Annotated in this window: 56 protein-coding genes and 1 tRNA gene (2 of these 57 only partly in view); 18 read left to right on the forward strand and 39 right to left on the reverse strand. The window is 55.8% G+C overall.

Features of this window, described 5'->3' with window-relative positions; all coding sequences use genetic code 11:
* From AC1RSM_RS07415 to AC1RSM_RS07505, 19 genes are all read right to left on the reverse strand, one after another.
* Nucleotides 1–131, reverse strand: the 5' end (the start) of a protein-coding gene (locus tag AC1RSM_RS07415; protein ID WP_492930952.1) for a hypothetical protein. It extends 1,465 nt beyond the left edge of the window; the window shows 131 of its 1,596 coding nt (coding positions 1–131); it begins with the start codon at nucleotides 129–131; the stop codon falls past the left edge of the window.
* Between the two features lie 73 nt (nucleotides 132–204).
* On the reverse strand, nucleotides 205–861 hold the full coding sequence (locus AC1RSM_RS07420) for a baseplate wedge 1 family protein (protein ID WP_492930954.1): 657 nt from the start codon (nucleotides 859–861) through the stop codon (nucleotides 205–207).
* A complete protein-coding gene (locus tag AC1RSM_RS07425; protein ID WP_492930956.1) occupies nucleotides 861–2,312 on the reverse strand; it encodes a hypothetical protein in 1,452 nt (483 codons plus the stop codon). The genes AC1RSM_RS07420 and AC1RSM_RS07425 overlap by 1 nt, the downstream gene beginning before the upstream one ends.
* Nucleotides 2,313–2,323: 11 nt before the next feature.
* Nucleotides 2,324–2,686, reverse strand: a complete 363-nt coding sequence (locus AC1RSM_RS07430) for a contractile injection system sheath initiator (protein WP_492930958.1) — start codon at nucleotides 2,684–2,686, stop codon at nucleotides 2,324–2,326.
* Nucleotides 2,686–3,357 (reverse strand): Gp138 family membrane-puncturing spike protein, encoded by a 672-nt coding sequence (locus tag AC1RSM_RS07435; protein WP_492930960.1) that lies wholly within the window; start codon nucleotides 3,355–3,357, stop codon nucleotides 2,686–2,688. Before AC1RSM_RS07435 ends, AC1RSM_RS07430 begins: the two co-directional genes overlap by 1 nt.
* On the reverse strand, nucleotides 3,354–4,265 hold the full coding sequence (locus AC1RSM_RS07440; protein WP_492930962.1) for a phage protein: 912 nt from the start codon (nucleotides 4,263–4,265) through the stop codon (nucleotides 3,354–3,356). Before AC1RSM_RS07440 ends, AC1RSM_RS07435 begins: the two co-directional genes overlap by 4 nt.
* Nucleotides 4,249–4,578 (reverse strand): phage baseplate plug family protein, encoded by a 330-nt coding sequence (locus AC1RSM_RS07445; RefSeq protein WP_492930964.1) that lies wholly within the window; start codon nucleotides 4,576–4,578, stop codon nucleotides 4,249–4,251. The genes AC1RSM_RS07440 and AC1RSM_RS07445 overlap by 17 nt, the downstream gene beginning before the upstream one ends.
* The gene (locus AC1RSM_RS07450; protein ID WP_492930966.1) at nucleotides 4,575–5,141 is read right to left on the reverse strand and encodes a phage baseplate protein; all 567 of its coding nucleotides are present in this window, start codon (nucleotides 5,139–5,141) and stop codon (nucleotides 4,575–4,577) included. Before AC1RSM_RS07450 ends, AC1RSM_RS07445 begins: the two co-directional genes overlap by 4 nt.
* Nucleotides 5,142–5,214: 73 nt before the next feature.
* Nucleotides 5,215–7,122: a tape measure protein gene (locus AC1RSM_RS07455; RefSeq protein ID WP_492930968.1), complete on the reverse strand. Its 1,908-nt coding sequence runs from the start codon at nucleotides 7,120–7,122 to the stop codon at nucleotides 5,215–5,217.
* Nucleotides 7,123–7,264: 142 nt separating this feature from the next.
* On the reverse strand, nucleotides 7,265–7,744 hold the full coding sequence (locus tag AC1RSM_RS07460; RefSeq protein WP_492930970.1) for a phage tail assembly chaperone: 480 nt from the start codon (nucleotides 7,742–7,744) through the stop codon (nucleotides 7,265–7,267).
* A complete protein-coding gene (locus AC1RSM_RS07465; protein WP_492930972.1) occupies nucleotides 7,744–8,172 on the reverse strand; it encodes a phage structural protein in 429 nt (142 codons plus the stop codon). The genes AC1RSM_RS07460 and AC1RSM_RS07465 overlap by 1 nt, the downstream gene beginning before the upstream one ends.
* Before the next feature lie 78 nt (nucleotides 8,173–8,250).
* Nucleotides 8,251–9,609 carry a DUF3383 family protein gene (locus AC1RSM_RS07470; protein ID WP_492930974.1) on the reverse strand — a complete coding sequence of 453 codons (1,359 nt, stop codon included), beginning with the start codon at nucleotides 9,607–9,609 and terminating at the stop codon, nucleotides 8,251–8,253.
* Nucleotides 9,610–9,707: 98 nt separating this feature from the next.
* Complete coding sequence (locus AC1RSM_RS07475) at nucleotides 9,708–10,181, reverse strand: phage neck terminator protein (RefSeq protein ID WP_492930976.1); 474 nt, start codon at nucleotides 10,179–10,181, stop codon at nucleotides 9,708–9,710.
* 180 nt (nucleotides 10,182–10,361) lie between these two features.
* Complete coding sequence (locus AC1RSM_RS07480; RefSeq protein WP_009459904.1) at nucleotides 10,362–10,610, reverse strand: hypothetical protein; 249 nt, start codon at nucleotides 10,608–10,610, stop codon at nucleotides 10,362–10,364.
* The gene (locus tag AC1RSM_RS07485) at nucleotides 10,607–10,987 is read right to left on the reverse strand and encodes a hypothetical protein (RefSeq protein ID WP_492930979.1); all 381 of its coding nucleotides are present in this window, start codon (nucleotides 10,985–10,987) and stop codon (nucleotides 10,607–10,609) included. The genes AC1RSM_RS07480 and AC1RSM_RS07485 overlap by 4 nt, the downstream gene beginning before the upstream one ends.
* Nucleotides 10,988–11,000: 13 nt before the next feature.
* Nucleotides 11,001–11,324 (reverse strand): hypothetical protein, encoded by a 324-nt coding sequence (locus tag AC1RSM_RS07490; RefSeq protein WP_492930981.1) that lies wholly within the window; start codon nucleotides 11,322–11,324, stop codon nucleotides 11,001–11,003.
* Nucleotides 11,325–11,331: 7 nt separating this feature from the next.
* On the reverse strand, nucleotides 11,332–12,039 hold the full coding sequence (locus AC1RSM_RS07495; RefSeq protein ID WP_492930983.1) for a replication protein P: 708 nt from the start codon (nucleotides 12,037–12,039) through the stop codon (nucleotides 11,332–11,334).
* Nucleotides 12,023–12,820, reverse strand: a complete 798-nt coding sequence (locus tag AC1RSM_RS07500; RefSeq protein ID WP_492930985.1) for a phage replication initiator YdaU family protein — start codon at nucleotides 12,818–12,820, stop codon at nucleotides 12,023–12,025. The genes AC1RSM_RS07495 and AC1RSM_RS07500 overlap by 17 nt, the downstream gene beginning before the upstream one ends.
* A 259-nt stretch (nucleotides 12,821–13,079) precedes the next feature.
* Nucleotides 13,080–13,271, reverse strand: coding sequence for a helix-turn-helix domain-containing protein (locus tag AC1RSM_RS07505; protein ID WP_492930987.1), 192 nt, complete (start codon nucleotides 13,269–13,271; stop codon nucleotides 13,080–13,082).
* 81 nt (nucleotides 13,272–13,352) lie between these two features.
* Between AC1RSM_RS07505 and AC1RSM_RS07510 the strand changes: the two genes are divergently transcribed.
* Complete coding sequence (locus AC1RSM_RS07510; protein WP_492930989.1) at nucleotides 13,353–14,042, forward strand: LexA family protein; 690 nt, start codon at nucleotides 13,353–13,355, stop codon at nucleotides 14,040–14,042.
* 94 nt (nucleotides 14,043–14,136) lie between these two features.
* On the opposite strand, the gene AC1RSM_RS07515 is transcribed toward AC1RSM_RS07510, so the two are convergent.
* Nucleotides 14,137–14,403, reverse strand: a complete 267-nt coding sequence (locus tag AC1RSM_RS07515; RefSeq protein WP_492930991.1) for a hypothetical protein — start codon at nucleotides 14,401–14,403, stop codon at nucleotides 14,137–14,139.
* Nucleotides 14,404–14,524: 121 nt separating this feature from the next.
* On the opposite strand from AC1RSM_RS07515, the gene AC1RSM_RS07520 reads away from it, so the two are divergent.
* The 3 genes from AC1RSM_RS07520 to AC1RSM_RS07530 all read left to right on the forward strand — a co-directional run bounded on the left by AC1RSM_RS07520 (nucleotide 14,525) and on the right by AC1RSM_RS07530 (nucleotide 16,500).
* Nucleotides 14,525–14,845 carry a YdcA family protein gene (locus AC1RSM_RS07520; RefSeq protein ID WP_492930993.1) on the forward strand — a complete coding sequence of 107 codons (321 nt, stop codon included), beginning with the start codon at nucleotides 14,525–14,527 and terminating at the stop codon, nucleotides 14,843–14,845.
* 334 nt (nucleotides 14,846–15,179) lie between these two features.
* Nucleotides 15,180–15,258: transfer RNA gene (locus tag AC1RSM_RS07525), tRNA-Ile, on the forward strand.
* Nucleotides 15,259–16,155: 897 nt separating this feature from the next.
* On the forward strand, nucleotides 16,156–16,500 hold the full coding sequence (locus AC1RSM_RS07530) for a hypothetical protein (RefSeq protein ID WP_492930995.1): 345 nt from the start codon (nucleotides 16,156–16,158) through the stop codon (nucleotides 16,498–16,500).
* A gap of 167 nt (nucleotides 16,501–16,667) precedes the next feature.
* Here AC1RSM_RS07530 and AC1RSM_RS07535 read toward each other — a convergent pair whose 3' ends face one another.
* On the reverse strand, nucleotides 16,668–16,841 hold the full coding sequence (locus AC1RSM_RS07535) for a hypothetical protein (RefSeq protein ID WP_492930997.1): 174 nt from the start codon (nucleotides 16,839–16,841) through the stop codon (nucleotides 16,668–16,670).
* Nucleotides 16,842–17,622: 781 nt separating this feature from the next.
* Between AC1RSM_RS07535 and loiP the strand changes: the two genes are divergently transcribed.
* From loiP to nhaA, 7 genes are all read left to right on the forward strand, one after another.
* Nucleotides 17,623–18,381 carry a metalloprotease LoiP gene (gene loiP / locus AC1RSM_RS07540; RefSeq protein WP_492930999.1) on the forward strand — a complete coding sequence of 253 codons (759 nt, stop codon included), beginning with the start codon at nucleotides 17,623–17,625 and terminating at the stop codon, nucleotides 18,379–18,381.
* 861 nt (nucleotides 18,382–19,242) lie between these two features.
* The gene (locus tag AC1RSM_RS07545) at nucleotides 19,243–19,644 is read left to right on the forward strand and encodes a YchJ family protein (protein ID WP_492931001.1); all 402 of its coding nucleotides are present in this window, start codon (nucleotides 19,243–19,245) and stop codon (nucleotides 19,642–19,644) included.
* Nucleotides 19,641–20,111 carry a GNAT family N-acetyltransferase gene (locus AC1RSM_RS07550; protein WP_492931003.1) on the forward strand — a complete coding sequence of 157 codons (471 nt, stop codon included), beginning with the start codon at nucleotides 19,641–19,643 and terminating at the stop codon, nucleotides 20,109–20,111. Before AC1RSM_RS07545 ends, AC1RSM_RS07550 begins: the two co-directional genes overlap by 4 nt.
* Nucleotides 20,112–20,147: 36 nt before the next feature.
* Complete coding sequence (locus tag AC1RSM_RS07555) at nucleotides 20,148–20,666, forward strand: DedA family protein (protein ID WP_492931005.1); 519 nt, start codon at nucleotides 20,148–20,150, stop codon at nucleotides 20,664–20,666.
* 6 nt (nucleotides 20,667–20,672) lie between these two features.
* Nucleotides 20,673–21,017: a DMT family transporter gene (locus tag AC1RSM_RS07560; protein ID WP_492931007.1), complete on the forward strand. Its 345-nt coding sequence runs from the start codon at nucleotides 20,673–20,675 to the stop codon at nucleotides 21,015–21,017.
* A 149-nt stretch (nucleotides 21,018–21,166) separates the two neighbouring features.
* Nucleotides 21,167–21,625 (forward strand): D-aminoacyl-tRNA deacylase, encoded by a 459-nt coding sequence (gene dtd, locus AC1RSM_RS07565; protein WP_492931009.1) that lies wholly within the window; start codon nucleotides 21,167–21,169, stop codon nucleotides 21,623–21,625.
* A 119-nt stretch (nucleotides 21,626–21,744) separates the two neighbouring features.
* On the forward strand, nucleotides 21,745–23,088 hold the full coding sequence (gene nhaA / locus AC1RSM_RS07570) for a Na+/H+ antiporter NhaA (protein WP_492931011.1): 1,344 nt from the start codon (nucleotides 21,745–21,747) through the stop codon (nucleotides 23,086–23,088).
* A gap of 71 nt (nucleotides 23,089–23,159) precedes the next feature.
* Here the strand turns inward: nhaA and cnbZ are convergent, their stop codons facing one another.
* Together cnbZ and AC1RSM_RS07580 are read right to left on the reverse strand one after the other, a co-directional pair.
* Entirely contained in the window at nucleotides 23,160–23,921 is a 762-nt protein-coding gene (cnbZ, locus tag AC1RSM_RS07575) for a 2-amino-5-chloromuconate deaminase CnbZ (protein WP_492931013.1), read from the reverse strand.
* A gap of 152 nt (nucleotides 23,922–24,073) precedes the next feature.
* Nucleotides 24,074–24,442 carry a NirD/YgiW/YdeI family stress tolerance protein gene (locus AC1RSM_RS07580; protein ID WP_492931015.1) on the reverse strand — a complete coding sequence of 123 codons (369 nt, stop codon included), beginning with the start codon at nucleotides 24,440–24,442 and terminating at the stop codon, nucleotides 24,074–24,076.
* Between the two features lie 154 nt (nucleotides 24,443–24,596).
* Here AC1RSM_RS07580 and mgtE point away from each other — a divergent pair, with 154 nt between their 5' ends.
* The 4 genes from mgtE (at nucleotide 24,597) to AC1RSM_RS07600 (ending at nucleotide 30,779) form a co-directional block, all read left to right on the forward strand.
* Nucleotides 24,597–25,937, forward strand: coding sequence for a magnesium transporter (gene mgtE / locus AC1RSM_RS07585; protein ID WP_492931017.1), 1,341 nt, complete (start codon nucleotides 24,597–24,599; stop codon nucleotides 25,935–25,937).
* A gap of 161 nt (nucleotides 25,938–26,098) precedes the next feature.
* Nucleotides 26,099–29,059 (forward strand): MHYT domain-containing protein, encoded by a 2,961-nt coding sequence (locus tag AC1RSM_RS07590; protein ID WP_492931019.1) that lies wholly within the window; start codon nucleotides 26,099–26,101, stop codon nucleotides 29,057–29,059.
* Nucleotides 29,052–30,065 (forward strand): response regulator, encoded by a 1,014-nt coding sequence (locus AC1RSM_RS07595; protein WP_492931021.1) that lies wholly within the window; start codon nucleotides 29,052–29,054, stop codon nucleotides 30,063–30,065. The genes AC1RSM_RS07590 and AC1RSM_RS07595 overlap by 8 nt, the downstream gene beginning before the upstream one ends.
* A 141-nt stretch (nucleotides 30,066–30,206) precedes the next feature.
* Nucleotides 30,207–30,779 carry a helix-turn-helix domain-containing protein gene (locus AC1RSM_RS07600; RefSeq protein WP_492931023.1) on the forward strand — a complete coding sequence of 191 codons (573 nt, stop codon included), beginning with the start codon at nucleotides 30,207–30,209 and terminating at the stop codon, nucleotides 30,777–30,779.
* Nucleotides 30,780–30,788: 9 nt separating this feature from the next.
* On the opposite strand, the gene AC1RSM_RS07605 is transcribed toward AC1RSM_RS07600, so the two are convergent.
* The 11 genes from AC1RSM_RS07605 to AC1RSM_RS07655 all read right to left on the reverse strand — a co-directional run bounded on the left by AC1RSM_RS07605 (nucleotide 30,789) and on the right by AC1RSM_RS07655 (nucleotide 45,263).
* A complete protein-coding gene (locus AC1RSM_RS07605; RefSeq protein ID WP_492931025.1) occupies nucleotides 30,789–31,205 on the reverse strand; it encodes an SRPBCC family protein in 417 nt (138 codons plus the stop codon).
* Between the two features lie 12 nt (nucleotides 31,206–31,217).
* Entirely contained in the window at nucleotides 31,218–32,333 is a 1,116-nt protein-coding gene (locus AC1RSM_RS07610) for an aminotransferase class V-fold PLP-dependent enzyme (RefSeq protein ID WP_492931027.1), read from the reverse strand.
* Nucleotides 32,334–32,348: 15 nt separating this feature from the next.
* Nucleotides 32,349–33,647, reverse strand: a complete 1,299-nt coding sequence (locus AC1RSM_RS07615; RefSeq protein WP_492931029.1) for an MFS transporter — start codon at nucleotides 33,645–33,647, stop codon at nucleotides 32,349–32,351.
* Between the two features lie 152 nt (nucleotides 33,648–33,799).
* A complete protein-coding gene (locus AC1RSM_RS07620) occupies nucleotides 33,800–36,199 on the reverse strand; it encodes a mechanosensitive ion channel family protein (RefSeq protein ID WP_492931031.1) in 2,400 nt (799 codons plus the stop codon).
* Between the two features lie 43 nt (nucleotides 36,200–36,242).
* Nucleotides 36,243–38,690: a DUF3772 domain-containing protein gene (locus AC1RSM_RS07625; RefSeq protein ID WP_492931033.1), complete on the reverse strand. Its 2,448-nt coding sequence runs from the start codon at nucleotides 38,688–38,690 to the stop codon at nucleotides 36,243–36,245.
* 273 nt (nucleotides 38,691–38,963) lie between these two features.
* Nucleotides 38,964–40,556, reverse strand: coding sequence for a phytoene desaturase family protein (locus AC1RSM_RS07630; RefSeq protein WP_492931035.1), 1,593 nt, complete (start codon nucleotides 40,554–40,556; stop codon nucleotides 38,964–38,966).
* Between the two features lie 88 nt (nucleotides 40,557–40,644).
* Nucleotides 40,645–41,472 carry an SDR family oxidoreductase gene (locus AC1RSM_RS07635; protein WP_492931037.1) on the reverse strand — a complete coding sequence of 276 codons (828 nt, stop codon included), beginning with the start codon at nucleotides 41,470–41,472 and terminating at the stop codon, nucleotides 40,645–40,647.
* A gap of 8 nt (nucleotides 41,473–41,480) precedes the next feature.
* Entirely contained in the window at nucleotides 41,481–42,089 is a 609-nt protein-coding gene (locus tag AC1RSM_RS07640; protein ID WP_492931038.1) for a cysteine hydrolase family protein, read from the reverse strand.
* Entirely contained in the window at nucleotides 42,089–42,625 is a 537-nt protein-coding gene (locus tag AC1RSM_RS07645) for an aromatic-ring-hydroxylating dioxygenase subunit beta (protein ID WP_492931040.1), read from the reverse strand. The genes AC1RSM_RS07640 and AC1RSM_RS07645 overlap by 1 nt, the downstream gene beginning before the upstream one ends.
* Before the next feature lie 26 nt (nucleotides 42,626–42,651).
* Nucleotides 42,652–44,043 carry an aromatic ring-hydroxylating dioxygenase subunit alpha gene (locus AC1RSM_RS07650; RefSeq protein ID WP_492931042.1) on the reverse strand — a complete coding sequence of 464 codons (1,392 nt, stop codon included), beginning with the start codon at nucleotides 44,041–44,043 and terminating at the stop codon, nucleotides 42,652–42,654.
* Nucleotides 44,044–44,081: 38 nt separating this feature from the next.
* Nucleotides 44,082–45,263, reverse strand: a complete 1,182-nt coding sequence (locus AC1RSM_RS07655) for an ABC transporter substrate-binding protein (protein WP_492931044.1) — start codon at nucleotides 45,261–45,263, stop codon at nucleotides 44,082–44,084.
* A 301-nt stretch (nucleotides 45,264–45,564) separates the two neighbouring features.
* On the opposite strand from AC1RSM_RS07655, the gene AC1RSM_RS07660 reads away from it, so the two are divergent.
* Nucleotides 45,565–46,551 (forward strand): AraC family transcriptional regulator, encoded by a 987-nt coding sequence (locus AC1RSM_RS07660; RefSeq protein WP_492931046.1) that lies wholly within the window; start codon nucleotides 45,565–45,567, stop codon nucleotides 46,549–46,551.
* Here AC1RSM_RS07660 and AC1RSM_RS07665 read toward each other — a convergent pair.
* Both AC1RSM_RS07665 and AC1RSM_RS07670 read right to left on the reverse strand, forming a co-directional pair.
* Nucleotides 46,548–47,708, reverse strand: coding sequence for a 2-methylaconitate cis-trans isomerase PrpF family protein (locus AC1RSM_RS07665; protein ID WP_492931048.1), 1,161 nt, complete (start codon nucleotides 47,706–47,708; stop codon nucleotides 46,548–46,550). The genes AC1RSM_RS07660 and AC1RSM_RS07665 overlap by 4 nt on opposite strands.
* A 4-nt stretch (nucleotides 47,709–47,712) precedes the next feature.
* Complete coding sequence (locus AC1RSM_RS07670; RefSeq protein ID WP_492931050.1) at nucleotides 47,713–48,711, reverse strand: GntR family transcriptional regulator; 999 nt, start codon at nucleotides 48,709–48,711, stop codon at nucleotides 47,713–47,715.
* Between the two features lie 219 nt (nucleotides 48,712–48,930).
* On the opposite strand from AC1RSM_RS07670, the gene acnA reads away from it, so the two are divergent.
* A complete protein-coding gene (acnA, locus tag AC1RSM_RS07675) occupies nucleotides 48,931–51,585 on the forward strand; it encodes an aconitate hydratase AcnA (RefSeq protein WP_492931052.1) in 2,655 nt (884 codons plus the stop codon).
* Between the two features lie 40 nt (nucleotides 51,586–51,625).
* Here acnA and AC1RSM_RS07680 read toward each other — a convergent pair whose 3' ends face one another.
* From AC1RSM_RS07680 to AC1RSM_RS07690, 3 genes are all read right to left on the reverse strand, one after another.
* Nucleotides 51,626–52,156 carry a CinA family protein gene (locus AC1RSM_RS07680; protein WP_492931054.1) on the reverse strand — a complete coding sequence of 177 codons (531 nt, stop codon included), beginning with the start codon at nucleotides 52,154–52,156 and terminating at the stop codon, nucleotides 51,626–51,628.
* A 127-nt stretch (nucleotides 52,157–52,283) separates the two neighbouring features.
* The gene (locus AC1RSM_RS07685) at nucleotides 52,284–52,748 is read right to left on the reverse strand and encodes a MarR family winged helix-turn-helix transcriptional regulator (RefSeq protein WP_492931056.1); all 465 of its coding nucleotides are present in this window, start codon (nucleotides 52,746–52,748) and stop codon (nucleotides 52,284–52,286) included.
* Nucleotides 52,748–54,667, reverse strand: coding sequence for an FUSC family protein (locus AC1RSM_RS07690; RefSeq protein ID WP_492931058.1), 1,920 nt, complete (start codon nucleotides 54,665–54,667; stop codon nucleotides 52,748–52,750). Before AC1RSM_RS07690 ends, AC1RSM_RS07685 begins: the two co-directional genes overlap by 1 nt.
* Nucleotides 54,668–55,031: 364 nt before the next feature.
* On the opposite strand from AC1RSM_RS07690, the gene AC1RSM_RS07695 reads away from it, so the two are divergent.
* Nucleotides 55,032–56,224: the 5' portion of an FMN-binding glutamate synthase family protein gene (locus AC1RSM_RS07695; RefSeq protein ID WP_492931060.1), read on the forward strand. The gene runs 514 nt beyond the window's last position; only the first 1,193 of its 1,707 coding nucleotides appear in the window; the start codon lies at nucleotides 55,032–55,034; its stop codon lies beyond the right edge, outside the window.

Genomic DNA, 56,224 nt, shown 5'->3' on the forward strand with positions numbered 1-56,224 from the left:
TGCTCCACAGAGGGTGGAGTCGAGCCAATGAAGGCCCAGCCCAACTTGTATTGATCGTCCTGGAGATCAATGATGCCGCCAGTCTGGCCCCACTTGTATTCAAAGCCGGAATAGAAATTTACTACTGCCATTTTCACACCTCATAAAAAGACCGTCCGAAGGCGGTGGCTACCAACACGCGTGCGTTGTTGGCCGTATTGATTGTCAAATCACCCGTGACAGCATCCCGACACCAAAGCCATAAAAGCCTTGACTGGAAAAGCCAAACGGTTTGTCGTTGGAACCCGTGATTATTTGGACACCCACCCCAGCCGCGGCCGGTACCCATTGATAGGGGTCTGCCATTAACGGGTTATCAGGACCGGGCAAGGCGCTGATCCAGATGTGGAGCTTGGCATTGCCCACATCCTTAATGCGAACCTGAGAAACCTCAAAAATGGTCTTTAATGCAGCGGCTATCTCGGGGGTCGTGCCGTGCCCATTGTTGACAGCAATCTTCCAATACAAAATTCGCCGATACTCGGCATCGAGCAGTTGGGTCGCCCCCGATGTCTGGCTTTCGTGCTCACGTCGGAAGCGGGCAATGCCAAACCCCAGTGTGGCTGGCTGCCCCTTGAATCCAAAAAACTGAACATAGACAGAGTTTTCGATTTCGCGAGACTGCCCAACAATCTCCCCGACTCCATCCAACTGGCGGCCGACTGCGATATCCAGCCAGCGCTCATCATGCAAGGCCTTGAGCTGATGGTGCTGGAGTGGTGCATACAGGGCACGTACCAAAGACTCCAGGCGAGCAGACCCACCGTATTGGTCCAGAAAGTGCCCCCAGGCAACATCAGCATGATTTTGTTCAAGGTTCATTACTTCACCTCAATACGGCTGGCATCAAAGACCGCTTTTTGCGCATCACCAATTTCGATGTTCGCGGCTTTGTAGTCACTGACACGCGGAACAAACTTGGGATCTGTGGAGTGGGCCAGTTGCAGGTCCACCTCGGCAATGCCTTTAGTGCCGTAAATCAGGCAAAAGAACCGTTGATGACGCACGTCCTGCCCGATGGTGTGATCGGCACCCGTAGCAAGAATGGCTCTTTCAATCTGCCCAAACCCATCAGGCGGAAACGCCTGCTCATCAACAGGTAACAGCGTGACTAGTGCGCGCACCCAGACATACACAGCCTGTGGCCGGTCAAACTGGATAATCTGTTGCCCCTCGGCGGTATCGAGCACTTTGGTGATAGCCCCATTGGTATCAATGCCCCCGCTCTTGTAGCGGTAGATAGCTTGGGCGATATCCTCATCAATCCCCCCGTCCACCACCACATGTACGCTATGTGGCTTGCGGCCAGCTGCGTCGATCACATCGCCGGTGTTATCAAACACCCGAATGTCCACAATGCCAGCAACCTCGTTCAGCACGTTTGGACCAATGCTGGGCAAGGTGCCAGCACCGAATCGAAAAACCCCCAAACGATAGCGAGCACGCAATTGCGCATCCGTTTCGCGTTGATGTCCCACTGCGCCCTGGTGCAAGTTAGAGACCCGCTCCCAACCAGGCACCAAGGTCACGATGGAGTCCAGATCCCCGGGCTCGGTGACTTCACCAATAGCGTCGACTGTCTCGGCCAGAACCGGTGAACCCACCTCGCCCAAAGACAGATTGCTACTTAACTGAATGCTGACAGCTGCCGTAGCCACAGACACAAGACGAATTGCCGCGCCATCACTGGAGACCTGCAGGCCGCTTGGAGACAACGCTGCCACTAAACCGGCCAACACGGTGCTAATCGTGGCACCCGCTGCACTGAGATAGGTATAGGGCTCCCCATCTATCGTCACCGTATAAGTAGCAGAGGATTGAACTGCAGGCACAATGCGCACATCGGCGGCAGCAGCTGCAGCGATTGTTATCTCTTGCATCGTCTGCCAGATAGTTTGTGTGCTGCGGTGGCGAATCTGGGCACCTTGAGCAATCAGCGTTCCTTGCCGCCCATAGGCGACCACGTAGACCCGGCTGCGCTCCGCCTTCAAACGTTTCACCCCCGAAAACGACACAGCACGATCCAGCGAGGCGCCACTGGCCGAGCCGGGATACATGGCGTAGTACACCCCCTCGCCCATCTCCCACAACGCAGCCTCGCGCTCGGCAAAGGTATCAATCAGCACCCCCGTCACCGAGTCGGGGCGGGTTTCAATATCGTCGGGCAGACCTCGCGTACGCAGGTTGCGGCGCAAGTCCTCTATGATTTCCATCCGGATTTCAGGCAGGCGCGGGCGCACGAATCCCTCCGGAGTTACACCGTAATCAGCCATGTTTTTAGATCCTATTGGGTGACGGCGACCGTAAGCAGGCCCGCGTCTGTTTGAATATCAGGCAAGGTAATCCGGGCACGACGGGCGACTGCATTCAGCTCGATCTGAACCATGGGTACGACCGTCACGCCAGGTATGGCACGCACTTTGGCGCGCACAATGTTTTCGATCTCAGCCCGGTTAGGCGTCTTGACCATAATTTTTTCCAAATATGGAACGCCCCAGGTCTGGTCCAGGAACCACTCACCCAGAAACGTCAGCAAAGTCACCGTAATCTGCTGTCGAATACGGTCGGCACCGCCAATCAGCACCAAGTCCTGTTTGGATGACAAGGCTAGATCATGTCGACCATTAAGTTGTAGATCCCAGCTCATTACACCGGCCCTCCTGTATTGCCACCACCAGCTTGAACTCCGCCATGACGGTGGTCCGAACCAATATTCTTTCCGTTATGCGTAAGCTTGCCGCCATCAAAGCTGGCACCACCGCTAACACTGATTGAATTGCCAGAACCTCCCGAACCAGCCATACCGGCGGTATAGGTTAGCAAGCCATTAATGGTGACTGGACTGTCAAAGATAGTTTCCTCAGCAATCACATGCTGGCGAGGCACGCGTACCGTCAAACTGCCATCTGGCGCCAGTTTCATTGATCCCGGACCATACTGAATTGTCAAATTCTCAGTATCAGCAATCGGGCCGGGCCGCATGACCGGCGTTGCGAAAGCATCACTCAAATCGAATTGCCGTGGGTCGTCAGGAGCTTGATCCGAACCCGACAACCAGTTTTCCAGGCTACGTTGAGAAAAGTGCAGAACAACTGGGTCACCTGGCTTTAAGGGCACCGTGATCATCGCTTGGCCGCCATCGGCAATCGGCCAGCAAACGGGTACCGCTATGATCAAGGGTGGAGCTAAAGCCTGTCCGTTTGCCAACTGCTTAGGCAGAGCCGGTCGGGCTGTTACTGTTTTGCCGTCATAGGCTTGAACAATGCCTGGCAGACATACATTGATGTCTGACAAGACCGTGTTGATGAACTGGTTCATGATTGATCCTTGTCGTTGGGTGCTACCTGACGATCAACCAGCTCGATCGCAGTCTGCCAGTGCCCGGACCCAGCCCAGTCACCCGTGTGCCTCAGGCTCTCCACCCGAAACCAATCAACCACCAGGCGGCTTTCCAACTTAAGCAGATCACCTGGGTTCAAACTGGGCAATAGCAAAGAAGTCACTCGCCAACCATCTGCTTGCTGACGCTCTGAACCCACCGGCTTGACGGTGCCATCTTTACTGGCCGACTTCTCCCGAGCACTTTGACGCACCCGTTCAGGGATGCCCACCAGACCGCTATCGGCAGCTAATACCACCCCTTTTCGGGGGGTTGTCCCGCAACGGGCCAGCACCTGCAACTCGCCATTTTGAATGGAGTATTCCAAGCCGGTTCCTTGAACCACCTTGTGCAGGGCGACCCGCGCAGCGCCGTAATAGCTAAAGCCGTTTTGCCACACACGATCCGGAACATCTTCAGCCATCACCAGTTGTAAGCCCATCTGCTTGGCGATGTCTTCCACAATCAGACGTGCTCGCACGCCAGGTCCACAGCCCAGACTAACTACCGTATCGCGGATCTGCGCAAAGCCATCCAGTACTTCCAGCTCCGTAATGATGTCTGAACCACTAAATGAGCTAGCCCCCTCCAACACCGTTCCGTAAGCCAGTAGCAAAGCGCCATTTTCTTGACCATAGCCCGCGTAAAGGGCAGCTACATTGTCCGGCTCGACGATGGCCTCACGAGTCTGAGGGCTCAAATTCCAGATACTGATCTTGATCTGGTTTGGAGTCTCGCTGGTGTCCTTGCTTACATCAAACTTGATGCGCAAGGGCGGCACGATCTCTATGCCCTTGTGGCCTGGACGCCCTACGACAAGCCGGTACACTCTATCGAAGCGCGTCATATTCTTGCCTGCTCAAATAGTAAAAAATGGCCTGTTTCGTCAGGAACGATTCCCGCCCCAACTGCAGGTTTTCATCTTGAACATGAACCAGAAACTCTCCGGCAGGAACCTTCAAGTGCCTGAATTGATCCAGCAAAGGAGTGTTGGGGACCAACACTACGCCACTGAGCACGTCCCGGCTTTTGGCATCCTGTATCCCCAACACCCAGATCTGGGCCTCACTATTCCAATCGACGCTTAAAAAATAGCTGGCGCCCTCCAAGCTGGCTTCCATTACCGAGCTGTTCTGATCGGCCAAGGCAATTTCAATCATGTCGCCCTCCCCGTTTGCGCCGGCAGCCCCGTTGATGACACACTCGGCGCGGTCGTATCACTCACTTTCCCCCCTGCTGCGCGCGTCTGCCCTGCCTTCCCCTGCACCGATGGCTCGACTTTGTCAGCGGGGATATCGACTTCACGCAACTGAGCCACCGTAATTTTTTGAAAACTGCAATCCAAGCTCAGTTTCTCACCATCGTTTGTGCGCGCAATGCTGGCTTTGGTCATCGCGTAGTCCTGATAGATATCTGTCCCCGTCACGATAGTGATGGGCTGCCGCCGTTCATGGATCTGGCGCAGTACATCTTTGGCTGCAATCAGCTTGGATCGCCCGCCACCGAAGAAGGTATAAATGCTGGCCGCCGTAATCACACCCGTCAGACTCAAGCTTTCTGGACTTTGTGCGATGTGGTCCGAGATCACCGAACCATTCTCAACAGGGTATTGACTGACACTGGAGGACAGCTCCGTGGTCTCTGACAACAAGGCATCCAGTGGAATACTGCCCAGCATGCTTTGCTTGCCAGCCAGGTCAAACAACAAGGTTACAAATGCCATGATGAGCACCCATAAAAAAACCGCCTCATGGCGGTATATCTGCATTGAAACAGTCAAGGAGAGCAAATAGCCCTTAAGGCGCTGCCTCAGCATTTGGAACCCCGAAACCCAGGCTTCCTGTTCGTGGAGTAGCTAGACTCGGGGCCTGCGCCATCCCTTTACCGACTGCCGCCGAAATCGCTGCAGGGTTATCCTGCGTAGTCACATTGACGGTCATGGTTCGGTTATCGCTATATTGCCCCCCTGCTTGCTTACTAGCAGCTGGAGCAGGAGCTTCAAATCCTAAAAAATTCTTGACGCTATCCATAGACGGCAAGCTGGGAATTTCCGGCACCAAGGACGAGAAGAAATCGCCTACTTTGGCAAACTGCTCCTCGAACCAATCAAACATGCGAGTAAAGGTAGCTTTGATCTCTACCCAGGTTTGCTCAGCAGCAAGCACGAAGGTATCCCAGAACTCTTTCGCAAATGTGACGATCTCTTCGCGATAGCTGAGTAGCAAGGCAACCAGGGTGACAATCAGTGCCGGAATACCTCCAATCAACATAACCAGGCCTACTACTACCGTTGCAATGCCGCCCCATTTACCCAGCCAGTCATCCAGCGTGTCAGCGCCACCGCCCAGCAAGTCCTTCACCCACATCAAAGCCCCACTGACAGCATCTATTTCTGCTTGCCACTGTTCGGAACGACCAATAATTGAACCCAGTATCGAATCGCCTCCCTGAAACCACGCCATGACATCTTGGACGACCAAACTGATGGCTTCCACAATGATCATCCAGCGCAAGAAAGGACGCACCGCAACCCACAGCTCGCGAGCAAAAGCGCCAGCAACTCCTACCAGGGCACGCAAGCTTTGAGTCAGGGATTGGCTGTTCCCCAACAGGCCGACCATGCCCAGCTCCAGTTTGCGCAGGCCATAGGCCATCCCGACCAACCACAACAGATGCACAATCTTGCTGAGGTGATCGCCCAGCATCTTCAAAGCCGCATTCAAGGCCGTCACAATGCCGGTCTGCTGCTGCAGCTCGCCACTCACCCGGGCCAGCTTGTCCGAGAACTGCGTCAAGGAGCTGGACAAGGAAACAGGTAGCTTGGCGACTTCCTGGCGCATTATTGTCAACTGGCTCACCAAAGCAGTACCCATCAGATCCGAAGTAATCAGGCCTTGCTGCGTAAGCTCGAACAGGTTCTGACTGCTTACCCCCAGAGAGGGGTTAATTTCATTCAGTCCCTTAATCAAGTGCATCAGCATGCGCTGATTGTTGACCAACATATTCTGAAAACCCTCTCCGCTCAGCCTGCCTTGCACCAGGTCCTGAGCAAACTGAGTCAAAAATACGCTGGCCTTTTGCGGATCTGCCGCGCTAGCTGTCAACGACAAGTTAGCTGCCTCAACAAGATCCAAACTGTCCTGAGTGGTTTTCCCCTGGTTTTGCATCACCGAGTGAATATTCAGAAAAAAATCAGCACTGCTGGAAAATGGCTGACGGGCCTGCTGAGAGTCCGTTCTAAGACGTTCATCAATGAGCTGCTTTTCTTGCCCGCCATTGGCCACTATCGACAGTCGTGCCTGAACCTGATTGAATTCATCTCCGGCCAAGAGAATATCTTTGACTGTATCCAGTCCCAAGCTTTTTCCTACCGCCGTTTTGACGGCCCCCGCCCAAACGCCGATTTGCTTTTCCACACCAAACGAAGGTGGTGGGGACGCGACTGGTCTGGGCTCTCCCAGCACAGCACGCCCCCCTACTGGTACACGAAAGCCACGTGCGCTCTCACGCACAGCCAACTGCACATTTTGAGCTGTTTGTACCAGCGCATTCAAGGCACGACTTTGCTCGATAGACTGCTTCAGTCCTTTCACAAAATCGACCGCATCCTTTTGAATGCGCTGATACGACTCCGCATAGACTTTCAAATCGGACAAGTCCACCGGACTGCGCATCATTGCGACAATTTCACGAGCATTAGTCATTACTTATTCACCGTGCGTACTGCTTCTAGAGCAGCGGCCTCAGCGTCCATAAGGTGATTTAGTTTGATCAAATCCAGCAGTAAAACGTCCCGCCGGCGAATTTCGCCGACGGTAACTTTGCTAGCCATTACAGGACGCCAGATTAGAAACTCTCGTTCGATTTCTGGCCGATAGCTCCCAACGGGCTTGCTGGCAGTTGGCTCAGGTCCAGACCAGAACGGCTGAGCCAACGCCCTAAAGGGGCGGCGAAATTCACCTTCAACACATGGAACAAGAGTTCCAGAATATCGGTGAACTCCTTGAATGCCATGGCGCGTGCTGCTGCATCCAAACGCATGTCTCGACCATTAAGCGAGACAGCAACAGAATCCGCATGGATCAAACGATCGGTCCAATGCTTCAACTGTCGCCCGCTGAGCTTTTCAGACAGCTTTTCAATGGCCCCCGTCATCAACACCTCGCCCTGCTCTGATTCTGCACCCAGGCTCAAAGCCAGCAATTCACCAATGGCTGGCAAAAGATCTTTTTGCAGATCACCAAAGACTTCCAAAGCCTCGAAAGCGTCCATGGGTGTGATCAAAAAGATGGTGTCGTTAACAACAACCTCGACAGGGCGAGCCATTAATCATTCCCCCCGTTGTTAAAGCCGCCCACCGCCTCCAGCGTCCATTCGCGGTTGCCAATACCCTTGCCGAAAGTCGCACTCGCCTTTTTCTGTACCCATGCGGTGCCGGTAAACAGAGTGCTGCCACGCAGGTCCGTGATCAGAATTGGGAAGGCACCTGCCCCACCCGACAGGCGGTCCACATCGCACAAGGACGACAAGACATCATTGGAACGGCTGGTCTGCTGCAGAGTGATCTTGATCGTATGACGCGGGTCATGATTGACAGAGCGAGACACATCACCGTACACGCCCACTGAGCTGGTCACGCCCTCACTAAGAGGCTCAATGCTGATGAAAGTGTCATCAGCAGGGCCCGTGAGGGTATGAGCACCCAAGACACATTTAACTTGCTTGGAATCGTAGCTTTTCAATTCATATGCCATTTCAGGCTCCAAAAGAAAAAAAGCCCGGCGCAGGTCCGGGCCGGGTTCATTGCAAAAGAGGGTTAAAGCTAGCCCTGATTAAAGGGAGTAGCTCAGGCTGCCCTTGATTTCAGACACGTGAATAGCGCCAGCCAGACGAGCAGTGAAATACACGTCGCGCAAGAGGCGGTTAGCCTTGTCGTTAAACGGCACCTGGCTGCTGCGCGGCAAGCTCAAGGTATAGCTGGGCACGATACGATCGTTTTCATCCAGTTCTTCAGTAGCAATACCGCCACGTCGCACATTCAGATCCAGCGGGGCACGGATCGCATTGCCAATCATTTGAATGCCGTCATCCGTAAAGGCCACCTTGCCATCGGCGTTGATCATGGCCGACACCACCGACACTTTGATCTGCTCCACAAGGGCATCGCGCAAGCGAATCACATCAATCCACTCGCCCGCAGCCGTCAGGCCACCCTGAGTCACTGCAAAGTTGCGGAACGGCTCGAAAGTAGAGAAATTCTTGCCATGTGCCACTAGGGCCTGACCTTCGGTCAACTCGTCATAAGCAATGCCGGCCAGTTTTTTCAGCGCCCAGGTTTCCTGGCCTGGGTAATAGGTGAACATCGACGACATCAGTGCCGCCTCCGGGTATTGGGTGGCTGCCGTCGCGCTGTAGACACCAAAGCTGCGGAAGTACTGATGAGCCTGCAACTGACTGGCTAAATCATCAGTCGTCTCCGGATCAATGATGCCTGCATCGGCCGACGCCGTACCGAACAGTTTCTCGTTGGATTCAGTCCAGGCAGCGGCAGCCAGAACGTCCTCTTTATCTCGGCTGGTAATGACCAGGCCATACCAGTTAAAGGGACTGTTCGCGATCGTCGCCAGCGCCTGGGTGACCGTTTCGGTGCCAGCCACAACTTGCATGGCCAGATTACCTTGAGGCTGAACCGCCAAGGCCGTGCCTGACGTTTGATTCGCCAGTGTCACGGTGTCCTCTACGACGTTGGCCGTCACGGGTGCAGATGTCTGGCCAATCGCCGCTGCCAAACCCGTCGCAACATCGGCTACTGTATCGGCTTGCAGGGCTTTGTATTCAACTTGAGCATCCAGTTGCTGGCCTTGCTCGTCACGCCAGCGCAGCTGTACACGGTAAAGGGCATCGCCCACCGCACGAGTCACGGCCAACTTGACCTGGTCCACCTGACGACGGCCAATAAACACTTGTCGCACGGCAGGAATCTGCGCAAAGGCGTCACGAGCGGCCAAATACAACGGATCGGTATCCAGCAAGCCCAGATCCAGCAGCTCATCAGCACCAGTAATGCTCATAGCCCGCGCCGTGGACAGCACATGGCTGCCCAAAATCAGCATGTCGGAAAAAGATTGTTCATTAATTGCAGTCGTACGCAACGCAATATCTACGTTGGCGATCCGAGATAGTTTTGCCATGGGTGGCTCCAAAAAAGAAAAAAACCACCTGGATCGGTGGCTAAAGCGATAAAAAACGCGTTGAAAGAATCAGACCCTTTAAAGGCCTGCTCTGCGGCTCAAAAGGGAACGGGTCCCTGGTTCACTTCTACAAACTCAATTACCTGCACGTCATCATCCATGCTGACCGTGTACAGCACATCCAAATCCATGCGACAGTGCGCTTGCCCCAGATCCGTCTGATCTTGCTCAAGCTCTAAACGCAAGGCACGCATGACCGAGATATTTAGCTCCTCGCTCAAAGCTTGCAGTGGCTCGGACTCCAGCGCCAGTTGCACACGTTCCAAGAGGCTCCAGCTATCGGGGGCAAAGCACTGCAGCTGAACGACGGCCTGAACATGAGCACTGACACGTCGAACACCTGCTTCGCTCACCTGTCCATGGTGGCTGGGGCCTGGACGTGCCTGTGTTAAGGAAAAAACAAAATAAGGCATCGCGGGCAACTGCCCCTCATCGACAGGACCGCGAATCACCGGATACGGTTCAGCTGCTTTGGCGATCAACGTATAAAAATCTTCTTGGGCATTGCTCATAACGGGACTTTCCTTAGCCTTGCAGTCAAAACCAAATGGCTGATCAGGTGAACTAGAAAAACGCAAATTCGCATCGGGCGACAGCCATAAAAAAACCCCGCAGCGATTACTCGCTCGGGGTTGTTTCGTTTGCATTGGACGCAACTTTGCACGCCCATTATTGCAATTAGCCTTGCAGATTCATAGCGGACCATGTTGCAGACTGCAACGCCAGGCGTAAAAGGCGGAGGTTTCGCCTTCTTTGATCTTGTCCACCTGCCCGGAATCCTGCAGCTGCACCAACACGCGCTTGACGCCTTCACGCATTGCATTGCGCTGGGCGGTGGACAGCTCCATGCCTTTGCTGACGTGCCGCACAATCTGGATCATCCGGAACTCTCGTCCCGGATAGGCCGCTAACAGGTCAATGACTTCAGCTGCGTACTTCACCGCAAAATCTCCTTTTCTACTGTGCTTCTGAAATCCGTCAAGTGACGGCGGTAGTCTTCGTCGCGCAAGATGGCACCCGTGACTTGCTTGATCCAAAGGCGCGCGGTGGTCTGACGCTCACTGGCACTTAAATGGCCGTACTGCGCATTTTTACGGGGATACTCGGCCTGGATGACCATGGCTTGGTAATGCGGCAAGCGTTGGTACAGGGCATCCACAGCTAAAGCGTGGTCCTGATGAATAGGCCGGAAGTCTTCTTGCCAGGGAACGTAGCGTTCCATATTACCCACGGTCTGCCCGGACCAGCACCAACGTGCCCAGTTCCATAACAAGTCGTCGCCGCTTAAGCCTTGGCCTTTGTCTGCTCGTGTTGTCATGATGTATTCCTCCTTAGACCTGACGCACGGCAATGCCGTATATCCCAAAAACCAGCCATGCTTTGACCTCTTGGGCCCAGGCCCTTGGCCTTCTACAGTCCTCCAGCACGTAATGGCCTGTGCCGTGATCCCGGTAAGCAAAATCAGCGATGTAGTATTGCCATTCCCTTGGGAGTAGACGGTTAAGGGGACTTTGAACCAAGCTGAATGAAGGCTGTTTAATCAGCCCGCTGATCCGGCCAGCGCGCTGCAAAGCCTGTAGCTGTGCATGGCGGGTGTTATCTGTCTGGCTCGTGGCCAAACGATGCGCTTGTTGAATGCTTGCGATTGGTGTCATGGCGCTCTTACTCCTTGCCCAAGGCAGCTTTAGCCATTTTTAGGACGGCCAGTGAACGCTCTTCGGGCCGCTCCAATATCCGGTTCGCCCATACGCGCGGATCTTTCCTGCTGTCGGTCGTAATCACTTGCGCCAGGTCCCGCACTCGACGCTGCCCTTCACGACGCCCTTGCTCTTTGTCTTCGGGTGACGCCAGGGCCAGGCATGGCAGTGGGATCTCAGGCCATTGGCCTTTGGCCAGTTGATCTCCCAAGGCTTTGTGCCAGCGCTGCTCCAGCTGTGTGTACGCCAAGTTCAGCAAATCAAACTGCCCAATGCGAACCGCAGCGTAATAAATCGCCGGGTGGGACCATTCCCCCTTGTCTCCCCTTGCCCGCGCCTGCATGCCTCGCACGGCTTGAAAGAAGGCGGTTTCCGGCTCCAGCTGAGGGCGGCAAGCCCGCAAGAACTCCGGCAGGCTGGGGGGCCAGTCAAACATGCGCCGACAATTCTTGATTCCTTGCGCCACATCGGCAGGCAACACGCCTTCTTCATCAAAAGCTTCAGACCAAGCCTGCTTCCAATCCTCGATGGCTTGCTTGTCACGGAAATTGGAGCGAAATTTATTCGGATAAATACCGTTGAGCCGGTTGTACAAATGGTCCATCAGGCTGATCCCCTCCAGCTTGGCGTGACGCTGCAACCAGGGATTGGAAAACTCAGATATCGATGACATCGTTCACCTCATCACGTTGCCGATGACGATTCACGTAGGCCAAAGGGTCAAAGCTGGAAGACTGTCCGGTTCGGGCGTCCTGCCGGCCTTCCAGCCAGCTGGCTTTACCGCCTCGCCAGCCACGCAGCATGCACTCAGCCAGAAAGTCATCCACGCTGTAGCCCAGTTCCAAGGCCCGATGCGCTTCTGCGCCCAGACGGTTAAAGGCGGTCTGCGTCAAGGGGGCTTTGATCTCGCGACGGTGACGCAGGTAGTCCGCAAAAACATCGGGGCTTGGCTCACTTGGCCAGGCAGAAAACTCCAGGGCAGGCGCCTTGCGACGCATACTGCTTTTATCTGTTGCTGTGTCTGTTTCTTTATCTACTTCTTTATCTGTCTCTTTATCTAGCGCGTTACCCGGCCGTTTCGGTAACGTTACGGACGCGTTACTGTCATCGCTACCGTCATGCTCCTGCTTTTTCTTGGCTCGAAAACGCGCAACTCGCTCTGCGCTGCTATCGGATTTCATCTGGCGCTTATCCCAGGCCAGGGGCTGCAAGCTGTCTTGACCAATCAGGCCCACTTCGCTCAAACGGCGCACCACATCGTCCAGGGTGCGCATGTCCAGGCCCAGCTTGACGGCCACTTTGCGCAGCATCAACGGATCATCGTTGTCCAACACGCCCTGCCCTTTCAGGCATAACAAGGCCACGTAATGCCACCTGTCCTCGAAAGCCAGCAGACGCAATTTTTCGTCGTCCACCATCTCTGTGTAAGCGCGAAACCACGGCATATTGCTCATAGGCCCGCTCCACACCGTTCCGGCCAACAACTGCGAGCTCGAAGCCGGTTTTTACTGGTTGTTTTCATGGCACCCTCGCCTAAAGTGCTGGGCGACCGTATTCCATCATTACGATGGGATCGCGCAGCAGGATTCCTGGCCCAAGCCGGCCAAAACCATCCGATTGATATGCAATGCCGCAACGGCACAAGAATCGCGTCACCCCATGACGCGGTGTGTCTGCAAAGTCCCACCCTAAGACAGGATGTTTGCCCAATGCTTAGATGTTTCTAAATTTATCTTTAGGTGCTGGGGCAGGCACCACCGGGTTCATGTGATGGAAGACCAGTTGCCATACCCGAGGTATGACACCGGCCTTCTCCCATTGAGAGATACGGCCTTTGCTCAAGCCAGTGATACGCAATACGGCTCGGCGACCGCCCATTTCTTCGATGATGTGTTTAGCGTTCATGCATTGAGTATAGATAGTTCTAAACGTAAAGAAAAGAAATATCTAAACCTATGTTTAGTTTTTTCTTGTTTTAATGGCGCAATGGATATTTACTCGATTCGCCGCAGAAACCTGCAACGCCTGATTGATGAGCGCGCCCACGGCAACGCCGCTGACTTTGCGCGCTCAAGTGGTCGCACTCGGGCACAGGTTGCCCAGTACCTGTCGACCACCTACAACGGCGGTCGCAGCATAGGTGAGCGAGTAGCACGAGCGATAGAAAAAGAAGTGGGCCTGGACGCGCATAGCCTGGATCAATTGGGCTACAACTACGGCGCCAAGCATACGTTTGACGCCAATGTTCAAGACGCCATGATGGGCGAGCGGCGCATTCCCCTGCTGAACTATGTGCAGGCGGGCGTATTCCGCGATCCCGGCCAAAACTTTACTTTCGAGGAAGTGGAGTATTTGCTGACGGACCTGAGCTTGTCAGACCGTTCCTTTGCCCTGCAGATCAAGGGCGATTCCATGCTGCCGGACTTCAAAGAAGGCGACCGTATTATTGTTGATTGTGAATTGACGCCCCGCCCCGGGGACTATGTGGTCGCCAAAAATAGCGAAGAAGAAGCAACCTTCAAGAAATACCGTTTGTTATGTATTGATGAAGGTGGGCAGGAGATCTTTGAACTAGTACCGCTGAATGAAGACTACCCCTCGATTCGCAGCGACCAGCACGCCATTGCGATCATCGGCACCATGGTGGAGCACCGCAAATACTATCGACGCAACTAGATCCTGCTTGACGGTGTAGACCTGCAACTGCCTATAAAAAAATCCGATCAAGGTAGCGATGGGCCGATTTACTGCTCGGCCCCATCGCTACGCTTCAACGCTTTTTGAGTTCTCTATCCACCGTTTCCATCCAGGCCTGATCGCAGGGAATGCGTTGTCGCGGCTCTTTCCCATACAAACGAATGTGGACTACCCGGCACCATTCACGCGAACCGTAATCCGGGCCATGCCCTTCCCCGTCTGATACGGATAGTCTCTGGTCTACTTTTTCCATCCAGGCTTCGCTGCCAACTTCATCGTTGATCGTGGCACCTTGGCACGCGGCTAGCAACAGCATGGGAACAAGCATTAAGATTCGCATGACACAACCTACCGATTAAAAGCCTCGTTTATAACAGAGGCAAAAATAAACACGAGTCCCAAGACAGGCTGCTGCCCAGATAGCACAGCAAAACACGGACTCTTAACTATCCGAGACAAGCATGAAATGGCTGTTGCTTTGCGCGATCCTCGCCTTGGCTCCTCTGTCTGCACAAGCAAGAAATACCCCATGTTCAGGTAAAAAAGGCGGCATTTCGCATTGCGAAGGCGACGTTTTTGTTTGCCGTGATGGCTCGGCCAGCGGCAGTAAACGTTCTTGCCCGGCCTATACCGGTTCCGCGGGCGCTACCACACGGCCAGCGCCGCCAGCACTACGGTCGACCAGCAGCTGTTCCTGCTCCACCGGCACCTATTGCACCGGGCCCAGAGGCGGCCGTTACTGCGAGACAAGCACAGGCAGCAAGCGCTATCAACGCAAATAAGCTCAGCACGCCCGGCTAGCAATTACCCCTTTTAGCTTGGCCAGGAGGGCAATGCCGCTGGCCATAAGCACCATGCCCGTCAGGGTCTACAACCACCGACCCACGAGGGGTATACACCGCACAGGCGGACAAAACCGACACCATCACCAAGCACACCAGGACTTTCATGGTTTCTCTCCAATAACAGACGTGCTTATTTTGCTCCCGGGCCTAAGAAGCAGGTGCTACCAATGGCGAGTAAATAGTGACAATCTGCCAAACCAGCCAAGTCCGGCTCTCACCGCTTGCGAACTAGGCACAAACAGGGACTTTATGTAATAATTGCGGACTTGTTGCCCCTCTAGCTCATGCTTGGTTAGAGCAGCGGACTCATAATCCGTTGGTGCCGTGTTCGACTCACGGGGGGGGCACCAGAACTCCTGCGGGTTTCATTGGATTTTTGAAGCTCGCGCAAAATAGCAGTGACGGGAGATTTTTGACCTCCCAGCACATTGCCCGCCTTAGAGCGGGCTTTTTTGCGCCCTCAGCCAGGAACATCTGTCGACCCGTTAAGCGCTAAATCGCTGTTTTTTATACAGTAATTTTCCACACTTATCGCACGAGCAGCAGTGGCTGGCTGCGCTGAGATCGTTAAGTAAGGCTTCAGAGAAAGTGCGACCTTCCCCACCAAAATAGAAGCTCAAGAATGGGCATCCAAGCGCGAAGCTGAGATTACAGCTATGCGCGGGCTGGCAAGGCTATCCGCTGTACGTCGTTGCGCCACATAGGCTCCTGTCAGCGCTGTATTTATACGGTGTTTTCGATTAATAAGAACCCATTCGATTAAAGCTACTCTGAGGTCGCTTATCAGCGACTGACCTCAACGAGATATTTTTCAATGAAGCGGCGCTGCTTTTCATTTAGTGCCCAGTTCCTTTCCGAAATAAAAACTGACCAGCTAAAACTGGTCGGAGATACTAAGGCCTAACAGGTTTCCATCGAAAGAGAATGAGGCGATCTTCGTCGCGATCAATTGGAAAAGCAAGTGCCGTTGCTGAAGAAAAACCATTAAGTTCGAGGCTCTGCAATGGGGTCTGCCTTGTGACACCTTAAGCATCTACCGCCCCCAGACTGGGCAGCCGCCTTGCCTTGTGCGTCCTTATGTCACCAACTAGCTAATCAGCACGGTAGCCAATACCTGGGCCCAGATTAATGGATACGTCACTATCCATTACATTTTTAAAATCTATTTTTTCCTAACATAATCTAGTTCATGAGCCGTGAGCTTCCTTCATACTGGAACACAATACTATTCTGACGGAGAACTAGCGATGACACCCAATAGAACCGCTGTAAAAAAACTTCTCACCTCGACAGAGCTAGAATTATTTGATGTGGCGCACTCTCCCACAGAAATAGAAAAACTCACCAAGCCACAATTACGAAGCATGCTTGAGCGCAGCCGCAAGCTACGTGATAAGTACCGTGACCTTTACCGCCACCAACGACTCGCCATACGCTCGGAACAAGGGGGAAAGGATGGTGCAACCGGTAACGCAAATGAACGAACCAGTCAAAAAGAAGAGCTTATGGCTGAGGTCGTTACCAAGTTTGAATCTCGCATGACGCACATAGAATCCGCTGAGGATGTAGAGTTCGCCAAAACACAAGCATAACGAGCGCTTTCGCTTCAAAACAAAGCCCACTGATCTCTCGATTAGCGGGCTTTTTTCAAAAACTATAGGCACAGTTGTACGCGCTGATACAGTCCCGATTTGCGCCCCGCTTTCCATTGATACAAGGCAGAACCGCCATTCATTGGTCCAGGACCGTTTGAGCTGACCTAACCCCTTTCTTCCAGCTTATCCAGTGCACGGCGTACTCCTTTACGAACACGCTCCCATTCCTTGGCGTTTTCTGGACGGCCTTCAACCGCATGGCGCACGATCTGAATCATTGTGAAGGCCCGATTCTGATCCACTGCCGGCAGATCAATCGCCTTCGACGCATACTTCACTGAAGTACCTGCTTCTTACCTTGGCCCTTTAGCTTCGTAAGCGTTTGAACCGCAGCTCTGCCGCTCGCTGCGTGAACGGCACTTTCACTTCCCGCCTGTGCTCCACTCAATCCGCCTAAACATCAGCTGACAAGCCGTACGGCGGTTCGATACCAACTCCGTCTATCGGCATGGTTTTTTCTACGCACCCATATTGGATGGGGCCTTGAGGCTCTCCGGGGACAAATGCTGTGGAGATCACGGTGTACACCGCCTAGCGACAAGTGCGCTGCTGTGAAGGTAACGTTCCAGTCTCAATCATCACTTCGACACTTGAGGCCAGTTGCTCCAACACGTACGCCTCAAATCCCGAGTTGGTGTGCTTTTCCCCTTCCCTCCTAGGTCAACATCAAGCAGGTGATCAAGCGGCGCCAAACCCGGAAACTACTCCAGCCCAAACCAGTTTCCGCAGGATATGCTGATCCCACAAAGTAAGCATCAAAGCAGGCTTGATGCCGTCCCCGGCCAGCTCATGATGGATAGCAATGCCTTTGTTGTTTAGAGAAAGCCTTCAGGCATTGAAGAAATGGTCGAACTATTCATCGCTTAAGGCCAAACAGCAAAACCCTGCTCACTGCATCACTACCTTCAAACCCATAAATCTCGCGCATCGTGCCCGCCAAGGGCTTTTACGTATCTGTAAGTACATCCACAACAATTGTTAAACATTGTGTGAAGCGAGAATCCTTTGCCGCCTAGTCATTAAAATCCACCTTCTTTAAATAACTAGAAGGGGAAGTTCATGACTTTTCGTATGGGCGCATTGGCCGCCATGCTGGCCGTCGCTGGCCTGACCGCTGGCTGTCAGACAATGGATGTGGGTGGTTTGGTAGGCGCTGGCAGCAAAGCCGTTCAAGCTTTCAACCTGTCCGATCAAGAAGTAATTGCACTGTCTGATCAGTCTTGCAAGCAAATGGACGCTGAGAACAAAGTGGCCAGCCCCAACAGCAAGTACAACAAGCGCCTGCAAAACCTGGTCAAGCCTTTGGCAAAACAGCTGAACGGCCAAACCCCCAACTTCAAGGTTTACCAGACACAGGAAGTTAACGCCTGGGCCATGGCTAACGGTTGCATCCGCGTTTATGCCGGTCTGATGGACAAGATGAGCGATGACGAACTGCGCGGCGTAATCGGCCACGAAATGGGTCACGTTGAACTGGGCCACAGCAAAAAAGCCATGCAAACGGCCTACGGCCTGTCCGCAGCCCGTGACGCCGCCGCTGCCACAGGCAACGGCCTGGTGACTCAGCTGAACTCCAGCCAACTGGGCGAACTGTCCGAAGCCTTCCTGAACGCTCAGTTCTCGCAATCGCAAGAGTCCGACGCTGACGACTACTCCTTCGACCTGCTGACCGAGCGCAAGCTCAAGACCCAAGGTCTGGTTTCTGCCTTTGAAAAACTGGCAGCCCTGGACGGCGGCGAAAGCAGCGTAATGAGCTCGCACCCCGGCTCCAAAGAACGCGCCCAGCGCATGCAACAGCGTATCGACGCGGCCAAATAAGCCTCTTCGACACGGCTAAGCAAGCCTGTTACCCGTCCGCTTTTGCGGGCGGGTTTTTTTATGCTTGAACAAGATCAAGCAGCATGAGGTCATCTTCTTTCATCGCTCTCCACCCTCAAGCCACTCCATCCCTTAGCTAAGGCCAGCTATCCACACCGCTGAACCGTGCGCTCAAATAGCTAAGTCTGCTGACTAAAGCAAACCCAAAACTCGAAGCTCAAGCTCTCATTTCCTGGACTCCATAAGCAGCTCACTCCACCTACACAGTCCCAGAATCACGTCCTACGACTAGTCGCAGTCGCTCCCAAAAACTCAAGCATTTACAGTTCACACCCTCCTCGATAAGCCACTCACCCCATCTGCCCGGGCCCTGGGGCGAGTCGGACAGCTTGCCGCAGTCCATACGGAAGTCCGGGATTCAAGTGCTCTGCTGTGTGAGCCCGACACTTGTGGTTTGACCAGGGGACAAACCACCGGGCGATTTCAGAGCGCGCCCGTAATTTTGTATCGACAAGGGCACCGGTGCGCAGCACCGACAAGCAGTCAGCCCAAAGGCCGGGGCAGACAGGGTGAGTGGCCTGCTTCTAAGCACATTCCGTCCCCCTGCTGCCCCCTGCACAAACAACAAGAGCCACCACAGGAACCTTTTCCCCCCAAGCGACCAAAACAAATCCCCTTCACCAAACAGGAAATTCCGCACACCCCGTGGCGTAAAACAAACTGTGTGCCAATCCCCAATCTCACTACCGTAACTATCATCACCCAAACCGCCATCCGTTACTTTTCGTCGCGGCAGCCACCCTTAAGCGCTATCCGCTTCAGGTATGCTTGTGCCATTCTTTAGTCTTGGCAGTAACGCTCTTGAAAAAGTCTTCCTCTTCAAAAAACGCCTGCCCTTGCGGCAGCACCCTGCAGTACGAAAGCTGTTGCGGACTCTGGCACCGTGGCCCGCAATACCTGCAAGCGCCCGATGCCGCCGCCCTGATGCGCTCCCGCTACAGCGCTTTCGTCCAAGATGATCTGGACTATCTGCTGGCCACCTGGCACAGCTCGACCCGCCCTCACTCCTTGGAGCCCAATCCCGACGGCATGCAGTGGCTAGGCCTGGATGTACGCCGACACGAGCAGCTTTCCGAGACAGATGCCCTGGTGGAGTTTGTAGCTCGCAATCGTTTGCATGGGCGAGCCAATCGATTGCATGAAACAAGCCGCTTTGTGCGCGAACAAGGCCAATGGTTTTACGTAGACGGTGACTTTTCATGAGTCAGCCCCACCCACAGCACCCGCCAGAGCAGGTACACGGCCTGAGCCTGCCCCTGCCACTTTTGCTGGAAGCTGACCCCAGTACACAACTGATCGAAAGTTACCGGGACACCCCTCATGCCTGGCAAATCAGGGATCAGGACCAGATCGTCGCAGCTGCCATTTTGCAAGCAAGAAATCCGCAAGAATGGGAACTGATGAACATTGCGGTGCTGTCCTCCCACCAAGGCCTGGGACTGGGTAGCCAGCTCCTGGCAGCCCTAATCCAATACGTGCGTGAACAAGGTGGACAAACACTCTATGTCGCCACCGGCACGATAGGCTATCCACTGTTCTTTTATCAGCGTGCCGGCTTTCGGGTCGTGGCCGTAGAGCCCGACTACTTCCTGCATCATTACGACGAGGCTTTGTTTGAAGGCGGTCTGCAGCACAAAGACCGCCTGATTCTTCGCCTTGCCCTGAACTAAAAGACAGCCTGCAGCTGTCCTTTCACTTCTGTTTATATGCTGAGCACATTAAGCAATTTTGCGGAGCAAGCCACAGCGCTGATCAGCGCGCATCCTCAATGGGTCGCCCCCGCGGTGTTTGCCCTGTGCCTGATCGAATCCCTGCCCTTTCTGGCCTTGATCATTCCGGGTACTGCGATTCTTTTGTCAGTCGGCGCACTGGTCGGAGCCGGAGAAATGAACTTGCTGCCCGTGTGGCTGGCAGTCACGCTGGGAGCGGGCGTGGGCAACGGAATCTCCTTTTTTCTAGGTCAGCGATACGGCGGCAATCTGTTCCAGTTCGAGTGGGCGCGCAAACGTTTGCACCTGTACGCCAAAGCACAGGCTTTTTTTTCACGCTGGGGATGGTTTAGCATTGTGGCTTGCCGATTTATTGGCCCCCTGCGCTCGACCGTCCCCCTGATTGCCGGCACCTGTGCCATGTCGCCGCTCAGCTTTCATATTTCCTCCTGGGTCTCGGCCGCTCTGTGGGCCAGCGTATTGCTGCTACCCGGATGGTTCAGCTTTCAACCTTGATATTCCATGACTCCAGTAAGCCTTGCCTACCTGCACTTGTTTATCGCGATCATCTTCGAGATCATCGCCACTAGCTTGCTGCAACGTTCTGAACAATTCACGCGCCTGGTACCCAGCGGCTTTACCATTTTGTTCTACGCGGGAGCGTTCTACTTTCTGTCGCTCAGTCTGCGTGTCATGCCCGTTGGCGTGGCCTACGCCATCTGGAGTGGCGTGGGCATTGTGCTGATTTCACTGATTGGCTGGGTCGTGTTTAAGCAAAAGCTGGATTTGGCCGCTATGATTGGCATCGCCTTTATTGTGGTGGGCGTACTAATTGTGAATCTGTTTTCCAAAGCCGTCGGCCACTGACAAAGGCTTCGCACAAGAAAAACGCCTTTCAAGCCCCAAGCAGGCGGACAAGCCCCCTGCTTGATGTAGACGTCTCTTGCCGCGGCCTATTACTACGTTCAACCTACTGCTTTTAGCGTTCTTAAACTTCGTTTGTCTTATTGAAAAACATGATTGCTTTGATTCAACGGGTACGTCAGGCCCAAGTCGATATTGATAATCAGACAGTCGCCAAAATCGGGGCAGGCATGGCCGTTCTGGTCTGTGCCGAACACGGTGATACCCGCGAGCAAGCCAGCCGTTTGCTGGATAAACTATTGGCTCTGCGCATCTTTTCCGATGAGCAGGGCAAGATGAATTTGAACCTGCTGCAATCCGGTGGCCAGCTCTTACTGGTTAGCCAGTTCACCTTGGCCGCAGATACCCGTAAAGGTAATCGCCCCGGCTTTAGCCGCGCTGCTCCCCCTGCCATCAGTCAGCCGCTGTTCGATGAGCTCGTCGCCATAGCCCGCACCCGTTTGCCCGATACGCAGTGTGGCGTGTTCGGCGCTGATATGCAGCTTAGCCTGACCAATGATGGCCCAGTCACCATCCCCCTGCACATTGCGCCGGACAGCGATGCAAGCTGACATTTGCCTTAAAGGGGCTCACTCCCTATAATTGCGCAGGGTGTTTTGCTGGCATTGTGCAGCAAGGCAGGTTAAATACACACGCAAGGTCGGGCCGCCTTGTGGAGATTTTGCCGACCATGTCTCACCCTTCTTCCGGTGCGCCCTTGCCGCGCGCCCATGTTTTGACCCGCCAAGTACAAGCACAGCTACAGCGGCTTTTACATATCGAAGCCCTGGGCGGGGTAGCCTTGCTCGTGGCTGCCGCAGTGGCCCTGATCTGGGCCAACTCTTCCTTTTCCGATAGTTACTCCGCCTTGTGGCACACCCAAGTCACCTTGGAATTGGGTTCCTGGCGTTTCTCGCAAGACCTGCATTTTTGGGTAAACGATATCTTGATGACCTTGTTTTTCCTGGTCGTTGGGATGGAGATTCGGCGCGAAATTCACGACGGCGCCTTGTCGGACTGGCGCTCGGCCATGCTGCCTATCTGTGCAGCGCTGTCAGCCATCACCCTGCCCGCCCTGATTTACGCCGCCATGAACCCGGACCCTCAAGTCTTGATGGGCTGGGCCATTCCCACCGCCACGGACATTGCCTTTGCGGTCGGTGTACTGGCCTTGCTGGGCCGCTCTTTGCCACCCAGCCTGCGGGTTTTCTTGTTGGCCCTGGCCATTATTGATGACTTGGTCGCCATCCTGATCATCGCCTTCTTTTATTCTGGTGGTCTGGACTACAGCGCCTTTCTGATTGCCGGAGTCGGAATTGTGGCCGTATTAGGTCTGCAAAAAATAGGCATAGGCTCGGCCTGGGCCTATGTCGTACCTGGCGCTGTTTTGTGGTTCGGTTTGCTGAAAACTGGCGCTCACCCCACCTTGGCAGGCGTTGTGCTGGGGATGATGAGCCCCGTACGCGCCCTGCCCTTGCCCCGCAAAGCTCTCCACCTGAACCTGGAACTGGCAGCCAAGCTGGAGGGTCAGCAAGATACTCAAGAGATCATGCACACGCTACAAAAAATGCAGTTGGCCCAGCGTGAAATTCTGCCCCCGGTACAACGCATCCCCGCAATCCTGCACCCTTGGGTGGCCTTTGTGATCATGCCGGTGTTCGCCTTGGCCAATGCCGGGGTCAGCCTGAATGGTTTGAACCTGGATGCCGGCGGTGCTCAAAGTGCGCTGTTTGGGGTAGCCGTAGCCTTGATTGTGGGCAAGCCGCTGGGTGTCTTGCTGGGGACCTGGCTGCCGGTACGTTTGGGTTTGTGCAAGCTGCCGGCTGGCATGGACTGGGCGGGTGTGACCCTGGTGGGCCTGCTGGCCGGTATCGGCTTTACCATGTCCATCTTTGTCGCCAACCTGGCTTTTGATCAGGCAGTTTTGCTGGACGCTGCCAAACTGGGTGTGCTGTGTGGCTCCTTAGCATCCGCCGTGCTGGGCTTGAGCTGGGGCGCCATCGTACGTCGCCGCTATCGGCAAGCAGCTAACTAAGTAAGCTTGTAGACAAAAAAAGGGCCCGACATAGCAAACTGCCTGTCGGGCCCTTTTTAACGTTCTACGATTTAATCAATCGTCAGCACGCGCTCATTCAAGACACGGCGGCAATCCATCTCGAACTCCAGGTCTTTGACCGGAGGACGGGCCAGATGCCAGCCCAAGCCGTGAGCAATGGCGCCACGGCCAGCCAATTCACTGGCCATGAAAGGATGCAGGTTGTGAACGGTGTAGGCATGCGTGGCCGTGGTATCAGACCATTCATGGCCCAGCAGCTCCAGACGGCGTTCCATCTCACCCAAAACCCACTGGGCTTTTTGCAGCAGGCCTTCCGGCGAAACGTCTTGGTAGGCCACGATGCTGTCGATATAGTCGTCCGGTGTTTCAGGCACTTCGCAGCTACCTGCAATCACAAAGGTCGCTTCTTCAATATCAGTCTCTACCGTGTAGCTGAAGGCGTAAAAACTGGGTTCAGCCGGCGCACCCACCAAGGGGGACACATTGCTGCGTGCCACGGGATTGTGCTTGCCTTTGACCAGCCCCCAGTCTTGCAGCGTTTCCAGATACAGCTCATTGAAACGGTTGAAATCGCTATCGCTGACGGGCTCGGGCGAGCGCAACTCGCAGGCGCAGAGCGCGGTCAAGGGACGCTCTTCCGCTTCCAGTACGGCCTGAATCAGATCAAAACCTTCTTTCAGCGGCACAGGCTCGGAAAATACCACCCGGCAGATCTCGTAGCCGGGCTCTGCAGCCACCCCAGCGGAGTAACGGTTCACACCGGTCGGGATGAAGCGGTAGTTGCCTTTGTCAAAATTAATCGGATTGCTCATGCTTGTTCCTGGTCTTGTAGCGGACGAAATCGCCCGTGGCGGGAAAGAATGCGCGCAGCACTCGGGGCGAAAGCGGGCACTATAGCACCGACTGCGCCACAAAAAAGCCCGCAAAACGGGTTCGCGGGCTTTTTTAACAGTTTTGGTGCAAATTATCGAACGATGGTAATTGTCTTCACATCGACTTCAGAAGTTCCTACGATAGCCTTGTCCATCTCGCCAACAATCTCTACGGTCGTGTTAGCATCCACGGGCTCTTTAGGGAAAATCTTGTCATCAATTTCGACCTGGATCTCACCGGTCTGGTCTGCAAACATATAAGTTTCATCGGACAACTTGCGCACGAGCTTGCCACGCAAGGCAACCGGGGCGTCATCCTTGGCTTCTTTGATGACTTGTTCCACACTTGTGAACGTTTGCTGGCTGGAGGGGCCGACATATTGTGCGTGCGCCAGGGGAACAACGGCGCTGCCTATCAATACGGACAATGTCAGGGCAGTCAGTTTAACCTTCATGTACATAACATGCTCCATTAGTAAGAACCTGAAGGTATCCTAGCACCAATCTTGCCCATGACCCGCGCCACGAGCAGATCGTTACAAAACCTCCGTTACTGCGTCTAACGCCTCGAACAACACTCAACAACTGATAGTTGCACGCCCACTGGAGTATTGCATGTCCAAGCATCCATCGATTGACTTACTTGGCCCCCAGACCCCCATTGCCGACATCGTGTTGGCCTTGAATCAGCTGGAGCTGCGCCCTGCGCTCAGCGCCGCTCAAGAACTGGACAACAACCGCCTGCAGGCTTTGCTGGAAGTGCCGGAGCTGCGCTGGGCCGGTGCCATTTTGATGGAGCTGACGCGTCCCGAGCGTCAAGCTGTATTAGAGACCCTGGCCGAAGACCGCATGGCCGACTTGCTGCAGGATCTGGACAAAGAGGACCAGGAGCAGATTCTTAGCCGCCTGTCCCAACCGACCCGCACCTCCGTCATGCGTCTGATGCACTACCCGGCCGATACGGCCGGCGGCATTATGACTACCGAATTTCTGCAAGTGCCAATGAGCTGGAACGTGGCCCAAACCTTGCAGCACATCCGCGATGTGGAAAGCACCCGCGAGACCGTCTACGCCATCTATGTCGTCAACGACAAGCAGCAGCTGCAATTTGTGGTGCCCTTGCGCAAACTGGTCTGCGCTGACCCGCAAGCAGCCCTGACGCAGCTTTGGGGGGGCGACAGCCCGATTGCCGTCCAGGCTATGACTGATAAAGAAGAAGTAGCCCAGCTGATACGCCGACATGACTTTCTGGCGATTCCGGTGGTGGATGAAGCCAACGTCATCATCGGTATTGTGACGGTGGATGACGTCATTGACGCCTTGATGGACGAGGCGGCCGAAGACATGAACCGCTTCGGGGGTGCCGAACACATTGGCAAGCCCTACCTGCAAGCCGGCTTTAGCACCATGATCCGCAAACGCGGGGGCTGGCTGGCTATTTTATTCCTGGGCGAAATGCTGACGGCCAGCGCCATGCAGTACTACGAAATTCAGCTTGAAAAAGCCGTGGTCCTGGCCATGTTCATTCCCCTGATCATGAGCTCGGGCGGGAACTCCGGATCCCAGGCCACCTCCCTGCTGATTCGCGGTCTGGCCCTGGGCGAAGTACGTGTGGGCGACTGGTGGCGTGTGTTGTTGCGTGAACTGCCTGTGGGACTGGTGCTAGGCACCATGTTGGGCGCTATCGGGTTTATCCGTATCGAGATCTGGCAGCATCTGGGCTTGTATGACTATGGTGAGCACTCGCTGCTGATTGCCTTTACCATCTGGCTGGCTTTGGTAGGGATTGTGACCTTTGGCTCCTGCATCGGCTCTATGCTGCCCTTCATCTTGCAACGTGTCGGCTTTGACCCGGCCAGTGCTTCCGCACCACTGGTTGCGACCTTGGTAGACGTGCTGGGTTTGGTGATTTATTTCTCGGTGGCAGCTATGTTGCTGACAGGAACCTTGCTGTAGCCATGAATTTTTATGTTCGATCCATAAAAAAACAGCACAACTAGAGACAAACTCGGTAACCTATCTGGGATTTTACCGTTACATCCGCCCCTCTGTCGCAGAGGGAGCCTGACACATTTAGTCTAACTTGGCCCTGGGGGCCGTTTCGGACATTAGCACCTATGCGGATACTCGACCAGTTCTTCATCAGTGCCGATCAGATGGCTCCCTTTTTAAGTGGTAGCTATAACAGTGGCTTGGTAGTTCTGTCGCTTTTGGTTGCCGTTTTTTCGTCGGGCATGGCGCTGCAAACTGCGCATATTGCCCGCATGGCGGATTTACGCCTGCATCGCCAGATTGCCATTTGCACCGGTGCCATTGCACTGGGCGGTGGCATCTGGACCATGCACTTTATTGGCATGCTGGCCTTTGAGCTGTGTACCAGCATCCATTACGACCCGGCCATCACCATGCTGTCCGTCATCCCCAGCGTGGGTGCGTCCTGGGTGGCCCTGCAAATTCTGTCGCAAGCCCGTGTCCAGCGCTCGCACCTGATCGTGGGCGGCGTGCTGGTGGGTTTGGGCATAGGCACCATGCACTACAGCGGCATGGCCGCCATGCGCATGGCGCCGGTTCTGCGCTATGAACCCTACACATTTTTCTTGTCGATTGTGCTGGCCGTGGTACTGGCGACTTTGGCTTTGTGGATACGTTTTCGCCTGCACCGTACCCGGCTGACCCTGCTGCAACGCGTCGTCATTAGCGGCATCGTGCTGGGCCTGGCAATTTCAGGCATGCACTACACCGGCATGGCAGCAGCGCGCTTTATCGGCGAAACCACCCCGCCCGATGACATGATCATCTTTAACAGCACCTTTGCCTCCATGGTGCTGTCTACGTTCACGCTAACCGTGACCGTGCTGGTGACCGCTGCCAACGGCTTGCTGCGCTATCGCCAGCTCTTTCTGAAAATGGAAGAGAGCGAATCCCACAACCGGGCCATTGTGGACACCGCCATTGACGGCATTATCACCATCAATAGCAACGGCACCATCCTGGACTTCAACCAATCTGCAGAACGCCTGTTTGGCTGGAAAGCGGGCGAAGTGCTGGGGCGCAACGTCAATATGCTGATGCCCGAGCCGGACCGCTCGCGCCATGACAGTTATCTATCCAACTATCTACGCAGCAACGACCCCAAGGTCATTGGAGTAGGCCGCGATGTCACCGGTTTACGAAAAGACGGCAGTCTCATGCCCATGCGCTTGGCCGTAGGCAAGGTCCGACAACCTGGCGATCCGCTCTTTGTAGGCTTTATCACCGACATGAGCCGCTACAACGCGCTGACAGAATCGCTGCGTCAGAGCGCTGAAAAAGCCGAACAGGCCGCCCAGGCGAAAACGGCCTTTCTGGCCAATATGAGCCACGAAATCCGCACACCGCTAAACGCCATTATTGGCTTCAGTGACTTGATGCTCAATGGCCAGCTCAACCACCAGCAGAACAAGCATTTGTCCATTATTAATCAGTCTGCTCGCTCCTTGCTTGGCCTGCTGAACGATATTTTGGACACCACCAAGCTGGAGCGCGGTTCGGTAGAACTGGAAAAAGTCGATTTTTCCCTGATGGACTTATGCAAGCAGGTTGTGGCCTCGCTACGTCTGGCAGCGGATGCTAAAAACCTGGAATTCCGCCTGGACTATGCGCCCGAGTTACCTCCGTTCTTGCGCGGCGATCCCCATCGCATCCAGCAAGTCTTGAATAATTTGATCGGCAATGCCATCAAATTCACCCAAAGCGGCTCGGTGCGCATTGAGATCAAACCAGAACCGGGCCGCAGCGTGGTCTCCATCCGCGTGATTGATACCGGTATAGGCATGAGCCCGGAACAACTGCGCCATGTCTTTACGCCCTTCACGCAGGCCGATGTGTCCATCAGCCGCCGCTTTGGCGGAACCGGGCTGGGCGTGTCCATTGCGCGCCAATTGGTAGACCTGATGGGCGGGACGCTGAATGTGCAAAGCAGCCTGGGCAGCGGCAGTATCTTTGAGGTCAGTCTTCCGTTGGAACCGGGCAAAGAACCTAGCCTGAATCTGGCCGATCAGCGCCTGCCCAAATTGCCGCCTTTACGTATTCTGGTGGCCGATGACATCAGCCTGAATCAGGAACTGCTGACCCTGGCCCTGGAGCAGCACGGGCACTCGGTCACCGCGACCGACAACGGCTATCAAGTACTGGAGCTGCTGGGCAAAGAGGACTTTGATGTGGCTTTGCTGGACGTGCACATGCCTGAGATGGACGGTCTGGAAACGGCCCGACGTTGGCGAGAGCAAGAACGCCGTGAAGCGCGCCTGCCTTTGCCCTTGATTGCGCTGACGGCCAGTGTCATGGAATCTGATCGCAATGCGGCGCAAGAAGCGGGGATGAATGGCTTTGCCACCAAACCGCTGGATCTGCCGTATCTATTGCAAGAAATTGCCTTGGTTATGGGGCTGGACCCCAAGGGACCTACGGAAACCAGCACCGAGCCACAAGAGATCAGCCTGATTGACTGGGAAATGGGCTTGGGGCTATGGGGCTCCCAAGTGCGCTTGCGCCGCGCCATTCTGAGCTTTCTGTCTGATCTGCATACCCGTTACCCACTGGATGAAATCCAGCGCGACCCGCCTAATTGGGAAATCATCCTGAGCAGCTTGCACGGTATACGCGGCACTGCTGGCAATCTGGGTCTGCCCCAGATTTCCACGCTGAGCGCCGAGCTGGAAGAAAAAATCCGCCATGGCCAAACCCGCAAAATGCGTGACCGGATTGAACAGCTACAAGATATGTTCAAGCGTATTGCCCATGAACTGAGCTATAACGGCCCACCGGCCCCCTATTCCGACTCGCCAGCCACTGTCGTGCATGCGCCGGATGTGGCCTTGCATTACCTGCATATCCTGCACGAAAGCGTCTTGCTCAATGAGCTGGATGAGCACGCCTTGCAGGTGGTCTGCCAATACCTGGAAAGCACAGGACAAGTCGATGTCCTGAATGATCTTAATAAAACCATTGACGTGTTCGACTTCGCTCAAGCCAGCGTGATCCTGTCCGGGCTGATCCAAGATCTGAACACAAACTTGGATCAGCCCCAACATGAATGAATTTACCTCGCCACGGCCCACCTTATTGCTGATCGATGACGAGCCGGCCAACCTTCAAATTCTGCGCCACACGCTGCAACAGGATTACCGGCTGCTGTTTGCCAAGGACGGAGTCAAGGCACTGGAACTGGCCCAGCGTGATCTGCCTGATCTGATTCTGCTGGACATCATGATGCCGGAGATGTCTGGCTACGAGGTCTGTCGGGCCTTGCGGGCCGAACTGAAGACACGGCATATCCCTATTGTTTTTGTCACTGCACTCTCGCAGCCGCATGACGAGCAAATGGGGCTGGACATGGGGGCGGTAGACTACATCTCCAAACCCTTTAATCCTGCCATTTTGAAGTCCCGCATTCGCAACCATCTGTCGCTGGTACAGATGCAGGAGCTGCGCGATAGCCGTCTGCAAATCATTCGCTGTCTGGGTACGGCGGCCGAGTACAAGGATAACGAGATCGGTCGCCATGTTATTCGCATGAGCCATTACGCGCGCATTCTAGCCCATTGGCTGGGCTATTCCAGCGAAGCAGCCGACGACATCTTACATGCCGCCCCCATGCACGATATTGGCAAGATCGGCATCCCGGACTCCATTCTTCAAAAACCGGGCAAGCTGACCCCCGAAGAATGGGAAGTCATGCGCACGCACACTTTGATTGGTGCCCGCATCATCGGCCAGCACTCGCATGGGCTGCTGAAACTGGCGCGCACCATTGCCTTGTATCACCACGAAAAATGGGATGGCAGCGGCTATCCTTATGGCCTGAAAGGGGAAGACATTCCCATGTCTGCGCGCATCGTGGCCGTAGCAGATGTTTTTGACGCCTTGGCCAGCGACCGCCCATACAAAAAAGCCTGGGGCCTGGATCGCTGCATCAGTTATCTGCGTGAACAATCCGGCCTGCACTTTGACCCGCAACTGGTGGCCCTGCTGGATAAATGCTTGCCTGAAATGCTGCACATCAAAGAAAAATGGGCAGACGATCCTAATCTGATAGCAATCTAAGAAACACCCCAGAGCCCGGCCAGCGAACTCGCTACAAGGACAAAAAAAACGTGCCCGCCGCCGGGTTTATCTCCTCCTGCTTTGGCAGGCCCTGACCTCTGTGCTAGCAATGCGGGCCACACGCCCCTCAGTCATCGGGGCTTGTCCTACAATAGTGCTTTGCCACCTACCCATCGCCCCTACATGGCCGCTTTGCGTATTCGCCAAGTCCGACTTCATAAGAAACTGTCTCTGCGCAAGCTTGCCGAGCTGGCCCAAGTCTCCCCCGGCTTGATTAGCCAGGTCGAACGTGGCCTGACTCAGCCCAGCCTGGACACCTTGCGCCAGATTGCGCGTGCACTGGACACACCCTTGTTTTCCTTGCTGGATGACAATGTGGAGCAAGTGGCTGTAGTGCGCCAGAAAGAGCGCATGAGCATACAGTCGGCTTCCGGTGTGCAGTATCAGCGTATATCACCCGGCTTTGGCAGCATTGAGATGCTGGCGGGGTTCTTGCCGCCGGGCGGCAGCTCTGTGGGGCAGCGCTGGAGCCACCCTGCTGAAGAATGTGTGCTGGTCACTGAAGGACAGCTGCTGGTGGATGTGGGGGATGATCAACACTGTCTGCAAACGGGCGATAGCTGCTACTTTAATTCCAGCCTGCCCCATGCCTACCGCAATCCTTACGACAAGGATGTGCGCTTTATCGTGGCCATCACCCCACCAAGCTACTAACAGCGACGCTCAGGCGGCGCTGTACAGCTGAGCCTGGATGAGATCCAGCTCGGTTTCATGGCAGCGCTGCAAGCGCAGCCAGCGGTTTTCATCCATATCCGCGCTACGTGTCGCCAGCATGATCAAGATGCAGGACTGCTCATCCAGCGCCTGCACCATGGCGCTGATACGCGGTGTACGCTGGCTGGCACTGCCCACCCAGTAGCGAATCAGGCTAACTTCCGGCAGCACTTCAAGACTGACGTGGGTGCGACCACCATCAAACAAAGAAGTCCCCACCACTAGCCCTGGCTCCACGCTTTCGGTAGCAAAGCAGCCCAGGGACCAGCGCCCCAGGGCATCCAGATCCGCCATGTAGTCCAAGACGACCTGGGCAGGTCGCTCAATCCGTCGGCTGGCCTGATGGGCCCATGTTTGACTATCCATGATCACTCCTTATCACCAGCCAGCTTGCAAGGTGTCGCACAGTCGCAGCACGTCTTGCTCGCTGCTGACATTACCGGGAGACAAGCGCAGCACACCATCACGCTGATCGCAGTACAACTCTTTTTCGCGCAGCTGATCCACCAATGCCTGAGCACGTTCCGCACTGCTGGCACGCAGCATGATGCTACCGCCCCGCTCCTTATCGGCCACCGGGGTCAAGACGGGCCAGTTTGCTTTGGATGCACGATCCAACAAAACTGCCGTCAAGGCACGGTTTTGTTCCAGCAAATTTTCCACACCGGTTTCCAGCACGTAACGCATGCCAGGCAAGGACGCAATACTTCCCAAGACCGCTGGCGTGCCGTGGTCAAAGCGGCGAGCTCCGTCGGCATAGCTGAATTGATCCAGATTCCAGTTAAAGGGGTTTTCCTGGCTGAACCAGCCCCGGAACTCGGGCTCGCACTGCTCAATCAAATCCGAGCGCACGTGCAAAAGGCTGGCACCCGATACGCCGCAGGCCCACTTCAAAGAAGCCGACAAGGTAAACGCGACACCTTCATGTACCTTGAAAGGCACCAAACCCGCCGCTTGTGTCAAATCCAAAGCCATCAGGCTGCCGTGCTCACGCGCACACTGAGCCATACGGTCCACATCCACACGATGCGAAGATGTAGAACTGACCCAAGTCACCAGGGCCACGCCCACGCTGTCATCCCAGGCATTGATGAAATCATCATCCTTTACATAGGACAGGCCATCGCTTAATGGCACTGTGCGCAGCGTAAAGCCCAAGCGCAGCGACAGTTTCTGCAAAAGAAAATGCAAGCTGGGAAAGCAGTCTGCTGCCGTCAGCACCGTACGGCCTTTCAACATATGCGAGGGCAAGGAACCCAAGATGCTGTACAGGCCACCGGTCACGTTTTCGCTCAGAGCAATATCCTTGGAGTCCGCTCCGATCAAGCTGGCCCAGGCATCCATAAACTCCTGCTTGCGGCCCAGGGCGTAGCCCCACTGACCATCATCTTGCGCCGACCACACCTGAGAGAACTGATCCAGCTCAGCCCGCATGGCGGCTTCTTTACCCTCGAACATGCCGATGGAGTGATACAGAAAATATCCAGACATCATTACCTTCCTTGAAAATCAATCGGCCAACTGACGGCCAGCGGTTTCTTTCACCGTACTCAAAGCCACAATCCCAACTACGGCCACCACCATCACATAGAAGGCGGGCGCCATGCTGGAACCGGTCAGGCCCGTCAGCCAAGACGCCACAAAAGGCGCGGTCGCCCCGCCCAGAATGGTGGCGATATTAAAGCCCAGCGATACACCGCTATAACGCACGCGAGTAGGGAACAACTCCGCATACAAGGGGTAGCCGACTGCCTGCACCACGATGAAAGGCAGAATGGACACGGCTACCGCAATCACGGCCAGCGGAAAGCTGCCCCAGGATGCAACCCACATGGTCAGGGGCACCAGAACCAGATAGCCCAGCAAACCAATCGTCAACAAGGGTTTGCGACCAAAGCGATCCGACAGGCCACCGGCAAAAGGCATCACAAAGGCCGAGCACAGCGTCACCAGAGAAATCAGCCAGAACACGGCCGTGCCGTCGTATTTCAGGGTGTGAATCAAGTGGGTGCTCAGGTAAACCACACCTACATAGCCGGCTGCATTCTGGGCAAAACCAATCGCAATCACTTGCAGCAAGGGGCGGCGGTAGTCACGCACAATCAGCGACAAAGGCGAGTGCTCCGGGCGATGGCTCTTGAGCAGTTCTTTAAAGCGCGGCGAATCCTCGATGCGCGAGCGCGCCCAGACGCACAAGATAATCAAAGGGATAGACAGCAGGAAAGGAATCCGCCAGCCCCATGCCAGCATGGCATCCTTACCCAACAGGCTAGTCACCAGACCGGCTACGCCTGTGGCCAGAGACAGGCCCAAGGTGGCGGCGGCCGGATTGAAGGCACCGAAAAAGCCGCGCTTGCCGGGGGGCGAGCATTCAGCCACATAGGTCGCTGCGCCAGTAATTTCACCACCGGCAAAAAAGCCCTGCAGCAAGCGGCACAGCAAGAGCAAGGCCGGAGCTGCCAAGCCCAAGGTGGCGTAGGTGGGCAACATGCCCATCAAGGCGCTGGCCACTCCAATACCCACAATGGTGAACATCAAGGCGGAGGTACGGCCGTGCTTGTCCCCAAACCAGCCAAAGAAGATGCCGCCCAAGGGGCGAGCCAGAAAAGCCCCGCCAAACACCGCCAAGGTGGACAGCAAGGCCGCGCTGTCATTGCCCGAGTGGAAAAACAGCACGCTTAGCGTGACTGCCAATACCCCGTAGAGCTGAAAGTCGTAATACTCGATCATGGTACCCAGACCAGCAGCGCTGGCGGCCCGCCACGGCGATACAGGTGCCTCGGCCCGAGAGGACTGTTTTTTACTCATGTCTCATCCATCCTGATGCGCGTACTGCGCTCTTCTGTTTAGTGTGGCTAAACAAATTATACGGATGAATATTTGAGCTTTCAATGACTGGGGCAAACACCTAGAACAAAAAGCCCCGGAATTCAAAAACTTGCCTGCGGTTCACCGCGTTTCTACAGGTCTGGCTCCTCGGCCTGATCTTTTCCCGTCGCCTCGTGTACCCAGCGCTGGGCCGGATGCAGCGCAATGTCATGGCTGCGCAAACGACGCAAAACGGCCAGCATCATATTGCTGCGAACACGACGCTGCAAACGCATATTGCCTAAAAAGGCACGAATCCCGAAAGCCAGGCCGTCCCCAAAGATACCGTCGCAAAAAATAACAGGGGCCGGATCTTCCAAGACTTCAGGCTGGGACTGCACCGCCTCTTGCAAGAGGCTCATAATCAAGTCCGCGTCCACATCCAATGGGAATAACAGCCGGGCTTCTACAGCGCCCAGAGAGGTAGGCGTATAGGTCAGGTTGCGTACCTGCCGCCCCATCATCTGAGAGTTAGGGACCATCACCATGGTGCGATCAAAACGCTCCACATAGGTTGCTCGCAAGCGGATCTGACGCACATTGCCTTCACTGCCCTCCACTTCCACCCAGTCCCCCACTTTGACGGGACGCTCCACCATCAGCATCAGGCCAGAGGCGATGTTCTGCACAATGCCACGCAAGCCAAAACCCAGACCCACCGTCAAAGCCGTAAAAATCCAGGTGACTGATTCAATCGGCACGCCCAACATGGATAAGCAAATCACCAGCAAAACAAAGTAGGCGATATAGCCCACCATGCCCACAATCGCATTTTGCAGGCCTGGTTCCAGTGTAGTGTTGGGCATGTAATGCTGACGCAGCCAGGCACGCAGGAAGTGGATCAACACAGCGCCTAACAGCAACACGCCCAGGGCAATCAGCCACAAGTCCAAACGCCACTGCACCGCCCCCAGACGCAAGGCCTCCCGCGACACACCCAGCCCCGACTCCAGCATCTGTTTCGGTTCAGTCAACCAATCCTCGGTGACCATCCAGATGGCCAGACCCAGAACGGTCATACGGGCAATCGCAAAGAAGACAACAATGAACTGACTTTGCACGCGGATTGGCGCGGCATCCGGATCGTGACTGCGATTACGCAAATACGCCAGCAAGGAATCCGCAATGTCCTGCAACCAAACCATACCAACGTAGGCCAGCAAGCCCAGGACCAAGGGCATGGTCATGAAATGCGACATCAAGTCATCCGATAGCCCTTGCCAGCCTCCGATGAACAAGCCCAACACCAGGATGTACATAAGGACGCCGCCTTTAAAGGCCAGACGCGCCCAACTGCGCCCTGTTCTGCTTGCCCCCTGCCCCGAGGCGTCCACACGATTAAACAGCTCGTCACGCAGAACCCACAAAGCATAGCCATACACGAACAAATACAGCAGGCTGCTCACGCCATCGATCATGGACTGAAAGGCATCCGATAAACCGATCAATCCCCGAAAAAAGACACTTGTGACGTCCGCATACACAATCAGAAAGAAAGCGGGCGCAAAGTAACGCAGTCGACCTTGAGTCTGAGTGGAAACAGGGATCAAACGCCAGGAAGCCCGGGGCTGCATCACAATGCCTTTGATACAAGCCAGCGCCACCGCCGCCGCCCATGCTCCTACTTTTAAGTAAGCCAATAATTCAAACTGAGTTGGAGCCAGGTCTGGCCGTTGAAACACCAGTTCAAGCAACTGGTCCACCAGCACCCAGGAGGCGATGAACCACAAGAAAAAATTGGCAATGGTCAGGCTGGAGCGACGCAAACGCCCGGCAGGCAGATAACGGCTTACCCAAACGGGCATGACGCGGAACAAAACCAGCATCAACAGCAGAACTGCGGCCGCCATCCACAATGAGGCGCTGCTTTGCTGCCAACTACTGTTGTTCCACGTCTCCCGCCACTGCTGAGCAAATTCAGACAGTTTTTGGCGGTCTGCAGGCCAGGTCTCGCTTAGCTCGGGCAGGCTTTCAAGCAGGACCAGGGAAGAATTGCGTTGCCAGCGTTTCGCTTTCTCGTAGCGCGCTGTCGCCTCTAGCAGCAACTGACGGGTTTGTTGCGCCTCCAACTGCACCAAACGCGCTACGCGCAGATCTCCACGCAAAAGAGCATCGGCGCGACGCAATTGCATGCGTTCGTTATGAAGGGTGAGCTGCTCGGCCTCATCGCCAAAATCCTCGCCCAGTTCTTGCAAACGTGCCTGCAACAGACGGCTGCGTCGCTCCAGGGACTGCACGACCCGCCCGGACAGCTCCTGCGCTCGCAACAGCTTTTGATTCTCCTCGTAACTGCGCTCGAGTCGTATCGCAGCCTCGTTGCCCTCCAGCCTGTATTGCATCAGGCGGATTTCGTCCTGAGCCTGCTGCAGCTCCCGCATCATCTGACGCTCTTGCTCTACCTCGGACAAGGCTTGTGCGTGTGCCTGCGGCCAGGCCCCCAGCAGGCCCAGAAGCAAAAGCAAGACCTGCACACACAGTCGTAGCGTCTTCATAGCTATTGTCTCCCTGGGGCCTGCCTATTGTTTTTATCGAGGGTCAATCATTCAGCAAGGGGTTACTGCTCTCATTTTGGCTGGCGACCGGTGTGGTGGGCAACACCGTCATGGTTTGAGTATGGTGCAGCGCCAGACCTTCTTTTCGTAACTCATCCAGAATATCGAACATCAGGACACTGCGTACCCGGCTGCCAATGCGCGGCGAAGCCACATAGCAAGTGGCCGTAAACTGCAAACCGTTAGCATCAAAGCCGTCCAGCGTTACGTCTGGAGCGGGATCGGCCAGCACATCGCTATAGTTCTGCATGACATACAGCATGATAGACCGCACCCGTTTAGCATCCGTGTCGATCGGCATATTGATCTTGACCTTGACCACCCCCAAGGGGTTGCTCAAGGTGACGTTACGCACGGTTTTGGTGATGAATTCGGAGTTCGGCACAATCAGCGTAGAGCGATCAAACATTTCGATTTCCGTGGCTCGAGCATTGATCTTGCGTACATTGCCCTCCACGCCATTCAAGCTGACCCAGTCACCAATCTTGATGGGCCGTTCAGCCAGCAAAATCAGGCCGGACACAAAGTTCTGCACCACCGCTTGCAAGCCAAAACCAATCCCCACCGACAAGGCTGAAATCACCCAGGCCATGCGCTCCAGGCCAATCCCCAAAGAGGAAATGGCCATCGCCACCACAATGAAATAACCCACATAGCTGAACAAATTGGCCGTGGACACCCGCATGCCGGCATCAATACGTGTGGCGGGCAGCAACTGGTTGGCAACCCAACGCTGCAAAGCCTTCACAAACAGCACGCCCACCACCAGCACCAATACTGCCAGCAAGACCGAGCTGGGCTTAATCTGCACTTGGCCTAAGGCAAACCCTTTAACCAAAAAGCCCAGGCGGCGCTGCAGCCACTGCGTAGGATCTTCTCCAAACGGCAATAGCACCAAGGTGATCGCTGTCACGATCAAGCACAGGCGAATCGCCCCGGACAGCACAATCACAATTTGACTGCTACCCCGTAACTGCGTGCTGGTCCATTCATTTGAGGCCCGTTTTTCCCTAAATTGCAGCAGCAGGCTTTGCCCAATATCCGCAACCAAGGCCACCAGCACATAGCAGGTGCAAATCACCAGACTCAGCCACAAAGTCTCTTGCACGATCAGGCTGCTTAGCGCGATATAGCCTAGTAAGAAAGCGCACAAACCCACACCGATCACTACCCCCAGGGTTATGGGAATAGCCCGAAGCCAGGTTCCGCCTTGTTTTACCGGAGCGGTTTTGGAGGGGTCGCCCGCGCCTTCCGCCACTGCGGCAGGCGCATCGCGGCCTTGGCTCAAATTCCAGGCGGCAATGGCAATAAAGATACTGAGGGTCAGCGTGTTGAAGCTATTAATCAACAAGGTGGTGCTGAGCGTGGCATTAATCAGGCCCAGCAATTGCTGCGACATCCAGGTCAAGGTCACCATGATGCCCAGTGCAATGGGCAACCAGGCCAGCTTCAAGGCAACGCTGGAAGGAATGGGAGGCAAGCGCCAGCTTGGGCGCTGAGCCGACAGCAGCACCCGCCCCATCCCGGTCACAAAACCACCCAAATACAGCGCAAACACGGACTTGGATACAAAGCTGCTCAGGTCCGGCGCCAGATTGCCATTCCAATAAAACAGGCCCGCCGCCAAGGAGCCCAACAGCCCAGGTATCAGGCTATAGAGCACAATCAAGGCCGTGGCATAAAAGGAGCGCCGCAAGCGTGAAGGCTTGGTGTGATTAATGGTGAAGCTCTCCAGCCCGCGCACTACCCAGACGGCCACAGCAACCAGCATCAAGGCCAACGCGGCCGCGCCCCACAAGACAGCGGCAGGCAGGTCCACAATTCGCTGCGACAAATCCTTGCGCATACGCTCGACCCGGTCCAGATCGCCGGGCAAATCACGCGACACATTACGCCAGAAACGTGGCGTCAAAATAGATTGAGACTGGCGCCCCAGCTCCGCCTGAAAAATCACCCGACGCTGTTTGGACACTTGATCCAGCCCCTGAGTGGTTTCCACCCCAATCAAGCGCGCCAATTTGAGCATGCCATCCAGTTCGGTAGCCGCTTGCTGCAATTGCGCCCGTTGGCGGGCGATATCGTCAGACTCCCCCGCCTGATCTTCAGCTGAACCCAACTGACTCAAACGCGCCGTCACGCTGAGCAGCTCGGGCTCCAGTCGCACACTCATCTCCAGAGCCTGCTCCTGCGCCAGCAAAAGCTGATTACGCAGCGCCACCAGATCTGAATCCCCTAAGCCATCACTTTTCTGCAACTTGTCTTGTACGGTTTGCAGCGTATCGCGCAACTCGTTCAAGGTCTCGCTCGCTTGCGTAGGCGTGAAGCCCGTAGGCTCGGCCGCCCTGACGGAAGCCGTAGCCATTGCCAGCACAAGAACCAGCAGAAAAAGAGACAAAAGGGCACACAGGCGCGAACGGCGAAAAGCGTGCATCTGGAAAACTCCGGCTAAACAATAAGGCCCCGCGCTTGAAACTGGCAGGGCAGCAGAAAACATGCACAGAATACCCAACAATTGTCAGCTTGGTGCATGGCGTATCCCCCTGAAACCTGTTTTTTTAAGAGATAAACGCTCTTGGCACCCTGGCAGCTGCGCTTTTGACTGAGCCGCGAAGGCATAAAAAAACCGGTTGGAACTGATGTGCAACACCCGTTCCAACCGGTTTTCCAAGCCCAGAACCGTGCATTCTGAGCTCTCAGCGATTAACTACCGAATCTGCTCTGCCACCATGAACCCAGAAGCGCCTGCCAGGCCGGGGCCTGGGTGGGTGGATGCACCAATGTGATAGACGTTCTTGTACGGCGTAGCGTGCGAGCGTGCGCCCTGGCTACTGGCAAAGGGACGCATCCAGAAGAACTGGTCGGGCGAACAAATGCCGGAGTAAGGATCCCCCCCAACCAGATTGCAGTTGATGGATTCCAGATCAGCGGGAGACAAGACTTTCTTGCCCACTATTTGCTGGCGTAAACCGGGCATAACCGCTTCCAGCTGGTCAATCACGCGTTCAGCCACGGCATCGCGCACGGCTTCAGTCCATTTTCCGTCAGCAGGCACATCAATCTTGTTGGCGGCATCCCCCCGCAAGTGCGACGGCATATCCTGCATCTGCATCCACAAGATCCATTTGCCCTCTGGCGCACGGCTTGGGTCCAAAGAACAAGGCTGGCCAATCGCCACGGTCATCTTGGCCGGAATCAAGCCATTATTGGCTTGGGCCACGCTCATGCTGACGTCTTCCAGGCTATCGGACAAGTGCAGCAAAGGCACTTTCAACAGCTCAGGATCGCTCCAGTTAGGCATGCTATCCAAGGCTAGGTGGATCTGCATGTCTCCGCGCCCAAAGCGGTAAGCATTGGCCTGTTCGCGCACCGGTTCAGGAGCACCGGGCAGCAAACGTCCATACAACTGCGGGGGCGTAACGTTGCACACCACATGGGCGACTTCGTAAACTTGGCCACCCGCACGCACGCCACGAGCCTTTTTACCGTCCAGCACAATTTCTTCAACTTCGGTATTTAGTTGAATACGACCACCGGCTTTTTCGATAATGGCGCACAAGGCACGTACCAGGTTCTGGCCGCCACCTTTCACCACCGGCATGCCACCCGCCACAACCGCTGCGAATGTCAGCTTACCGATCAAAGCGGAGCAGGCATCATCAGGGCCCAGGCCCGAGTGCAGCACCCACGGAGCCATCATGCCGCGTACACGATCATCTTTCAGTTCACGGTCCGCCCAACGGCGAAAGGATTCCAGGGACTCGCGACCATACTGCACCATGCCGTCCAAACGGCGCTTGCGCCATTGCGAGAACAACAATCCCAACAAGCCACGGCTATAGGGCTCCGAGCCCAACAAACCGAAGGTCAAGCCAGCATCCCGTTCAAACAATTGGCTGCACATGGCACCAAAAGCATCGCCATCACCGGCCTGCAAACCGTTGATGCGTTGTACGGAATCACCCACATCATGGCGCAGGGCCAGGCCCTTGCCATCGCTGCCCACCACGCCCGTGGTGTAGCCGTTTTCCAGAAACTCCACGCCCTCGGCTGCCAGATCGTCTTTCAGACGCGCATAGGCAGCACCCGAGGTAAACAAGGGATACCAGGATGACAACAGTTCGTGGGTGAAGCCCGGAAACAGCTCTTCAGTGCGGATGCAACCGCCCGCGCGATCGTTACGTTCCAGCACCAGAACTTGCTTCCCCTTTTGCGCCAATAAAGCCGCGCACACCAGGGAGTTGATGCCACTGCCCACCACAATGACGGCATATGACTTTTTATTTGTTGAATCTGTCATCCCACACCTTTTTTAAATTTGCCCTGAACGGGGTCAGGGCTTGTAAACACGCAACAAGCCCTGGGCATCTTTTACCGCATTTTTCTATTTATGAGTCAGACGACTGCGCCTGCCAGCGTTCAAACCAGTGACGGGGCGATTTGCCCTGCTCGGGCCCCAGAATGGAAAAACCGCCGTCAACCGGCAAATCAATCCCGGTCATCCAGGATGCGGCATTCGACACTGCGAACAAAACCACCTGCGCCACTTCTTCCCCAGATCCGACTCGTCCCAAGGGATGAACTTGCGCCCCCACTTGGTCAGCCAGTTCACGCGAACCACCGCTCATGCGCTCTACCGAAGGCGACCAGGTCCAGGCAGGCGAGACCGTCAGCACGCGAATGCCGGAAGGGGCCAGTTCCACCGCCAGGCTTTTTGTGAACTGCAAGATTGCCGCTTTGGAAGCCGGGTACAAAGCGCGCCCCGCTACACCAAACTTGCCACCCGTACTGCCCATATTGATGATGACCCCGCCCTGCCCCATATGTGGCGTGGCTTTCTGGGCCAAAATGGCGCTGGAGATCAGGTTCACATCCAAGGTCTGGTGCCACAGCTCGCGGCTGGACGCCAAACCTTCATCGCCATAGGAACAGGCATTGTTGACCACAATATCAATACGCCCGGTCTGCGCCAGCGCAGCCTGCACGCAGGCATCCAGCTGGGCATCGTCGCAAATATCCGTGGCCATGAACTGAGCCTTGCCCACTGCCTGCAAACGCGCCTCGGTGCGCTGCCCTTCCTCTTGGCTGCGTCCCACAATCAGCACCCACGCACCTGCGGCACACAGGGCCAGGGCAATGTCTGCCCCCAGTCCTTGCGTGGCACCGGTCACGATGGCGACCTTACCCTGTAAATTCACCTTCATGTCCTGCTGCATGTCTTCTCCTACTGTGCTTGTGGCGCGCTGAAAACCGCGTCCCAATCTTCGTCCCGGTCGATATGAGCGATCAGGCTCATGCTGGCTAGGGATGCTTCATGCGTAGTGGGTGGCGCACCGCATGCGCTGGCCACGACAGCCACTTCATACCCCATATCCACCGCATGGCGCACCGTGCTCTCCACAACAGAATGGGTTGCCACGCCTGCAATCACCAAACGCTCTACGCCCAGGCGACGCACCACGGGTTCCAACGCCGAGCCAAAAAACGCATTGATGCGCGTGTGATGGACTTCGAACTCGTCCGGCAAGGGAGCCAGCCCTTCATAGAACTGAGCTCCCCAACTGCCGGTTTGCATCGCTCCGATGCGCTTTACATTGCGCAGAATCGGCGCATTGCAGAGCAAATCCGCGTAGTCCGGCCGATAGCCCACCCGCACATGCACAATGGGCACGCCCTGTGCGCGGGCCTGCGCCAGCAAACGGCCTGCGGCCTCAATCAAGGCCTGACGCTGGGGGCTATTGGCCTCTACCCCCACACGGATCAGGCCATCAGCGTGCAGGACATCGTTTTGATAATGCAGGGCCAGCAAGGCTGTGTGATGGGCTGCCGACATTAGATGTACACCTGAATAGCGCCATGAACCGCATCACGGTCCACCAAGTTGACCTGTTTCATGCGCAGCTTCCAGCCACCGCCTTCCTGAGCTTGCAGCTTGTGAATCAGGCTACCTACGCGGTAGACCGGATCTTTGCCACGCCATTCCATGGAATGAAAGCTGGAACGCACGACCAGATAGCCTTCAGGGTCCGTGCCATCGATCATCAAATTGCCCAATACGCGGCAAGCCTGGGTGACCGGCTGCTGAGACCAGTTGCGGTGGTTTTCCAGACGGCGGATACGCAGTTCACGCAGCAATTTATTTTCCCAGCACAGGGAAATATGCTCGTAAGGGCTTTCCTGATCATAGCTATGAGGAATCCAGTACATGCCTTCCTCGGTCCACAGATCCAGCCATTGCTGCCAACGGCGCTCGTCCAGCAGACGGGCTTCGTGGTAGATAAACTGCTCGACCTCGCGGATTGCCTCCAGGCTCAGATTCACGGGCGTGACCTGATCCACGCTGACATCAAAATCAATATCAAACAACATAAAAATTCTCCTTAGCTCCGGCCTGACTAAGCCTGTGTTGCTGGGGCGATAGGCTCACCGGAGGCCGAGCGCACGGTGCTCTTGCCACTGTCTTGCGACTGCGCAGGCGCGTCGTACATAGTCGTGGTCATGAAATGCCTCCAGGCGCGGAACTGATTGCGCATTGGCAGTTCGCTGGTGCCATTGGTAGCCACCATGCCGCCTTCGATCTGTTTGTCAGTGCCGTTGTAGCGGTGCATGCTGATCCAGTCGCCACCACGAGTCTGGTTACCTTCCTGGCAACGACCGTAGACTTCAATGTCATCCGGCATCACGTTGGACGAGGGCGAGTTGATCAAGTTGGCGTACATCAGGCCACGCTTGTAGATCGCGTCCGGCGCGCCTTTCAAGCGGAACAGCTGAATTTCCACGTGAGTACGATCCACTGCCACCGGGCGAATCACACGGAATTGCTGGAACACGGTATGGGGCGAACCACTGCCGTAAATAATGCTGTTGTGACGGTTCTCACCCAGCACCTTCAAGGCTTTTTCTTCGCCATACGCTTCTTTCAGCGTTTCGTAGTGCTCTTTGGTGATGGGGTCAGTTTCAATCGCACCGGGATTGAAAATGCCTTCCATATAGCCGTGGCCGTTATCAAAGGCGTACAGGTCCAGCTTTTCCCAGAAACCGTAAGGCTCGCCGTTGCCGTCCATGATGTGCAGTTCCAGCGGCATGGAACCGTAATCTTTGGCCTGCTCACGCGCAGCCACATAGGACGATTCGTGCGTCACGTTAGCGTGCATGGTGTCGTGCAGGTTTTCGTAAAACACTTTCCAGTTCGACGGCTGCCAGACTTTGAAGCTGCCACCGGCCACTTCCACTTCGCCCACCGGCGAGCGATCGCACAGGTTATCAATGGAGGTGATGATGGGGCCCAAAAACTCTTTCAGTTCAGGACCATGTGCGCTTTGACAGGCAAACACAAAACCACGGTAGCTTTCCACACGGGCCACACGGCGCATGGAAAAGTCTGGGTGTTTGGGATCAAAGCAGGTATTTTCCAAGCCGTTTTTCATGGGGGCGGCCAGGTGCTGACCATCCAGTTTGAACGTCCAGGCGTGGTAGGGGCAACGAAAGAACTTGCCGGCATTGCCACAGCCATCGGCCACTACTTTGGCGCCTTTATGGGGGCAACGGTTATAGAGAACGTATACCTTCTTGTCACTGCCACGCACCATGATGACGTCTTGGCCACCCAGCAAGGTCGTGTGGTAGTCGCCCGGATTAGGCACCTGGCTGTCGTGACCGATATAGATCCAGGCACGACCATAAATACGTTCCATCTCCAGACGGAAAATCTCAGGATCGGTATAGACCGATTTATGTACGCTGTCGTCCCGCACCAATGCGGACAGCTGTTCGTTGCTATAGCTCATCATTACCTCCTTGCTGCCGGATGCTTCACGCATCCTCTTTATGACTTTTCCATCTTGCACTGGGGCGCAAAATGATCCTGGAACTGCTCAAATACGGTGGACACAATCTTGTTGCTCATCTGGCCCTGGGCATTAGGAGCCACTTCGCGCATGTAGTAGGTCTGCACCGGATATTGATTGTTGTTAAAGGCGAAATCGCCACGCACGGACTCGAACGGTGCGCTGCGCAGTGCCTGTCGCAACGCTTCGCGATCATGAACGGCCTTGGGGTCCGCTTTCAGTGCGCCATCCAGCAAGCGGGCAGCGTCATAGCCCTGAGAGGCGTACATGGATGGCAAGCGGCCATAGGTTTTCTCGAAGTCCGTTACAAAGCGTTTATTGACGGCGTTATCCAGATCAGGCGACCACTGCGCCGCATTGGCCATGCCCTTCATGGACTCACCAATCGCACCAATGGTGTCCTGGTCAGCCGAGAAACCAGGCGTATATACCGCCAACTGCGTGGACAGGCCGGAGTTGATCAACTGCTTGATAAAGGACACACCCATGCCACCGGGCAAGAAAAAGAAAACCGCGTCCGCACCCGAGGCACGCATTTGAGCCAGCTCGGCGGCGTAATCCATCTGGCCGACCTTCACATACACTTCGTCGGCAATCTCGCCCTTGAACAGACGCTTGAAGCCTTCAATAGACTCGCGGCCACCGGGGTAATTAGGGGCAATCAAATAGACTTTCTTGTGCGCCTGGTCCGTCACGTACTTGCCCATGGCCGCGGGAATATCCTCGTTTTGCCAGGACACGCTAAAGAAATTGGGATGGCAACGCTCGCCGGCGTAATCAGCCGGGCCGGTATTGGTGGAGATGTAAACCGTATCACTACCTAGAATGGTGGGCATCACCGGCAGCAGCACATTGGAAAAAGCCATGCCGGTAATGACATCTACCTTGTCACGCTTGACCAGACGGTCCACGGCCTGACGGCCTTCCATCGGTTTTTGCTGATCATCCAGCACGGTCAGCGCCACATCCACCCCGCCCAGCTTGCCACCCGAATGGTTCAGGCCCAGCTCGAACCCATCGCGGATCTCCGCACCAATGGCCGCGCCCGGTCCGGACAAGGTGGTCAACAGACCAATCTTGAACACTTCCTGGCTGGAGGCAGGACTACAAGCCAGTGCCAGGGCCAGCGTGCTCATACAGAACGCCAATTGCTTTTTCATGTTTGTCTCCGTCCTCTGTCTTTCAAAAAAACTGGACTTCGTATCCTGCCCACTCACTAGAAGGCACACCGGGGGTCTGAATCGCCATCGCCCTTCTTTGGGACGCTTGTCCTGCGGCCCTGTACTGGAGAGCGCTGCGGACTGCGTAAAGACCTTAATTCCCAGCCGTTCCCCAATCTGCTAAGGTGCCGGGGACAGGACTACTGTTTTAGGTTTGAAATACATTAGACCGGGGCAGAACGGGGGGCTATCCAGATACGGCAAGCCTTATCCCGAACCGGCAAAAATTTGGAGAGACATCATGCAAGCGTGGTTTATGTCAGGGCTGGCCCCCTTGCAACACAGTGCGCCGCGCTTTGAATCGCGTTGCCCCGATCAGACCCGCAGCGAAACCGCCGGTGTCTTGACCGACCATAAGCTGACCTGGAATGACGGGCCGGTGGACGCCTCCCTGCGCTACGCCAGCAGCCACAGCTTTTCGTTTGTCCTGCTCAAATACGGTGCGGCTGTTCAGGTGTCGCCGGGCGTTTTGGAAGATTTTCTGCTGTTTCAAGTGCCGATACAGGGACGATCCTGTATTCGGGTTGGTCGGGAGTACGTTCAGGCCAACCCTAAAATTGCCACCGTCATCTCCCCTTCCCTACAGGTTGAACTGGATTGGGAGCAGGGTTGCGAGCAGTTTTTAGTGAAAATTCCGCGCCATAGGCTGGAAGAAGTTGGCCGTCAGACACTGGGGCTGACCTTGGACAGACCAATTGAGTTTGCCGCGGCCATGTCGCTGGACTCGCCCCATGGCTGTGCCTGGCAGCATCAGATAGGCAGCTTATTGGCATACGGCGCACATTTACCGCCCGAGATGGACCAGTGGTCCCGCCAAGCTGAAGATAATTTGCTACTACATCTTTTCCATACCCAGCCTGGCAATTACAGTCGGCAATTGCAACAGACCATACGGCCCAGCAGTTCGCGCCGGGTGCAACGGGCCGAGGATTTCATGCGAGCCAGTCTGGACGAGGCACTGACTCTGGAGCAGATCGCTACTGCGGCCTGCGCCAGCGTACGCAGCCTGACGCTGGCCTTTCGCACCGAAAGGGGCTTGAGCCCCATGCAGTTTTTAAAACAGATTCGTTTGGAAGCAGCCCAGCAGGCAATCCGAACAGCCGTTCCCGGCACGCAGGTCAGCGACATTGCCTTGCGCTGTGGTTTCAACCATTTGGGCCGCTTCTGCGCAGACTACAAGTCCCGCTTTGGGCGACTGCCCTCGCAGGACTTGCGTATCGGTGATTAGTCTTTCAAGGCCTTACCGGGAACCCACAAGCGACCGTCAAACAAGCGACGAGCAGTGCGGTAGAAGGAACCAGCCTTGGCAAACCACTGACCGTCTTTCTGCTCGACTTCAGCCCCTACCGTCAACACGCCGGAGGGCATGCCCAAACGCAAGGGACCTTGCGGAGCGACAGAATCCGACAGGCACTGCGAAGGCAAGCTACCGGTCAAACGGGCAGCCACAGCGGTACACAAGGAAATGGTCAGAGGCAAAGCACGATGCGGCTGGCCGTTGGAAATCACACGGGCGACCAGATCAATGTCCTTGGCAGGCACCACCTCACCCGACAGGGTGGGATTGTCCTGAGCGGGGGAAACAATACAAACAAAAGGCACGATACGAATCTGGCGGGCCGCTTCCACATCTGGAGCAATACCCATGCGTACCGAAGCCTGTACGCGAATAGCGTCCAAGCGTTCCAGCACCTCGGGATGCGCTTCCAGCCAGTCGGGCAACTCCAGCCCCGTCAGGCCTACATCCGCAGCACGCACAAAAACAGCGGCGTTGGCGGCATCCACCAACGACACTTCAATCCGACCTACGCCGGGCACATCCAGCCATTCGCTCAGTTCACCGCTGGGCAAGAGCGAGCCGGTGGACGCTCCACCCGGCTCGACAAAGTCCAGGCGGATGGGTGACCCGGTGCCGCCCACGCCTGGAATCGCCAGATCGCCGTCATAGCGGGGCTGGCCTTCTTCTACCATGAAGTGGGCATGAATGATCTTGTTGGTATTGGTATTCAGAATGCGTACACACGCCTCGCCATCTTCCACCTGAACTAAGCCTTGCTCAACCGCATACGGCCCAACGGCCGAGCTCATATTGCCGCAATTACCACGGTAATCGACCTTCTCTTCCTTGATGGCCACTTGCGCAAAGGTGTAATCCACATCGGCGTCCGGATGGCTGGACGGGCCGATAATACAAACCTTGGACAGGGATGAGACGCCACCGCCCATGCCGTCCAATTGACGGCCGTAAGGATCAGGCGTGCCCATGGCAGCGGAAAACAAAGGCGTCCAGTCGTCGCGCTGCTCGGGCAGATCCGCAATATTAAGCATCAGGGCTTTGCTGGTGCCACCACGCATGAACACGGCGGGAAGGGATTTTTGTTTCATCACATCATTCCTGGTTCTTGGCTTGCGCCATTAAAGAAAACTGCGCCGTCGCCTCGGAAGGCTGGGCATGAGAGTCTAGCGATTCATTCAAGGAGGAAGCGTTGGCAGCCGCACGCTGCAACTGCAGGACTTTTTCTTCGCTGGCGTTGCCCAGATGGCGTGCCAGAAGCGCTGATGCCTGGGCACGCTCGCCCTTTTCCAGCAAATCCAAAATGGCCAAGTGCTCCAGACACTGGCGACGGATGCGTTCCCGATCCAGCGTTTCCTGATATTCCAACAGGCGCCGCAACTGGTTCTGGCGCGTGACGGTCTGGGCAATAAAACGATTGCCCGACAACGAGGCCAGGGCCTCGTGAAAAGTGGCATTGGCCTGATACATTTCCGCATGGCCGGCGTGACGCCAGCCGCCATCTGCCAGGGCTTGCTGTTGCAGGCGCACCCGACGCAACACGCTGGAGTCAATCGCAAAGTCCGGCAACAACATGGCAGCTGGTTCCAGCATTTGACGCAGCGTGTAGCTTTCCGCGCAGGCTTGCGGGCCATCAATCATGGGCAGGAAGGACCAGCCCTTGCTGGCGCGTTGCTCCATCCAGCCTTCATTGGCCGCGCGCGCCAGGATGCGGCGCAGACGTTCACGCGTCAAACCATAGCGCCGCATGGCATCGTTTTCCGACAAAGTATCGCCCCAGGCACCGGACAGCTTGTCACGGGCCAGTTGCAAATACACCTCGTCATCCTGGCTGGCGCCCAGCTCCTCTTCAATGACACCTAATTGGTCCGCCCCTTTCAGCAAGTACAGACCCCGTCTTGGGGGCTGTGTACCCACAATGCCTTTTTCCGCCAAATAGGCCAAAGCGCCCCGTATGGGCGAGCGCGATGCGCCCAGCGCCTCGGCCAAAGATTGTTCCGTCAAATGGTGCCCGGCTTGTAAATGCCCTGCTCGCACGTAGTCCAGCAAGCGGTGCGCCAGAGTGACGTGCAAAGAATTGGATTGGCTTTTCATGCCGACATTCCTAAAAATCGAAGCGATCCGGGATCGTTTTATTGTATTATATACAAACAAAATACAATTTAATTGTTTTATCAAGGCTCCAGACGCATCACTTTATTGGATTTTTTCGTCAAGGGCCCTCTGAATAAGCCCAGCATCACGCTGCCTTATTCAGAGGGTCCTTAGGTCGGCGCCCCCTCCAAGCTTCTTATTACGGATGAATCGTTTGCCATGTCTCAGTCTCTTGCCCTAGAAACACTGTCCCTGAACGGACGTTCCATGCGGTACGTTCCTATCGCCGATATCCCCGGTGTTGAAAAACTGCCGTATTCGCTGCGCGTTCTGCTGGAAAACCTCTGTCGTCAGAAAATCGTGCGCCATGCCGATGTGGATCAGGAAATTGACTCCCTGCTCCAGCGTAAAGTGGGCGACGGCATCACCTTCTACCCTGCCCGCGTTTTTGGTCAGGACATTCTGGGTCTGGTGATGCTGCTGGACATGGCAGCCCTGCGCGAAGGCGTACAAGCGGCCGGCGGGGACGCCAGCCGTGTGCGCCCCCAAGTGCCCATCGACGTGATTATTGACCACTCCCTGCAAGTGGACAGCTGGGCCAACCCTAAAGCGGCTGACGTGAACCTGGCCCGCGAGTACGAGCGTAACGGCGAGCGTTTTGCGTTTCTGCGCTGGTGTTCCAGCAACTTTGACGGCGTAAAAGTGGTGCCGCCCGGCAAAGGCATCATGCACCAATTGCACATCGAGCATATTGGTCAGGTTGTCTGGTCCGAACAAGGGCAGGATGTGGATCTGGTCTATCCCGACAGCTGTGTGGGCACGGACAGCCACACGCCTATGGTCAACGGCCTGGGGATTTTGGGCTGGGGCGTAGGCGGTATCGAAGCCGAAGCCGTGATGGTGGGTCTGCCGGTAGCCATTGCCCTGCCTGCGGTGGTCGGTATTGAACTAACCGGCAAGATGAATGAAGGCGTGCTGCCTACGGATCTGGTGCTGGTCATTACCCAGAAACTGCGTGAGCTGGGTGTCGTGGGCAAATTCGTGGAATTTTTCGGCCCCAGCGTGGATGAACTGTCCCTGGGCGACCGCGGCATGATTGCCAATATGGCGCCTGAGTACGGTGCCACCGCCGTGTTCTTCCCCATTGACGACGCTGCCTTGCACTACATGCACATGACTGGCCGTCCTCAAGAACAAATTGATCTGGTCGAGCAATACAGCAAAGTTCAAAAACTGTGGCGTGATCCAGCCGCACCGGCTCCTGTGTATGACACCGTTTTGAAGCTGGACCTGAGCAGCATCAAGCCCAGCTTGGCAGGCCCCAGCAATCCGGAAGACCATCTGGATCTGGACACCGCCGCCCAGTCCTTCCCCGCACATCATCAAAAAATTGCTGGCCGTCCTTACGACCCGCAACGTGCCGTGCCTGTGGAAGGCGAAGACTTTGTGCTGAACGATGGCGATGTGGTGATCGCCGCCATTACCTCCTGTACCAATACCGCCAACCCCGCCAATATGATGGCCGCCGGTTTGCTGGCCCGTAATGCCGTGGCTCGTGGCCTGCGCAGCAAGCCTTGGGTCAAGACATCCCTGGTGCCCGGCAGCCAAGTGACGGCCGACGTGCTGGAACGCGCTCAACTGCAAGACGATCTGGATGTGCTGGGCTTTAACATTGCCGGTTTTGGCTGCACCACCTGCAATGGTGGTTCGGGCCCGCTGCCCGCCAATATCGTGAACGCCATTGAATCGGAAAAGCTGATTGCAACCGCCGTGTTGTCGGGCAACCGCAACTTTGAAGGCCGCATTCACGCCAACGTGCGCGCGGCCTACCTGGCTTCGCCTGCGCTGGTGGTGGCCTACGCCCTGGCCGGGAACCTGAATGTGGATCTGACACGCGAACCTATCGGTCAGGACCAGGACGGCAAGGATGTCTACCTGAGCGACATCTGGCCAAAATCTGCCGAAATCCAGGAAGCGATTCACGGCTCTTACGACCGCGACCTGTTCATCGAGCGCTACGCCGAACTGTACGATGGCGGCGAGCCTTGGGATGCCTTGGCCCGTGACAGCAATGGCGGTCACTACCCTTGGGAAGCCGACAGCACCTACATCCGCAAACCGCCCTACTTTGACGGCCTGCAACGCGAACCCGCTCCCGTCGCCAACTTGCACGGCATGCGTCCATTGGCCATCTTGGGTGACTCCATCACCACCGACCACATCTCCCCATCGGGGTCGATCAGCTTGGGCACGCCAGCGGCGGACTTCCTGCTGTCCAAAGGTGTGCAGCAAAAAGACTTCAACAACTACACCACGCGCCGTGCCAACCACGAAGTGGTTAAACGCGCGACCTTTGCCAACATCCGCCTGCGCAACAAGATTGTTCCAGGCGTGGAAGGCGGTGTCACCAAAGTGATGCCAGAAGGCGAAGTGATGCGCATTTTTGAAGCGGCTCAAACCTATCAGGAACGCCAGGTTCCCTTGCTGGTCATTGCTGGCAAGAACTACGGCTGCGGCTCGTCGCGTGACTCGGCGGCCAAAGGCCCGGCTTTACTGGGTGTGAAAGCTGTGGTGGCCGAAGGCTTCGAGCGTATTCACCGCACCAACCTGGTAGGCATGGGCGTGTTGCCACTTCAGTTTCAGGACGGCACCAACGCCGACACCTTGAACTTGGACGGTACCGAAACCTTTGACGTGAAAGGCCTGGAAGAAAACCTGGGCGTGCGTTCGCAAGCCGAATTGATCATCCATCGTCTGGATGGCAGCACGCAATCCGTGCCGGTCATCGTGCGTCTGGATACGGTTGAGGACATGGAGTACTGGCGTCATGGCGGCATCCTGCCACGCGTCTGGCGCTCCTACCTGGAGAACTAATCCAGGTCCTTGGGCGCTGCTTCAGTCGCCTGAATGAGCATCAAGCGCCAGGGTTCACGCCCTGGCGTTCTTGTTTGGCCTGCTGCAGCCAATGCTCAATACGCAACAAGGCATAACGAGCGCTTTGCTGGCGAATCTGGTCGCGGGTGCCATCAAACACAATGGTTTCGGTATAGACCACTAAGGGATCAAATTTGTCCTGTGGTTTGAATAGCCAGGCAAAGCACTGTGTGCCAGCCGGAATCTGGGGGGCAGCAACATCGTCTGCCACGCCGGTATTCGCAATAATCAAATTCGCGGGAGTCAGCCCTGCCGCGCCCTTGGCCATCGCCCGGGCCACCGCTTCACTGCATAGATTATTTTCTGCCAGCACCCGCTGATCCACACCCAGGCAGCGATGCTTGGCCTGCGGAGAATAGGTCACAAAAGCGCAATCCAACACGGCTGCCGCACCGGGCTGATCAGCCAGCGTGGAGGCTATCAGGCCCGCTGTGCAAGACTCTGCGGTTGCCAGCGTTAACTGGGCCTCGCTCATGGTTTTAACCAGTCGCGCAAGATCGACATCGTTCATGGCACACCTCCTTATGGCTTCGACAAGGACGGTTCATTCAAGCACAAAACAAAAAAGCAGGAAACCTGCTCCTGCTTTCTACTCACCATCTGGAACAAGCGCTTACGCGAAATGGCTCATAGGCGGGTCAATCTCCGAACAAGCTGGACATATCGGTCGCTTCCAGCCCCAGATTGCTGGCCAGCGCGTCAAAACAGCGCAAGGCGGCTTCGATGTCTTGTTCTGCAATACCTTTAAACAAAGGGGCGCGCGCCTGACGCAGCAACTCCAGCAAGCCCTCGTGAAAGTCGCGCCCTTTCTGAGTCAGGCATAGAAGGCGGGCCCGCTTGTCCTGCTCGTCAGGCAAACGCTCCAACAAACCGCCAGACTCCAGTTGATCAATCAGGCGCACCAGGGTTGGCCCTTCCAGACGCATCATACGTGCCAGTTGCCCCTGCCGTATTGGCTCCCCCAGCTGGGCCAGATAGCGGATGGGCAAGATAGTGGCCTCCGACACCCCGTACCGCACCAAAGTCTGATCCAGCTCTCGACGATACAGGCGCGCCAGCACAATCATGGACAGGCCAAATCGTTCATAAAGTTGGTGATTCATCAGGATCTCTCCGGGGTGCTGCCCATGGCATTAGGCGGGTAAGCATAAACCAAAACCGCTTGGGCTCCCCGCAAGGACTGCGCGACGTCCAAAATGGCTTGTGCCAGCACGGTATCGGCGCAAGACAGGCTAATACGCTGCAATTGCTGAGCCAGTTCCTGGGGCTGATACTCGAAACCCTCGAACAGTTCACAAACCAGTGCAACGCAGGCCTGCTGCTCCGGCCCTCGTTTGGCCAGCCGTTTCAAAGCAACGACACCATGTCCTAGATTAATCAGGGACAACAGGCCATGCGGGGTCTGCTCCCCCATCCAATGCCACAGACGAACCCATTGCCGTGCGACCCGAGCACGCCAGACCCGGAACAGACGGGAGCGCGAGCGTTTGATCAAGGGGTAAAGCTCCCGCACCACTCGCCTTACCAGCGCCTGTCCCCGGGGATGGGTGCGACGCGGCAATAAATAAAAGGCACCGCACACCACGGCAGAACCCGCCAACAAAGGCAAAGACTCCTTGATGATGACGGGCCAGGCAACCGCCGTCATACCAGCCTGACTAGCCAGCTGAAAACACATATTTGCGTCCAGCGCCCACGCCGACGTCGGACGATTGGCCCGCAGCAAACCACCTATCACCAGAAAAGGCAGCACAGAAACAATGATTTGCCAGTCCTGCACCAAATGCGCCTGGACCACATAGCGATAGAAACTGGCCACCACCACGCCCACCGCAATGCCGGTAAACATAGTTCGGCTCATCAGTTGCGGACGTGGCATAGAGCCCAAAATAATAGAAAAGGTGCAAACTCCCATCGCCATCAGCTCCAAAGCAGGACTGGCCAAGGCATAGGCAATGGCCCCCGCACAGAAGGCCGCCAAGCCGCTGATGAATCCGGTACGGCTCGCTAAAGGCCAATCCACCGAGATTGCGGGAGTCGTCAAAAAACGCTGACGGCCCCCTCTTGCCGGCGCGCGGGCCGCAAACAAGCCTTGCTCTGCTCTCTGAATTTGTCCCATTGCCCGACGCAGGCGCGCCAAGCTGATTTGCCCATCTTGCCGGACGGCTGTTTTCCCCAATACGCGTAAGGCCTGTCCGTCCTGCAAACGCTGCGCTTGCTCCAGCAGCTCTTTTTCATAGTCAGCCGCGGGCAGCAAGCCCCGTTCACGCTGACGAACAATCACTTCGCTGGCCGCCAGCAGTTCAATCACCGCATATAGGAACGCATCAACGTAGGGCAAACGGCGGTAGGCATCCAGCGAACCCGCAGCCAGCACACGGGCCTGCGCATCCAGCTCCACAATTTCCTGGCGCACGCGGCTAAACAAAGCCTGATCCCGTTGCGCGTATGCCGGCCCCAACGCGTGTGCGGCAATTCGTAAAGTATCCGCCGCCAACACACGGACGCGCTCGTAATAATGCTTGCGCTGACTGCGTGGCGTAGTTCGCGAGCACAGCAAGGTAGTCACCAAGACCCCGATCAAGGTGCACTCCACCCGCGATAAAGCCAAATCCAAAGAGGCCTCCGGCGCCAGCACGGACGGCAGCACAACGACGCCAATCGTAATCCCCGCCAGCATGGGCAGATAAGACAAGGCTCCACGGAAAACATGGGTCAAGGCCGAAGCCACTCCGACCACCAAGGCCATACCCACTAATTGCAGATACGGGTTAGGCAAATACAAGAACGCCAGGCCAAGCCCTGCACCGACCAAGGTGCCCAGAATGCGCCACAAGGCGCGTTCGTACACCAGCCCCCGGTAGGCTTGGGACAGCACCCACACAGGCATGGCGGCCCAAAACGGATTATCGACAGACAACAGGACAGCAATGCTGAACGACAGCCAAGCAGCCAGGGCCAGATTCAGGCCATGCAGCAAGGCGGCCCGATCCAGCTGGATCAAACGACCAGAGACAAACATGAAGTGATAAACGAAGAAGCAAAGCTCAATTATATAGATAGCTTAGCTACCTATTCAATTACAGCTCGCTGAATACCTTTTCTTGCATGCAACGGCGGCTTCATAGGCAGTAGCAGGTACGGGCACACCAGATACCTGCAGGATCTACACCGCAGAATCCACCTACCTGCACACATGCCTTAAGAAGCCAGGATCCGCGCCAGAATGAGTGCCTGCTTGTCACACTCTTTTGCATTGTTAGTTTTCATAAACTAAGCCCGCTCAAGCATGGCAAACCGTACGGGACCGTTCTATGATGTTGGCATTCTGGTGGATCGGAGCGAGCAATCGGCCCCACCAGCCCGTTTTCTTGGCAGGAGTCTTTATGCAAAAGTGGCTGACACGCTACACCGCCTTCTACATCATCATCGGCTTGACCGCCTTTTTCTTGCTGCTCTCGCTGTTCAGAAGCGCAAGCTGGCTGTGGTTGGCGATACCGGGGCTGGCCCTGTGCGTGCAAGGTCTGGTGGATATTACGCAGACTCGTCACGCCATTCGCCGCAACTACCCGGTCATCGGCAATCTGCGCTTTATTTTCGAAGCCATACGTCCTGAAATCCGCCAGTACTTTCTGGAAAGCGACGCCCAGCAACTGCCCTTCTCGCGCGCGGATCGTTCCCTGGTTTACCAGCGCGCCAAACAACAGATCGACAAGCAGCCTTTTGGTACGCACCAGGAGGTCTATAACAACGGCTACGAGTGGATCAACCACTCCATGACGCCCACCCACATCAAGGACTCCCAGTTCCGTATTGAGGTAGGCGGGCCAGACTGTACCAAGCCTTATTCCTTGTCAGTGCTCAATATTTCCGCCATGAGCTTTGGGGCCTTGTCCGCCAATGCGGTGCTGGCCTTGAACAAAGGCGCGAAAATGGGCAACTTTGCGCATGACACGGGCGAAGGCGGCATCAGCACCTATCACCTGCGTCACGGTGGCGATTTGATCTGGAATATTGGCTCCGGCTACTTCGGTTGCCGCGATGAATTCGGCAATTTCTCGCCCGAGCGCTTTGCCGAACGTGCCACTCAGGATCACGTCAAAATGATTGAGATCAAGCTGTCGCAAGGGGCCAAGCCTGGTCACGGCGGCATCTTGCCCGGCACCAAAGTATCGGCAGAAATTGCTTTGGCTCGGGGTGTCCCTGAAGGGGTGGACTGTAACTCGCCTCCTAGCCATAGTGCCTTCCGAACTCCGGTGGAACTATTGGAGTTTGTGGCTCGGCTACGTACCCTGTCCGGCGGCAAACCCGTTGGATTCAAGCTCTGTATTGGTCACGCCTGGGAATGGTTTGCCATTGCCAAGGCCATGCTCAAAACCGGCATCACGCCGGACTTTATTGTGGTGGACGGTGCCGAAGGTGGTACCGGTGCAGCTCCGGTGGAATTCATCGACCACGTAGGCACGCCGCTGCGTGAAGCCTTGCGACTGGTGCACAACACCTTGGTTGGTATCGGTTTGCGTGAACAGATCCGCCTGGGGGCTTCGGGCAAAATCATCAGCGCTTTTGATATGGCGCG

It is taken from the genome of Alcaligenes sp. GW821-FHT11D07 (assembly GCF_058808495.1).

Excerpts from the sequence above, each read along its gene's own strand:
- AC1RSM_RS07655 (WP_492931044.1), bottom strand. The coding sequence starts at position 45,263 with ATGAAAAAGCAATTGGCGTTCTGTATGAGCACGCTGGCCCTGGCACTG.
- acnA (WP_492931052.1), top strand. The coding sequence starts at position 48,931 with ATGTCTCAGTCTCTTGCCCTAGAAACACTGTCCCTGAACGGACGTTCC.
- nhaA (WP_492931011.1), top strand. The coding sequence starts at position 21,745 with ATGTCTCACCCTTCTTCCGGTGCGCCCTTGCCGCGCGCCCATGTTTTG.
- AC1RSM_RS07590 (WP_492931019.1), top strand. The coding sequence starts at position 26,099 with ATGCGGATACTCGACCAGTTCTTCATCAGTGCCGATCAGATGGCTCCC.
- AC1RSM_RS07580 (WP_492931015.1), bottom strand. The coding sequence starts at position 24,442 with ATGTACATGAAGGTTAAACTGACTGCCCTGACATTGTCCGTATTGATA.
- AC1RSM_RS07625 (WP_492931033.1), bottom strand. The coding sequence starts at position 38,690 with ATGCACGCTTTTCGCCGTTCGCGCCTGTGTGCCCTTTTGTCTCTTTTT.
- dtd (WP_492931009.1), top strand. The coding sequence starts at position 21,167 with ATGATTGCTTTGATTCAACGGGTACGTCAGGCCCAAGTCGATATTGAT.
- AC1RSM_RS07595 (WP_492931021.1), top strand. The coding sequence starts at position 29,052 with ATGAATGAATTTACCTCGCCACGGCCCACCTTATTGCTGATCGATGAC.
- AC1RSM_RS07660 (WP_492931046.1), top strand. The coding sequence starts at position 45,565 with ATGCAAGCGTGGTTTATGTCAGGGCTGGCCCCCTTGCAACACAGTGCG.
- AC1RSM_RS07445 (WP_492930964.1), bottom strand. The coding sequence starts at position 4,578 with ATGATTGAAATTGCCTTGGCCGATCAGAACAGCTCGGTAATGGAAGCC.
- AC1RSM_RS07490 (WP_492930981.1), bottom strand. The coding sequence starts at position 11,324 with ATGACACCAATCGCAAGCATTCAACAAGCGCATCGTTTGGCCACGAGC.
- mgtE (WP_492931017.1), top strand. The coding sequence starts at position 24,597 with ATGTCCAAGCATCCATCGATTGACTTACTTGGCCCCCAGACCCCCATT.
- AC1RSM_RS07455 (WP_492930968.1), bottom strand. The coding sequence starts at position 7,122 with ATGACTAATGCTCGTGAAATTGTCGCAATGATGCGCAGTCCGGTGGAC.
- AC1RSM_RS07670 (WP_492931050.1), bottom strand. The coding sequence starts at position 48,711 with ATGAAAAGCCAATCCAATTCTTTGCACGTCACTCTGGCGCACCGCTTG.
- AC1RSM_RS07685 (WP_492931056.1), bottom strand. The coding sequence starts at position 52,748 with ATGAATCACCAACTTTATGAACGATTTGGCCTGTCCATGATTGTGCTG.
- AC1RSM_RS07485 (WP_492930979.1), bottom strand. The coding sequence starts at position 10,987 with ATGACAACACGAGCAGACAAAGGCCAAGGCTTAAGCGGCGACGACTTG.
- cnbZ (WP_492931013.1), bottom strand. The coding sequence starts at position 23,921 with ATGAGCAATCCGATTAATTTTGACAAAGGCAACTACCGCTTCATCCCG.
- AC1RSM_RS07610 (WP_492931027.1), bottom strand. The coding sequence starts at position 32,333 with ATGATGTCTGGATATTTTCTGTATCACTCCATCGGCATGTTCGAGGGT.
- AC1RSM_RS07615 (WP_492931029.1), bottom strand. The coding sequence starts at position 33,647 with ATGAGTAAAAAACAGTCCTCTCGGGCCGAGGCACCTGTATCGCCGTGG.
- AC1RSM_RS07630 (WP_492931035.1), bottom strand. The coding sequence starts at position 40,556 with ATGACAGATTCAACAAATAAAAAGTCATATGCCGTCATTGTGGTGGGC.
- AC1RSM_RS07505 (WP_492930987.1), bottom strand. The coding sequence starts at position 13,271 with ATGAACGCTAAACACATCATCGAAGAAATGGGCGGTCGCCGAGCCGTA.
- AC1RSM_RS07550 (WP_492931003.1), top strand. The coding sequence starts at position 19,641 with ATGAGTCAGCCCCACCCACAGCACCCGCCAGAGCAGGTACACGGCCTG.
- AC1RSM_RS07665 (WP_492931048.1), bottom strand. The coding sequence starts at position 47,708 with ATGAAACAAAAATCCCTTCCCGCCGTGTTCATGCGTGGTGGCACCAGC.
- AC1RSM_RS07530 (WP_492930995.1), top strand. The coding sequence starts at position 16,156 with ATGACACCCAATAGAACCGCTGTAAAAAAACTTCTCACCTCGACAGAG.
- AC1RSM_RS07435 (WP_492930960.1), bottom strand. The coding sequence starts at position 3,357 with ATGAACCAGTTCATCAACACGGTCTTGTCAGACATCAATGTATGTCTG.
- AC1RSM_RS07515 (WP_492930991.1), bottom strand. The coding sequence starts at position 14,403 with ATGCGAATCTTAATGCTTGTTCCCATGCTGTTGCTAGCCGCGTGCCAA.
- AC1RSM_RS07605 (WP_492931025.1), bottom strand. The coding sequence starts at position 31,205 with ATGGATAGTCAAACATGGGCCCATCAGGCCAGCCGACGGATTGAGCGA.
- AC1RSM_RS07495 (WP_492930983.1), bottom strand. The coding sequence starts at position 12,039 with ATGTCATCGATATCTGAGTTTTCCAATCCCTGGTTGCAGCGTCACGCC.
- AC1RSM_RS07560 (WP_492931007.1), top strand. The coding sequence starts at position 20,673 with ATGACTCCAGTAAGCCTTGCCTACCTGCACTTGTTTATCGCGATCATC.
- AC1RSM_RS07425 (WP_492930956.1), bottom strand. The coding sequence starts at position 2,312 with ATGGCTGATTACGGTGTAACTCCGGAGGGATTCGTGCGCCCGCGCCTG.
- AC1RSM_RS07420 (WP_492930954.1), bottom strand. The coding sequence starts at position 861 with ATGAACCTTGAACAAAATCATGCTGATGTTGCCTGGGGGCACTTTCTG.
- AC1RSM_RS07640 (WP_492931038.1), bottom strand. The coding sequence starts at position 42,089 with ATGTCGGCAGCCCATCACACAGCCTTGCTGGCCCTGCATTATCAAAAC.
- AC1RSM_RS07650 (WP_492931042.1), bottom strand. The coding sequence starts at position 44,043 with ATGAGCTATAGCAACGAACAGCTGTCCGCATTGGTGCGGGACGACAGC.
- AC1RSM_RS07460 (WP_492930970.1), bottom strand. The coding sequence starts at position 7,744 with ATGGCTCGCCCTGTCGAGGTTGTTGTTAACGACACCATCTTTTTGATC.
- AC1RSM_RS07470 (WP_492930974.1), bottom strand. The coding sequence starts at position 9,609 with ATGGCAAAACTATCTCGGATCGCCAACGTAGATATTGCGTTGCGTACG.
- AC1RSM_RS07680 (WP_492931054.1), bottom strand. The coding sequence starts at position 52,156 with ATGAACGATGTCGATCTTGCGCGACTGGTTAAAACCATGAGCGAGGCC.
- AC1RSM_RS07475 (WP_492930976.1), bottom strand. The coding sequence starts at position 10,181 with ATGAGCAATGCCCAAGAAGATTTTTATACGTTGATCGCCAAAGCAGCT.
- AC1RSM_RS07440 (WP_492930962.1), bottom strand. The coding sequence starts at position 4,265 with ATGACGCGCTTCGATAGAGTGTACCGGCTTGTCGTAGGGCGTCCAGGC.
- loiP (WP_492930999.1), top strand. The coding sequence starts at position 17,623 with ATGACTTTTCGTATGGGCGCATTGGCCGCCATGCTGGCCGTCGCTGGC.
- AC1RSM_RS07620 (WP_492931031.1), bottom strand. The coding sequence starts at position 36,199 with ATGAAGACGCTACGACTGTGTGTGCAGGTCTTGCTTTTGCTTCTGGGC.
- AC1RSM_RS07465 (WP_492930972.1), bottom strand. The coding sequence starts at position 8,172 with ATGGCATATGAATTGAAAAGCTACGATTCCAAGCAAGTTAAATGTGTC.
- AC1RSM_RS07645 (WP_492931040.1), bottom strand. The coding sequence starts at position 42,625 with ATGTTGTTTGATATTGATTTTGATGTCAGCGTGGATCAGGTCACGCCC.
- AC1RSM_RS07430 (WP_492930958.1), bottom strand. The coding sequence starts at position 2,686 with ATGAGCTGGGATCTACAACTTAATGGTCGACATGATCTAGCCTTGTCA.
- AC1RSM_RS07510 (WP_492930989.1), top strand. The coding sequence starts at position 13,353 with ATGGATATTTACTCGATTCGCCGCAGAAACCTGCAACGCCTGATTGAT.
- AC1RSM_RS07555 (WP_492931005.1), top strand. The coding sequence starts at position 20,148 with ATGCTGAGCACATTAAGCAATTTTGCGGAGCAAGCCACAGCGCTGATC.
- AC1RSM_RS07690 (WP_492931058.1), bottom strand. The coding sequence starts at position 54,667 with ATGTTTGTCTCTGGTCGTTTGATCCAGCTGGATCGGGCCGCCTTGCTG.
- AC1RSM_RS07450 (WP_492930966.1), bottom strand. The coding sequence starts at position 5,141 with ATGGCATTTGTAACCTTGTTGTTTGACCTGGCTGGCAAGCAAAGCATG.
- AC1RSM_RS07520 (WP_492930993.1), top strand. The coding sequence starts at position 14,525 with ATGAAATGGCTGTTGCTTTGCGCGATCCTCGCCTTGGCTCCTCTGTCT.
- AC1RSM_RS07635 (WP_492931037.1), bottom strand. The coding sequence starts at position 41,472 with ATGCAGCAGGACATGAAGGTGAATTTACAGGGTAAGGTCGCCATCGTG.
- AC1RSM_RS07500 (WP_492930985.1), bottom strand. The coding sequence starts at position 12,820 with ATGAGCAATATGCCGTGGTTTCGCGCTTACACAGAGATGGTGGACGAC.